The organism is Longimicrobium sp. (genome assembly GCA_036387335.1).
Taxonomy (GTDB): Bacteria; Gemmatimonadota; Gemmatimonadetes; order Longimicrobiales; family Longimicrobiaceae; genus Longimicrobium.
Genome location: DASVTZ010000026.1, coordinates 57,672 through 99,808, shown reverse-complemented (window position 1 = coordinate 99,808; position 42,137 = coordinate 57,672). Strand labels below are relative to the sequence as shown.

Annotated in this window: 24 protein-coding genes (1 of these 24 only partly in view); 12 read left to right on the top strand and 12 right to left on the bottom strand. The window is 69.3% G+C overall.

All coding sequences use genetic code 11. The annotated features are described in order from the left end of the window. Positions 1-389: 389 nt before the first annotated feature. Positions 390-1,676 carry an amidohydrolase family protein gene (locus VF647_02515; GenBank protein ID HEX8450939.1) on the bottom strand — a complete coding sequence of 429 codons (1,287 nt, stop codon included), beginning with the start codon at positions 1,674-1,676 and terminating at the stop codon, positions 390-392. Next, complete coding sequence (locus VF647_02510; protein ID HEX8450938.1) at positions 1,673-3,121, bottom strand: amidohydrolase family protein; 1,449 nt, start codon at positions 3,119-3,121, stop codon at positions 1,673-1,675. Before VF647_02510 ends, VF647_02515 begins: the two co-directional genes overlap by 4 nt. Before the next feature lie 318 nt (positions 3,122-3,439). Here VF647_02510 and VF647_02505 point away from each other — a divergent pair, with 318 nt between their 5' ends. The 3 genes from VF647_02505 to VF647_02495 all read left to right on the top strand — a co-directional run bounded on the left by VF647_02505 (position 3,440) and on the right by VF647_02495 (position 5,062). After that, on the top strand, positions 3,440-4,048 hold the full coding sequence (locus VF647_02505; GenBank protein ID HEX8450937.1) for a hypothetical protein: 609 nt from the start codon (positions 3,440-3,442) through the stop codon (positions 4,046-4,048). Between the two features lie 188 nt (positions 4,049-4,236). Further along, positions 4,237-4,773 (top strand): Panacea domain-containing protein, encoded by a 537-nt coding sequence (locus VF647_02500; protein ID HEX8450936.1) that lies wholly within the window; start codon positions 4,237-4,239, stop codon positions 4,771-4,773. Position 4,774: 1 nt separating this feature from the next. After that, the gene (locus VF647_02495) at positions 4,775-5,062 is read left to right on the top strand and encodes a hypothetical protein (protein HEX8450935.1); all 288 of its coding nucleotides are present in this window, start codon (positions 4,775-4,777) and stop codon (positions 5,060-5,062) included. A 210-nt stretch (positions 5,063-5,272) separates the two neighbouring features. Here the strand turns inward: VF647_02495 and VF647_02490 are convergent, their stop codons facing one another. Beyond that, entirely contained in the window at positions 5,273-6,454 is a 1,182-nt protein-coding gene (locus tag VF647_02490; protein ID HEX8450934.1) for a S8 family serine peptidase, read from the bottom strand. 319 nt (positions 6,455-6,773) lie between these two features. Beyond that, positions 6,774-9,644, bottom strand: a complete 2,871-nt coding sequence (gene uvrA, locus VF647_02485; GenBank protein ID HEX8450933.1) for an excinuclease ABC subunit UvrA — start codon at positions 9,642-9,644, stop codon at positions 6,774-6,776. 434 nt (positions 9,645-10,078) lie between these two features. On the opposite strand from uvrA, the gene VF647_02480 reads away from it, so the two are divergent. The 4 genes from VF647_02480 to VF647_02465 all read left to right on the top strand — a co-directional run bounded on the left by VF647_02480 (position 10,079) and on the right by VF647_02465 (position 16,571). Next, complete coding sequence (locus tag VF647_02480; protein ID HEX8450932.1) at positions 10,079-13,405, top strand: SusC/RagA family TonB-linked outer membrane protein; 3,327 nt, start codon at positions 10,079-10,081, stop codon at positions 13,403-13,405. 35 nt (positions 13,406-13,440) lie between these two features. Beyond that, positions 13,441-15,120 (top strand): hypothetical protein, encoded by a 1,680-nt coding sequence (locus VF647_02475; GenBank protein HEX8450931.1) that lies wholly within the window; start codon positions 13,441-13,443, stop codon positions 15,118-15,120. Between the two features lie 57 nt (positions 15,121-15,177). After that, positions 15,178-15,654, top strand: coding sequence for a hypothetical protein (locus VF647_02470; GenBank protein HEX8450930.1), 477 nt, complete (start codon positions 15,178-15,180; stop codon positions 15,652-15,654). A gap of 74 nt (positions 15,655-15,728) precedes the next feature. Next, positions 15,729-16,571: a DUF4397 domain-containing protein gene (locus tag VF647_02465; GenBank protein HEX8450929.1), complete on the top strand. Its 843-nt coding sequence runs from the start codon at positions 15,729-15,731 to the stop codon at positions 16,569-16,571. Between the two features lie 253 nt (positions 16,572-16,824). Here VF647_02465 and VF647_02460 read toward each other — a convergent pair whose 3' ends face one another. The 7 genes from VF647_02460 to dnaE all read right to left on the bottom strand — a co-directional run bounded on the left by VF647_02460 (position 16,825) and on the right by dnaE (position 31,242). Further along, positions 16,825-19,875 carry a dockerin type I repeat-containing protein gene (locus VF647_02460; GenBank protein ID HEX8450928.1) on the bottom strand — a complete coding sequence of 1,017 codons (3,051 nt, stop codon included), beginning with the start codon at positions 19,873-19,875 and terminating at the stop codon, positions 16,825-16,827. A 15-nt stretch (positions 19,876-19,890) separates the two neighbouring features. Then, positions 19,891-21,282: an Ig-like domain-containing protein gene (locus tag VF647_02455; protein ID HEX8450927.1), complete on the bottom strand. Its 1,392-nt coding sequence runs from the start codon at positions 21,280-21,282 to the stop codon at positions 19,891-19,893. A 256-nt stretch (positions 21,283-21,538) separates the two neighbouring features. Beyond that, entirely contained in the window at positions 21,539-22,096 is a 558-nt protein-coding gene (locus tag VF647_02450; protein ID HEX8450926.1) for a hypothetical protein, read from the bottom strand. A 192-nt stretch (positions 22,097-22,288) separates the two neighbouring features. Next, positions 22,289-23,815, bottom strand: coding sequence for a methionine--tRNA ligase (gene metG, locus VF647_02445; GenBank protein ID HEX8450925.1), 1,527 nt, complete (start codon positions 23,813-23,815; stop codon positions 22,289-22,291). Beyond that, complete coding sequence (ricT, locus tag VF647_02440) at positions 23,812-24,780, bottom strand: regulatory iron-sulfur-containing complex subunit RicT (GenBank protein ID HEX8450924.1); 969 nt, start codon at positions 24,778-24,780, stop codon at positions 23,812-23,814. Before ricT ends, metG begins: the two co-directional genes overlap by 4 nt. A gap of 221 nt (positions 24,781-25,001) precedes the next feature. Next, positions 25,002-25,973, bottom strand: coding sequence for an acetyl-CoA carboxylase carboxyltransferase subunit alpha (locus VF647_02435; protein HEX8450923.1), 972 nt, complete (start codon positions 25,971-25,973; stop codon positions 25,002-25,004). Positions 25,974-26,289: 316 nt separating this feature from the next. After that, the gene (dnaE, locus tag VF647_02430) at positions 26,290-31,242 is read right to left on the bottom strand and encodes a DNA polymerase III subunit alpha (GenBank protein ID HEX8450922.1); all 4,953 of its coding nucleotides are present in this window, start codon (positions 31,240-31,242) and stop codon (positions 26,290-26,292) included. Positions 31,243-31,531: 289 nt separating this feature from the next. Here dnaE and VF647_02425 point away from each other — a divergent pair, with 289 nt between their 5' ends. The 5 genes from VF647_02425 (at position 31,532) to VF647_02405 (ending at position 41,741) form a co-directional block, all read left to right on the top strand. Next, complete coding sequence (locus VF647_02425; GenBank protein HEX8450921.1) at positions 31,532-34,915, top strand: helicase-related protein; 3,384 nt, start codon at positions 31,532-31,534, stop codon at positions 34,913-34,915. Between the two features lie 2 nt (positions 34,916-34,917). Continuing rightward, complete coding sequence (locus tag VF647_02420) at positions 34,918-38,922, top strand: RNA-binding domain-containing protein (GenBank protein HEX8450920.1); 4,005 nt, start codon at positions 34,918-34,920, stop codon at positions 38,920-38,922. A 177-nt stretch (positions 38,923-39,099) separates the two neighbouring features. Then, on the top strand, positions 39,100-39,912 hold the full coding sequence (locus VF647_02415) for an AraC family transcriptional regulator (protein HEX8450919.1): 813 nt from the start codon (positions 39,100-39,102) through the stop codon (positions 39,910-39,912). A gap of 134 nt (positions 39,913-40,046) precedes the next feature. Continuing rightward, positions 40,047-41,138, top strand: coding sequence for a serine hydrolase domain-containing protein (locus VF647_02410; GenBank protein HEX8450918.1), 1,092 nt, complete (start codon positions 40,047-40,049; stop codon positions 41,136-41,138). A gap of 324 nt (positions 41,139-41,462) precedes the next feature. Then, positions 41,463-41,741: a hypothetical protein gene (locus tag VF647_02405; protein HEX8450917.1), complete on the top strand. Its 279-nt coding sequence runs from the start codon at positions 41,463-41,465 to the stop codon at positions 41,739-41,741. Between the two features lie 392 nt (positions 41,742-42,133). Here VF647_02405 and VF647_02400 read toward each other — a convergent pair whose 3' ends face one another. After that, positions 42,134-42,137, bottom strand: the end of a protein-coding gene (locus VF647_02400) for an acyl-CoA dehydrogenase family protein (GenBank protein ID HEX8450916.1). The gene runs 1,952 nt beyond the window's last position; the window shows 4 of its 1,956 coding nt (coding positions 1,953-1,956); the start codon falls outside the window, past its right edge; it ends in the stop codon at positions 42,134-42,136.

Sequence of the window (42,137 nt, the reverse complement as noted above, 5' to 3'; positions counted from 1 at the left end):
GGAATGGGGAATGGGGAATGGGGAATGGGGAATGGGGAATGGGGAATGGGGAATGGGGAATGGGGAATGGGGAATGGGGAATGGGGAATGGGGAATGATGCCGGTGTCCCCGAGCCGGCTTCAGCCGCCTTCGCGTAGTTCCAGCCGGGGGATTCATCCCCCGGTGTCCGGCGCCGGTGTTCGGCGCCGATGCCCGCCGCCCCACCAATCCCGCCGCCCCAGAGCCTGCGAAGGCAGGCTTCCCGCGGTTGTTGCAGCGGTTTCAACCGCCGGGGTTGGGGATTCTGTGCGAGTCTCCCACAAACCAAACCGGCCCGCCGCGAACCTCTCACGGCGGGCCGGTCTGTTTAATCCCTAGTCCCTAATCCCTATTCCCTAATCCCTGCAGTTCACGGATACGCCCGCCGGTTCTCGTCCAGCGTGCGGTACCGGTCGCGCAGCAGCGTCTCGCGGCTGACCAGGGGAACCTCCTGGCCGCGGATGAAGACGTGGTTCACGCTGGTCAGCAGCTCCAGCGGATCGCCGTCCCACACCACCACGTTGGCCACCTTTCCCACCTCCAGCGAGCCGTAGCGGTCCGCCACGCCCCAGATCTGCGCGGGGTACAGGGTGACGGCGCGGAACGCCTCGGCCCACGGCAGGCCGTACGCGACGGCGTTGCCGGCTTCCTGGCGCACGGTGTACGCGCGCCACGTCTCGCCGCTGGTGAGAGCGATCTGCACGCCCGCCCGACGCAGACGGGCGGCGTTCTCGTAGGTGGCGCCCAGCGATTCGAAGCTCCCGGGCAGGTTGTTGAGCACCTTGACCAGCACCGGCACCCGCGCCCGCGCCAGATCCTCCGCCACCATCCACGCCTCGGTGCCGCCGGTGATGATGAGCCGCAGGTTGTACTCGCGGGCGATGCGCAGCGCGAGCTGGATGTCGCTGGCGCGGTGCGCCTCCACCACGAGCGGCTCCCGCCCGGCGAGCACCGGCTGCAGCGCCTCCATGTCCAGCCGGCTCACCGAGAAGTCGCGCGTCTCGCCGCGCTCGAAGCCCTGCCGGTTGCGGGCGTAGGCGCGCGCATCCTCAAGCACCTCGCGCAGACGCATGGAGAGCGCGGCCCGCGGCCCACCCACCGTGCCGCGGGCGTTCTCGCTCAGGCTGGCGTACATCCCCAGCGGCGAGGCCACCGTCATGTCCTCCACCCGGTTGCCGGCCAGGTCGATCATCGCGCCCTGGCCGGAGATCAGGCTCCCCGAGGGCCGGGTGATCGCCGTGGTGACGCCCATGATGCGGACGATGGGAACCACCATGCTGCGCGGATTCAGCCCCTCGGTCACCGTGAAGGCGGCCTGCACCTGGTCGTCCGCGTCGCGGCGGGAGGTGACGTCGCGGATCTCCGCGTCGTTGCTCTCGCTGATGGAGCCGACCTCGGTGATCCCCAGGGTGGTGCTGCTCTCGATGAGCCCCGGGGTCACCCACTTCCCGCGGGCATCGATGCGGCGCGCGCCGGCGGGGATGGCGACGTTCGCCCCCACCGCGCTGATGCGCCCGTTCTGGATGACCACCGTGCCGCCGCGGATGGGGGTGCCGTCCGCCATGTACACGTCGCCGCCCACGATGGCGACGGTCTGGGCGGCGGCCCCGGAGGCGGCGAAGCAGAGCGCCGCCGCGCTGAGAAGGATGCGGTTCATCGTACGGCCTCCGCCGGAAAGAGACCCACCTCGAAGTCGGTCCGCGGCTGGCGGTTCCGGTTCATGCGGTCGAAGATCAGCGCGCCGTCGATGTACACCTGGTCCGCCCGCGCGTAGACGCTGAACGGGTTGTGGCTCCAGATCACCACGTCCGCGTTCTTCCCCGTCTCCAGCGTGCCGACCCGGTCGTGGATGCCGAGCGCCCAGGCGGCGTTGTAGGTGATCCAGCGCAGCGCGTCGTTGTCCGAGACCTCGATCCCCGCGGCGCGGCCGGCCTGCATCGCCTTCGCCGCCTCCTGGTTCAGCTTCTGGATCCCCGTGGGGTCGTCCGAGTGGACGATTGCGATGCCGCCCGCCTGGTGGAGCATGGCGATGTTGGCGCGGGTGAAGTCCAGCGCCTCCATCTTGAAGCCGCCCCAGTCCGCCCACAGCGAGCCGCTGATGCTGTCGCGCGCCAGCAGGTCGCGCACCTTGTACGCCTCCACGCCGTGGTGGAAGGAGCGAATGCGGTAGCCGAACTCGCGCGCCAGGTCGATCATCTGCGCCATCTCGTCGGCGCGGTAGCAGTGGTTGTGCACCAGGATCTCGCCGCGCAGCACGCCGGCCAGCGTCTCCAGCTCCAGGTCGCGCGTGGTGCCGCCCGCCGGGCCGCCCGGGCCCGAGCCCTGCCGCCCCTCCGCCGCGCCGCTGCCCGACGCGGTGCCCTGGCGCGCCTCCGCGTCCGTCTTGCGGCGGTACTCGGCGGCGCGGATCCAGGCGGCGCGGTAGCCGGCCATGTTCCCCATGCGGGTGGCGGGGCCGCCGCGCTGGCCGTACACGCGCTTGGGGTTCTCGCCGCACGCCATCTTCAGCCCGTACGGCGCGCCGGGAAACTTCATCCCCTGCACCGTGCGCGACGGCACGTTCTTGAGCGTCACGCTCCGCCCGCCGAACAGGTTGGCCGAGCCGGGAAGGATCTGCATCGTGGTGACGCCGCCCTCCAGCGCCCGGATGAAGCCGGGGTCCTGCGGCCACACCGAGTGCTCCGCCCATACCTCGGCGGTGTTGGGCTGGGTCGCCTCGTTGCCGTCGGAGTGGGCCTGCACGCCGGGCGAGGCGTAGACGCCCAGGTGCGAGTGCGTGTCGATGACGCCGGGAGTGATCCAGCGCCCCGTCGCGTCCACCACCGTCGCGTTGGCGGGGGCGTTTACCGTGGCGCCCACCGCGGCGATGCGGCCGTCCACCATCAGCACCTGGCCGTTGGGGATCACCTGCCCGGCCGCCGTCATCACCGTGCCGCCGCGCAGCAGGGTGGGGGTGGAGGGCAGGGGGCGGTAGGTGGAGGGATAGGCCTCGGGGGGCCGGGGGGCTGGCGTCTGCGCTTTGGGGCCGGGCTGCTGGGCAGCCCGGCCGGTGGCGCACCCCGCGGCCGTCACCAGGACGAGCGCGGACAGGGCACGTTTCATCGCATCCACTCCTTCTGACGAGAAGCGAACAGGTGCGGCCTCAGGCGGGCCGCGGGACCGGCGTGGAGCCGGATTGTCTGAACCGGCGAAGATTTAGCAGGCGCGCCGCACGCGCGGCAAGGGCGAACCGGTGTCCTCCGCCGGGGGAGCGGGGCGTCCCCCCGCGCGGACAGGGGCGCGGCGGTGCGCGGGTGCAGTTCGGGATAAAAGCATGATTCTGCTTAACTATTTGCGAATACGCTGGTTGGCGGGCGTTTGGCATCGCGCTTGCCTTACACTGGGCCGAGTGGTGGACCGATCCCGAACCGGAGCATCAAGATGAAGAGCAGCAAGCTGAACCTCTCGGCCTTCGTGGCGCTGGCCGCCATCCTGACGGCTTCGCCGTCGTTCGCGCAGGGGAAGGGGCACGGCCACGGCAACGGCAAGCACGACGACCGCCCGCGCCAGGAAGCCCGCCGCGACCGTGACCGCGACGACGACCGTTACGACCGCGACCGGCGCGACGATCGCCGGGACGAGACCCGCTTCGAGCGACGTGAGGGACGCGCCGTGCCGCGCGGCTGGTGCCAGGGGCGCGGCAACCCGCACAACACCGCCCGCAACTGCGGCTACCGCGGCGACCTGGACCGCGTGTGGCGTGACCGCAGCGGCGTGCTGCGCGACCGCAACGGCCGCGTCATCCTGAGCGACGGCCGCGTGTACGACGACCGCAACCGGACCAACGGCAGCTACGGTTCGTACGGCGGCTACGGTTCCAGCAACAACGGCTCGTACGAGGCGCGCCACGCGGAATTCCACCGCTGGCACGACCAGCAGTGCCGCGACCACGCCGCGCAGGCGGGCGGCATCAGCGGCCGCATCCGCGTCGCCGCCGCCTGCAAGGCCGAGCACGACCAGTGGCACAACCAGCAGGGCATCCGCCACTAAGCGGAAGGCCCCGAACGAAGAGGCCCGGGCGCTCAGCGCCCGGGCCTCTTTTCACGTGCGACCACACCGAAGATGCACCGAAAATCTTCTTGACTGTGCATGGCTTTCGCGTTAGACTCTGAACCCGCGAATCGCCAGGCGCAGCGTTCCCAACGGACTCGCGTCCCACGGACGGAGGGTGAACGTCGATGACCGACGATGAAAAGATGGCGGAGCTGATCCTTTACATCTCGGACAGGTCTCAGCTCGACCCGCCGTACGGGGCCATCAAGCTCAACAAGATCCTGTTCTACGCGGACTTCCTCCACTACGCGAAGCATGGAAGGCCGATCACGGGACAGGAGTACATGAAGCTGAACCAGGGGCCCGCTCCACGCCGGCTGGTTCCGGTGCGGAAACGGCTGGTCGCCGCGCGGGAGCTGATCGTTCGCGAGGTGCCGTACGGCACCATGCGGCAGGAGCGCCCCATCGCGCTGCGTGCCGCGGACCTCACTGGTTTCAACGGCGAAGAGATCGCGATGGTGGACTCCGTGATCTCGCTGTTCTGGGGGTTGAGCGCGAGGCAGGTGAGCGAGATCTCGCACGAGTTCGACGGATGGAAGCTCGCGGACTACAAGGAGACGATCCCGTACGACATGGCGCTTCTCTCCGATCGCGAGCCCACCGAAGAGGATCTGGCCCTGGCCGTGGAGCTCGGTCGAGAGTACGCCGCCTACACGGCGTAAGATGCCGCCGTTCACGGTCGTCGCCGACTATCCGCCCTTTCTGGCGAGCTTGCGGGCGATCGAGCCGGCGGGCTACGACTGGACCGGCAAGATACGGACGGCCCAGTTCGTTCTCAGAACCAACCCCGAGGCGGGGCGGCCGACGCAGGACACCACGATGCGCATCCTGACCTTCGAGTCCACGGAAGGACATCCAGGGCTCAAGGTGTTCTACAAGATCGAAGGGACGACGATCACCCTCCTGCGCGGCCGCCGCTTCAACGCGGAAGAGGAAGAGCCCGCGGGCTGAACGCGCGTCCAGGCAGATAACCAAAGCGGTTACGAAAACGCGCCCCGGAAATGATTCCGGGGCGCGTTTGTCGTCAGTTCGTCCAAGGACCATGATGTCACGCAAAGGCGCGGAGACGCGAAGGAAAGACACGGAAACACTTTCTTTGCGGCTTCGCGCCTTCGCGTGAGACCATTTCCCCCCATGCACACGGGTTCGTGAGAAACGGTATCAGTACGCCGAGAACAGCAGGTGGTTGTTGGTGGTGTTGGCGCTCTTCACCACGCTCTTGGTGGTGGCGGCGAACAGCGCGTCACGTACCTGCTGGGGCGTGGAGAGCGGGTTGCTCTGCAGGTACAGCGCCGCCACACCCACCACGTGCGGAGTCGCCATCGACGTGCCGCTGATGGTGTTTGTCTCCGTGTTGCCGACGCCGATCCACGACGACGTGATCCCCGAGCCCGGCGCAAAGAAGTCCACGCAAGAGCCGTAGTTGCTGTACGAAGCCTTGGTGTCCGTGTTGGTGGTGGCGCCGATGGTGATCGCCTCCGGCACGCGGGCCGGCGAGTAGTTGCAGGCGTTCTGCGCAATCCCCAGGAAGTTGCCGTTGCCGGCCGCAACCGCGGTCGCCACGCCGTCGGCGATCAGCCGCTTCACCGCGTCGTCCACCACCGTGCTGGCCCCGCCGCCGAGCGACATGTTGGCCGTGGCGGGCGTGCCCGCGACGTGGTTGGCCGTCGCCCAGTCGATCCCCGCCACCACGCCGCTCCACGCGCCGGAGCCGCCGCAGTCCAGCACGCGCACCGCCACCAGCGTCACGCCCTTGGCGATCCCGTAGTTGGCGCCGCCCACCGTGCCGGACACGTGGGTGCCGTGCCCGTTGCAGTCGTTGCTGTTCTGGCCGTCGGTAAAGGCGTCGAAGCCGGCGATCGCGCGCCCGCCGAACTCGGAGTGCCCCATGTCGATGCCGGTGTCGATGATGTACGCCGTTACGCCCAGGCCGGTGTTGGTGTAGCTGTACGTGGTGCTGAGCGGCAGCGCGCGCTGGTCCGTGCGGTCGATCCCCCAGGTGGCGCCCGTCTGCGTGGTGCTGGCGGTCGCGATGCCGTCCTGCTCGATGTAGCGGACGTTCGGGTTGTGCTGGAGGGCGTTGAGCTGCCCCGCGTTCAGCGTCCCCGCGAAGCCGTTGAGCGCGGCGCTGTAGACGTAGCGCGGGCTGACCCCGGCCACCGCCGCCACCGAGCGGGCGTCGGCCCCCTCGTTGAGTACCACCATGTACGACCCCTCGATGCTCTTCCCGCCGGAGGCCGCGAACACCGGCGCCTCGGGGGCACGGGCGCTGGTCACCACGTCGGAGCCGTCCGAGCAGGCGGCGAGGGTGAGGAACGGGAGGAGGGCCAGGCTGCGCTTCATGGGAACGACCTCTTATGGGGGAGTCTGAATCCGCGCGCGCCGCGCCGGAAACGGCGGCCGCTCGCGCTACACCGTCGATGGACGGCTCCCCACAAAGCATGGCCGGTGCCACATCTGTTTTCATCGTAAGTGCCAAGCGGGCAGTAACTTACGAATCTTGTACGTTCGGGCTTCCGCACCAATGTGGTGCGGGGCCGCCCCACCATGCAGCACTCGACGGCGGTACTCCCGATCTGCAACAGTAAAAAAGGCGCGGAGCCGCGGAGAGGCCGTGAAGCCCTCTTCCGCGTCTCCGCGCCTCCGCGTGAGCCCCGCCGTTTCAGGCCGCGCCCGCGCCGACCCTCTCCAGCAGCGGCACCAGGTAGCGCCCCGTGACGCTCTCCGGCACGCGCGCCACGTCCTCCGGCGTCCCCATCGCCACCACTAGGCCGCCATCCGGGCCGGCGCCGGGGCCCAGGTCGATCAGCCAGTCCGCCGTCTTGATGACGTCCAGGTTGTGCTCGATCAGCACCACCGTGTGGCCCGCGTCCACCAGGTCGTCCAGCACGCGCAGCAGCTTGCGGATGTCGTCCATGTGCAGGCCGGTGGTGGGCTCGTCCAGCACGTACAGCTTCTTGCCGCCGCGCCGCGCCCCCAGCGCCAGCTCGCGCGCCACCTTGATGCGCTGCGCCTCGCCGCCGGAGAGGGTGGGTGCGGGCTGGCCCAGGCGCAGGTAGCCCAACCCCACCTGCTGCAGGTGCCAGAGCGCCTGCCCCAGACGGTCCTCGTGGATGAAGAAGCGGATCGCCTGGTCGATGGTCATCTCCAGCACGTCGCGCACGTTGCGACCCTTGAAGCGCACGTCCAGCACCTCCGGCTTGAAGCGGGCGCCGCCGCAGATCTCGCACGGCACGAAGACGTCGGCCATGAAGACCATCTCCACCTCCACCTGCCCCTCGCCCTTGCACGCCTCGCAGCGTCCGCCCGTGACGTTGAAGGAGAAGTGCCCCGGCGTGAGCCCGCGCTGCACCGAGTCGGGCAAGGAGGCGAAAATGCGCCTCACCTCGTCCCATGCCTTGATGTAGGTGACCGGATTGGAGCGGGGCGTACGGCCGATGGGGCTCTGATCGACCAGCACGACTTCGCGGATGCCGCCGGTGCCGCTCATCCTTTCGTAGGCGCCCACCCCCTCGCCCATGTGCCGCTTGGCGCTCGTCTCGCCGCCGGAGAGCTCGCGCTCGAGGGCGCGATAGAGGACGTCGTGGACGAGCGTGCTCTTTCCGGAGCCGGACACGCCGCTCACCACCGTCAGGGCGCCCAGCGGGATCTCCACCGACACGCCGCGCAGGTTGTGCTCGGTGGCGCCCTCGATGCGGATGCGCGGGCCGCGCGTGGGGCGGCGCCGCTCCGGGATGGCGATCTCCTCGCGGCCGCTGAGGTAGCGGCCGGTGAGGGTGTCGGCGTGCATGATCTCGTCGAGCGTCCCCTGGAAGACGAGCTGGCCGCCCAGCTCGCCGCTCCCCGGCCCCAGCTCCACGATGTGGTCGGCCATGCGCATGGCCTCGGGGTCGTGCTCCACCACCAGCACGGTGTTGCCCCCCTCGCGCAGCCGCACCAGAAGCGCCAGCAGCCGGTCGTTGTCCGCCGGGTGCAGGCCGATGGTGGGCTCGTCCAGCACGTACAGCGTGTCCACCAGCCGGCTCCCCAGCGCGTTGGAAAGGGAGATGCGCTGCGCCTCGCCGCCGGAAAGGGTGCGCGTCTGCCGTTCGAGCGTCAGGTAGCCGAGCCCCACGTCGTTCAGGAAGCCGATCCGTGACTCCAGCTCCTTGAGGATCGTCTCCGCGATGCCGCGCTCCTGCTCGGAGAGTAGGGCGGGGGGGCAGTCCGCGCCGTCGCCGGAGGGAACGGCGCCGCGCAGCGATGCCGCCCAGGGGCGGAGCTGCGCCAGCGGCAGCTCCGAGACCTCGGCGATGGTGCGCCCCGCCACGCGGATGCGCAGCGCCTCCGGACGCAGCTTGGCGCCGTTGCACGTCGGGCAGGTGCGTGCGCTCTGGTACTGGCGGATGAAGACGCGGATGTACGCCTTGTAGCGCTTCTCCTCCAGGTCTTCAAAGAAGTCGATCACGCCCTGGAAGCCGCGCACCCCGTGCAGCACCTTGTGCCTGAACTCCTGCGGAAGGTCCTGCCACGGCGTGTCCACCGAGACGCCTTCCTTGCGGGCGAAGTCGGCCAGCTTCTTCCGCTTGGCCTCGTAGCGCGGCATCCGCCAGGGGTCGACGGCGCCCTCGGCGATGGAGCGGGCCGGGTTGCACACGATCAGCGACTCGTCAATCCGCAGCACCGCGCCGAAGCCGGTGCACTCCGGGCAGCTCCCGTACGGGTTGTTGAAGGAGAAGAGCTGCGGCGTGGGGTTGGCGAACTCGATCTCCGGGTGCTCCGGGCAGCGGAAGCGGTCGGTGAAGCGGAGCGGCTTCATCCCCACCGGCACCACCACCGCCTCGCCCTCGCCCTCGGTGAAGGCGGTGCCCAGCGAGTCGGCCAGGCGGCCGGACTGCTCGGCGTCCACCTTTACGCGGTCCACCACCACCAGCAGCTCGCCGGCCGCGGTGAGGTCGATCCCCTCGGCGAGCTCGTCCAGGTGCATCTCCACGCCGTTCGCCAGCACGCGCACGAAGCCCAGCGCGCGCAGGTTCTCCACCACCAGCGCGTGCGTCACGCGTGCGGATAGGGGGAGCGGAAAGCACACCATGGCGCGCGTCCCCTCCGGCAGGCGCAGCACCGCGTCGGTGGCGGTCTGCACGCTGTCCGGCCGGATCTCGCGGCCGCAGGGGAGGTCGGGGTGCCCCGGGCAGTAGGTGCGGCCCACGCGCGCCCACAGCAGCCGCAGGTAGTCGTACACCTCGGTGGCCGTGCCCACGGTGGAGCGGGAGGTCTTGGTGGGGTTCCGCTGCTCGATGGCCACCGCCGGCGAGATGCCGTCCACGCGGTCCACGTCCGGCTTCTCCATCCGGTCGAGGAACTGCTTGGCGTACGTGGAAAGCGACTCGACGTAGCGCCGCTGCCCCTCGGCGTACACCGTGTCGAATGCGAGCGACGACTTTCCCGACCCCGAGGGCCCCGTGACCACGATCACCGCGCGGCGCGGCAGGTCGAGATCCAGGTTCTTGAGGTTGTGCTGCCGGGCCCCGCGGATGACGATGCGATCTTTCATAGAACCGAAATCATACCGAACCGGGCCGCCGATGTAAAGCTCGCGCCGGACGGCCGTTGCGCCGCCCGGGAAGGGTCTGTGCAAAGTCCGTTCAATCGTCCGCCGGCCCCGTGTTGCCCACGGCTCTTGACGGCTTAGGGGGGTGCCGCTAACGTAACGCTAACCTCCCAGTAATGGTACGAGTTCCCGTATCAGTCTAGCCCAACAAGTCCCGTCTGTTCGTCCCGAGAGCGGCACCCCCGGGCCGTCCTCCAATGCGTTCCCCCCACGATCTCTGCCAGGAGGTCAACGGCACCAAACCCTCTCGCAGCACCCGCACGGCAGCAATCCCATCCGTCGCAGACCACACCGTGCGCAGGGTCCCGGCAACCGCCGCGGCCAAACCGAAACCGACCGCCGGCACACAGAGCCGGCGCGTTCCAGGAGGACGTGGAATGAAAACAACCCGTTGGCTCTTCGCGGCGGTAGTCGCCGCAGCCACGGCGTCCGCTCCGCTGGCCGGGCAGGAGCCCGCCACCGTGACCGGGCGTGTGACGAACTCGGCGGGCGCGCCCGAGAGCGGCGTGACCGTGCGCATCAACACGCTCAGCATCAGCACGGCCACCACCGCGAACGGCACCTACCGCCTGGTGATCCCCGCGGGTCGCCTGCGCACCGGCCAGCAGGTGGCGATCTCGGCCTCGCGCGTGGGCCTCGCGCAGTCCACCCGCACGGTGACGCTGAGCCCCGGCGCCAACCTGACCCAGAACTTCCAGCTCGGCACCGACATCCTCGAGCTCGAGGGGATCGTGGCCACGGGCGTCAGCGGCGGCGCCACCGAGCGCGCCAAGGTGCCCTTCACCGTGTCGCGCGTGGAAGCGTCGCAGATGCCGGTGCAGGCGGTCAACCCGCTGAGCCAGCTGCAGGGCAAGGTGCCGGGGGCGAACATCGCCACCGTCAGCGGCCGCCCGGGCGTGGCGCCGCAGGTGCTGCTGCGCGGGCCCACCTCCATCAACGCCGCCGGCCGCAGCCAGGAGCCGCTGTACATCGTGGACGGCGTGGTGCTCAGCGGGAGCATCGCCGACCTCAACCCGGCGGACATCGAGAGCGTGGAAGTGGTGAAGGGCGCGGCCGCCGCCACGCTGTACGGCTCGCGCGCCGCCTCGGGCGTCATCAGCATCAGCACCAAGCGGGGCAAGGAAGGCGGCGTGCGCTTCAACGCGCGCTCCGAGTACGGCGTCAACGACGTGGAGCGCGACTTCGGCATCGCGCGCAACCACGCGTACCTCATGGACGAGACGGGGACGCGCTTCTGCGCCATCGACCCGTACGGCTCCAGCAACGTCTGCTCGCGCACGCTGGACTACCGCGCGGAGCAGGCCCGCATCAACAACGCGCCGGGCGACTTCGCGCTGAACCCCGCCGGCCTGCCGGTGGACCCGGGCTCGTCCATCGCGGGCGACGTGCTGCGCCGCGCCTTCGTCTCCAGCCGCTACCCCGGCACCACGTACAACGCCGTGGCGCAGCTGGTGGACCCGAAGCCGCTCATGCTGAACGACTTCTCCATGTCCGGCCGCTCGGGCTCCACCTCGTTCTTCGCGAGCGCGGGCCACACCAGGCAGGGCGGCGCCATCATGGGGCTGCAGGGCTACGAGCGCGCCAACGCGCGCGTGAACCTGGGCCACCAGATCAACAGCCAGTGGTCGGTGGACCTCAACACGTACATCAGCCGCAGCACGCAGGACGGCTTCAACGCCGAGGAAGGGAACGGTCCGTTCTTCCGCCTCACGCGCGTGCCGGCCTCCAACGACATCACGCAGCGCGACACGCTGGGCCGCCTCTTCATCCGCCCCAACCTGGGCAGCGGCGGCACCCAGAACGAGAACCCGCTCTACTTCCTCGAGAACAACGACCGCGAGGACGTGCGCTGGCGCTACCTGCTGGGCGCCACCATCAAGTACGCCCCGGTGGAGTGGCTGGAGTCGGACGCCAACTTCAGCGTCGACCGGCTGAACACCACCTACGAGCAGTTCGCCAACAAGGGATTCCGCACCCCGACGTTCAACGAGCTCACGAACAACGGCCTCGTCTTCAACGGCGTGCGCAACGACCAGTCGATGAACGGCAGCGCCGGCGTCACGCTGCGCCCGGACATCTGGTCGAAGCTCAACACCCGCATCACGGGCCGCTGGCTGTACGAGCAGCAGGACTTCGACAACCGCAACATCACGGGCCGCTACCTGCGCGTGGGCGACGTGCGCTCGGGCGCCAACGCCACGCAGCAGCTCGCCATCGTCTCGGCCGAGAACAGCACGCGCCAGATGAGCTTCTCGGGCGGCGCGTTCCTGGACTTCCTGGACCGCTACACCTTCGACTTCGCCGTGCGGCGCGACGGCAGCTCGCGCTTCGGCGAGGACAACCGCTGGCAGACCTACGGGCGCGCCTCCGCGGCGTGGCTGATGGCCCGCGAGAGCTGGTTCCCGTCGGACGTCCTCAGCGCCTTCACGCTGCGCGGCTCGTACGGCACGGCCGGCAACGTGCCCCCGTTCGCGGCGCAGTACGAGACGTTCTCCATCGGCGCGGGCGGCGCGCTGCTCCCGGCCACGCTGGGCAACTCGCAGCTCCGCCCCGAGGTGGTGACCGAGCGCGAGGTGGGGCTCGACGTGGAGCTGCTGAACCGCTTCGGCCTCACGCTGGGCTACGCCAACTCGCTGTCCAAGAACCAGATCCTTCCGGTTCCCGTGTTCGCGGCCAGCGGCTTCCCCACGCAGTGGCAGAACGCGGGCGAGCTCCGCAACAAGACGTTCGAGGCTTCGCTCTCGCTCCCCATCGTGCAGGGGCGTGAGCTCACCTGGACGAGCCGCGTGAACTACACGCGCAACCGGGCCGTCGTGGAGAAGCTGTACGTGCCGCCCTTCAACATCGGCACGGACCAGCAGAACACGGGCACCATCATGCGCATCGAGGAAGGGGTGCGGTACGGCACCTTCTACGGGCGCGAGTTCATGACCCGCTGCGACCAGCTTCCGGAGTCGTTCCAGAACCAGTGCGGCTCCTCCACCAGCGCCTTCCAGAAGAACAGCGAAGGGTACCTGGTGTGGGTGGGCGCGGGGAACAACCCGGGGATGGGCATCACCAACAACCTGTGGAACGCGGTGCTCCCCGCCAACCAGGCCCCGTATGGCGTGCAGACGTCGTGGGGGATGCCGATGGTGATCCGCGACGCCACCAACTCGCCCGCGCAGCGGCCGCTGGGCCACGCGCTGCCGGACTACCGCCTGGGGATCGCGAACACCTTCGAGTTCCGCCGCCTGGCGGTGTACGGGCTGCTCGAGGGCGCCTTCGGGCAGAGCGCGTACAACCAGGGACGCCACTGGTCGTACCTGGACTTCCTCTCCAAGGACGTGGACCAGGCCGAGGCGGGCGTGGACGAGGCCAAGCCGATCGGCTACTACTACCGCGCGGGCGACACCGGCGGCATCGGCGGGTTCTACGACGTGCTGGCGGCCAACAGCCGCTTCGTGGAAGACGCCAGCTACGTGAAGCTGCGCGAGGTCTCAGCGTCGTACCGCCTGGGCCGCGTGTTCGGCAACCGCGGCACGTGGACGATCAGCGCCGTGGGCCGCAACCTGAAGACCTGGACCGACTACCGGGGCTTCGACCCCGAGGTGGGCCTGAACAGCACCGAAAGCCAGTCCGGCAGCGGGCTCGTGAACGCGATCGACGCCTTCACCTTCCCGCAGCTGCGCTCCATTTCGTTCGTCGTCAGCACCAACTTCTGATGCCAACTCCCATGCGGAAGGAAGGAGTACCGCACATGCGATTGATCCGGTACCTGATGGGAGCCACACTCGCCGTGGGCCTGGCGGGATGCAGCGACATCCTCGATGTGGACAACGAGAACAACCCCGACCGCGGCCGCGTGCTGGGCTCGCCCAGCGACGTGCAGAGCCTTGCGTCGGCGCAGTTCCAGTCGATCAACAACGCCACGCTGGGCGGCAACGCCCGCACCCACATCGGCATGCTGGCGATGGCGTTCGAGACGACGGCGCTGCTGGGCAACAACGGCCTCACGCGCGGCAACCTGCCGCGCGTGGGGATCGACAACGCCCGCGGCGCGCAGTACCAGGACGAGAACTTCCAGGACTTCTCGCGGCTCTCGTCCGTCGCCCGCAACTCGTCGGACATCCTGGCCCGCATCAAGGGGGCCGGATTCGCCCTGACCGGGGCGACCGCCGCGGGCGACCTGAACCGCCTGAAGGCGTGGTCGCACTTCACCTACGGCGTGTCGCTGGGCAACCTGTCGCTGGTGTACGACTCGGCGGGGATCCCGCGGCCCAGCGACGGGCCGCAGGACGTGGCGCCGCTGGAAGGATACCCGGCGGTGAACGCGCACGCGCTGGCGCAGCTGGACTCGGCGCTGGTGTACGCGAACATGGCCGGCACCTCGCCGCTCCCGGCCGCCGGGTGGCTGAACGGGGTGTCTGGCGCGGAGGTGTCGATGTCGCGCTTCAGCCAGGTGATCCGCTCGTACCGGGCGCGCATGCGTGCCGGCGTGGCGCGGAACCCGGCCGAGCGCGCCGCCGTCGACTGGAACGCCGTGATCGCCGACGCGACCGCCGGCATCACCAGCGACCTGGTGGTGTCGATGAGCCCCTCCGCCGGGTGGGACTACCGGTGGCTCGCGGTGGACCTGCACTACCGCGACAGCAACTGGCACCAGATGCCGTACTACATCATCGGCATGGCGGACGTGAGCGGCGGCTACGACACGTGGATCTCCACGCCGCGCAACTCCCGCACGCCGTTCCTGATCGTGACGCCCGACCTGCGCTTCCCGCGCGGCGCCACGCGCGCCGCGCAGGTGGCGGTGGGCCAGGGTGCCCCGGTGACGAACCCCGCCACCAACGACACGATCCGGCGCTACTTCCGGAACCGCGACCCCTCGCTGGACCAGGGGGCGAGCGGGTGGCAGGTGTCGTTCTACGACCACTACCGCTTCCGCGCCTTCGCGTCGGCCTCGCGCATCGGCAACTTCCCGGTCTTCACCCGGGCGGAGAACGACATGCTGGCGGCCGAGGGGCACATCCGCCGCGGCAACATCGCGGCCGCGGCGGCGCTCATCGACCGCACCCGCACCACCAGCGGGCTGCCGGCGCTCTCGGGCGTGGTGACCACGGCCACCGATCCGGTGCCGGGCGGGGCCAACTGCGTGCCGCGCGTGCCGGTGGGCCCCACCTTCACCACCACCGCCTGCGGCAACATCATGGAGGCGATGAAGTGGGAGAAGCGGATGGAGATCGCGTACACCACGTACGGCGCGTGGTACTTCGATTCGCGCGGGTGGGGTGACCTTCCCGAGGGCACGGCCATCCATTGGCCGACGCCCACCCAGGAGCTGGACGCGCGCCGCCTGCCGATCTACAACGTCGGCGGCGTGGGTCAGCCGGGCGGGGCGGGGCCGAGCACGTACGGCTTCGGCTCGGGAGACAGGTAGGCCGCCGTGCCCGGAAGGCGATTGGAAGGGGACCGCGCGCGGGGAGCTTCCCCGCGCGTGGCCACGGCCCGCCGCGGCCGCGCGGGCGCCGCGCTCGCGCTGCTGCTGGTTCCGCAGCTCGCCGGCTGCTTCCAGTACGTGGGCGTCCCGGCCACCGGGCGGCCCGCCGGCGCCGATGTCGCGGTCAGCATCACCGACCGCGGGCGCGAGGTGATGACGCCGCTGGTGGGCGCCAACGTGCGGCGCATCAACGGTCGCGTGGTGTCCAGCACGGACACGTCGCTCGTGCTGGCGGTGACCTCGGTGGACCACCTGCGGGGAGAGCCCGACCGGTGGGGTGGCGAGAACGTCGCCGTGCCGCGCGACTTCATCTCCACGGTGGGCGAGCGGCGCCTTTCACGGGGCCGCACCGCCATCGTAATGGGGGTGGCCGCCGCGGCGGTGGCGATGGCGTCGCGCATCGCCATCGAGGGCTTCGGCACCGGCAACGGCGGTGGCGAGCGTCCCCCGCCCGAAGGGCCTCCCGCCCAGTGACGCGCCTTCAGCAGTTTCGCGAATCAACCACTCACCATCCGCATTCATCGGATCTTATGAGATTCGGAAAGCTTGTGCTTTGCGCAGGAACCCTGCTGGGGCTTGCCGCCTGCAGCGACGACAGCGGCGTGACCAACGGCGGTCCTCCGCCGCCGGCGGCCCTCGTCCGCTTCGTCAACACGGTGACCGACACCGGCACCGTGGACCTCCGCTTCGTGGACAAGGTGGAGAGCCTTCCCACGATGCAGGGTGTCGCCTTCCGCGGGGCGAGCGGCCTGTACCAGCGCGTGGAGCCGGGCGCCCGCAACGCCCGCGTCTTCCCCACCTCCACCAACGTCGACCTCACGCAGATCCGCCTGGTGGACACCACGGTGACCTTCGTGGCGGACAACCGGTACACGCTGGTGTACGCGGGCCGCGCGAGCGGGAACCAGGACCGCCTGGCGGTGATCGCCGACGACATGGTCCTTCCCACGCCTCCGGCCAACAACATCGCGTTCCAGGTGCTGCACGCCGCCACGGGTGTGGCCAACGTGGACGTGTACATCACGCCGGCCGGTGCGGCCAACAACGCCAACCCGATCGGCAACGCGGTGGCGGTGGTGCGCAACCTCGCGTTCCTGGGGAAGAGCGCCTACGTGAACGTGCCGGTGCGCCCCACCACGGGCGAGAACCTGTACCAGTTCACGGTGACGGCCGCCGGCTCCACCACGCCGCTCTTCACGGCGCGGCCGAACCAGCCGGGCGCGCTGCCCCCCGCGGGCGCCACGTACGGCCCGCAGCCCGGGGTGCAGATCAGCGGCTCGGTGATGACCGCCGTGCTCACGAGCGGCTCGGTTCCGGGCACCCGCCAGTCGGTCGCCGCGACGCAGACGCCCAACGTGGTGCTGCTGATCGACAAGGTGCTGAATCCGTAACGGACCGGCGCCTGGCAGGTGTGAAAACCCCCTCTCCGCACCGCGCGGAGAGGGGGTTTTTTCTCACGCAGAGGCGCGGAGACGCAGGAGAGAACCACAACTGCATGGCTCACACAGAGACACAGAGGCCACAGAGAGAACCGCAAAGGTTTTTCTCCGTGGCTTTCAGTTCCTTCTCTCTGGTTCTCTGTGTGATGCTGTTCGCTGTTGCTCTTTCCCTGCGTCTCTGCGTCCCGGCATGCGCAGCGCCGGGTTAGCGGATGCGGACCACGGAGACCACCGTCTGCCGCTCGCCGGACAGGTCCACCAGGTACTGCGCGTCGCCCAGCGGGTCCGTGCCGTCGATGAAGAGCGGCCAGCTGGTGCCGGTGCGCAGCTGGTAAGCGGTGCCAGCGGACCGGCCGGGCCGGACGATGGGCCAGGCGGCGGTGAACAACGCCATCACGTTGCCCATCGCCGGGTGGTCGTACTGCAGGTACCGGGTGTGCGCCGGAAGGTCGGGAGCGATGCGCAGCGCGGGGGGCACGGGGTCGCCGGAGTTGCACCAGCCGCACGACTGCTTGCGCAGGAACTCCAGGTAGCGCGCCACCTCGGCGCGCGCGATGACCTCGGTCAGCGAGTGCCCCGGCAGGTGGCGCTGAATGGCCTGCTCCGCCGCCACGCGCGAGTGCGCGGAAAGCGCCAGGTCGCGCGCGGCGCGCAGTCCGTCGCCGCCACGTGCCTCCACCTGGTCGGCGATGTACGCGAAGACGAAGGACGAGTTCTCGTACCCCCCGAAGAGGCTGCCGGATGCGACCATCATCGAGGGGACCTGGCCCCGGAGGCCGGCCGGCCCCAGAGCCGCGCGCCCGGTGCGCGAGGGGGTCTCCGATCCCAGCACGCGAGCTGCGTACGCGAGCTGCGAGCCGAAGTCCGCGAACCCCTCCACCACCCACGGCCCCACCTGCGTGTCCCGGTCGCTCCACTGCTGGAAGTGCCGTACGTGGGTGAACTCATGCGCGAACAGGAGCTCGCCCATCAGGAGCGGAGTCTGGGACAGGCTGGGCTGCCCGTCGAATGAGCCGCTCCAGTAGTTGATCGTCGTCAGGTCACCGTACGCATATCCCCACACGCCCGTCTGCAGCGGCATGTTCACCGCCAGCTCGCGCCCGCCGCCGTCGCGTCCCGCCACCGTACCCGCGTAGGGACCTCCGAACAGGCGGTCGAGCTGGCGCTTGGGCCGGCCGTACGCCGCGTCGATCTTCGCGTACTCCGCCTCTGGAATGCGGGCCGCCGCGCGTCCGTCCCCCCCGATCAGCCGCCCGCGCAGCACGTCCAGGTGCTCGGCGATGATGAGGTTCTCTCCGGCGTGCGTGACCACCGCCCGGTCGCTCGCGGGACCGCCGTCGGTGGTGCGCACTCCCCGGTCCAGGCGGCTGAAGGCGCCGCTGACCAGGGTGTCGCCCGCCTGGATGGAAGCCGTGGCGCCGGAGACGTTCAGGCGGGCCCCCTGCCCCCCGCGGCGTGCGCCGGGCCTGAACTCGTGGACCGCGCGCTCGCGGCTGGGGCGGCCTTCCCGGAGCGTGGCCCCGCCCACCCGCCACGTGTGCCCGGGCTCCGCGCGTTGCGCCGCCTGGCCCCGGGAAGCGACCGCCAGCGAGGCGGCGCGCAGGTCGGGCGTGTAGATGCGGAACACCGGATACTCGGCGGGCCTCGCCTCTCCGGCGCCGTAGAAGAGCGCCTGCCCCTCGAAGTCGAACCCCTCGAGCGCGCCGTTCGGCGGGCGCCCGGTGGAGTAGGGAAGGAGGAAGGTGAGCACGAGGTACTGCCGCCCGCGGTCCCGCTCGGCGCGGAAGTCCAGGCAGCCCGGGGCCCCTGGATCGGAGCCGCGGAAGGTGCGGATCTCGCCGGGCGCCAGATCCAGCGACAGCGCGTTCGCCGGCGAGCACGCCAGTGCCGCCGGGGCCGCCACCTCCACCCGCACGGGAACGCTAACACCGTTCGTCAGGATCGTCAGAACGCCCGACCCCGCCCGCCGGCCGGTCACCATCACCGGCGTTCGCTCAGGCCCGGGCCTGCCCACCGCGGCCGTGAAAAGGGTGGTGTCTTCCACCGACACGCGGAACTCGCGCGGCCTGAGCCTGCCTTCCGCATCCCAGGCAGACGCGAAAACGGTGTTCGTGCCGCCGGGCATGGCCCGGATGGCGTGCATCTGCTGGGAGACCGCGTTGTTGCTGGACACGGACGCCGGGTACGGCGTCAGGTTTACCTGCAGCAGCGACAAGTCCCTCTCGAACACGCGCGTCTCCAGCGTGTCGGCCCTTCCGCCGGACGACGCGACCAGGCGCACCGGGACGGGCGAGGGCGCCGCCCGGTAGGCAGGGCGAAAGAGACGGGGCCCGCATTCCCTCACCCAGGTGCTGTCAGGGCAGCTCCACGCCACCGTACCGTTCAACGGCTCTCCCCGCACGCCGCGCAGTTCCGCCGTCAGCACCAGGCTGTCCGCCACGTCCACGGGGCCGGCGGAGGTGGTGATCTGGACGTCCACCACCCGGTCCCGCCCCACGCGGTACTCCAGCATCAGGAGCGCGTCCGCCGCCGTCACGGCGCCGTCGCGGCTCACGTCGCCCTGGGGCTGCACCGCGAAGGTGGCCGGCAGCGCCTTGCCCACCACGTGCGAAAGCACCGCGAGGGCGTCCACCGCGTCCATCCCGCCATCGCCGTTCACGTCGCCGCGCATCTCCCAGGCGGCCTGCGCGGCGGGTGTGCCCCCCTGCGCCGAGCGGCGCGGCCCGGACACCGCGGCCGCACCCGCCTCGGCCGGTGCGGTGAAGCGCACCGGAGCCGCGTCCAGCGCCGAGCGAAGGACGGCCTCCTCCATCACGAGCTGGAAATCGTCCGCCCTGAAGGATTCGCCCTCCTCGAAGCGGAAGACGATCCCGCGCCCGGCGATTCCTTCGGTGGCGACGCCCGCGAAGCGGATGCGGCCGGGCTCCACGCCGTGCCAGCTGGCCGCCGCCCCTTCCCCCGCCGTGGCGGAGAGGACGCGGTAGCGCGACGCCTTGAACCGGATCTCGCCCTGGAAGCTCTGCACCCGCTCCCTTCCCGGCCCGGCGACGAAGCGCAGCTCCAGGGTGCCGGCGCCGGGCGACACGAGCTCCGCGCGGGTGTCCGGCGAGAGCTGCACCACGGTGCCTTCGCGGCCGTGGTTGCGGGGCGACAGCGCGTCCGTGCAGGAAGCCAGCGCAAGCGCGCCGAGCGCGATCGCCACCATCCGCAGCCGAGCCTGCGCCATCGTGCCGGAGTTGTGCATTTGCGTAGGCATTCCGAAGGGCGGGGGTCAGTTCGGCACGATGAGCAGCGATCCATTCAGCACCACGGGCTGCGGATACGCCGCGAACCCGGTGCTGGCGGGAGCCGACGGGAAGGTCAGCGTGAACGGCACGGTGCTGCCCGCCACGGCGGCCGCCGCGACCTCGAACACCAGGCTCACCACGGTGAGCCGGGGGGAGGCAGTGGGCGTGGCCGTGGCGAGCGACAGGCGGTACCGCCCCGGCGTGCCGCCCTCGCCGGCGGACCCCGCGATGCCGGGGGTGGCGCTCCTGAGCACCACCCCAAGGCGGTCGTAGGCGATCTCCAGCTCCACCGCGCCCAGGTCGCCCGGGGTCGCCACGCGCGACATGTCCAGCACCACCGGTACGGTCACCCGGTCGCCGGCGCGCGCCCGGAGCGTCTGCGAGCCGTTGGGGAACGCCGTGGCGACCAGCTCCCCCGGGCCGAGCACCGCGACCACCGCGGTGTTGCTGGAGAGCCCGCCGAGCTCCGCGCGGACCGTCGCGTGGCCCAGGGCGGCGCCGCGGTACCCCCCCGCCTCGCTCGTGGCGGCGAGGACGGCGGCGCCGGTCCGGCGCGTCTCGTTCAAGGTCCAGGCGAGCTGCGCGGGGGGGATGGTGTCTCCCTCGGCATCGACGGCGGCCGCCCGCAGCTGCACGGTCTCGCCGATGGCCATGGAGGTCAGCTCGGGGGAGATGGCGATGCGGGCGGGCGCGAGCTGGAACACCTCCACCGCCACGGAGCCTGACTTTCCGCCGCTGGCCGCCGTGATCGTCACCGTTCCCGGCGTCCGCGCGAGAAGGAGCCCATTCGCGCCGATGCTGGCGACCGCCGGAGCCGAGACGGACCACGTGACCTCGCGCCCGGCGAGCACACGTCCCGTGGCGTCGGTCAGTGTGGCCGCGAGCTGCAGCTGCTTGCCCGACTTCACGCGTGGCTGCGGCGCCGAAACCGACACGCCGACCACGGGAGCGGGAACGACCCCCAGCGCCACGGTGCCGGTCGTGCCCGTCGCAGTCTCCCCAGCGGTGATGGTGGCGCTCCCCTCCACCAGGCCCTTCACCACCCCGTTGGCGTCCACGGTGGCGATGGCGGGGTTGCTGCTCTGCCAGGTGAACGTCTTTCCCGCCAGCACCGCTCCCGACGCGGAGAGCGCGCGGGCGGTGAGCTGGACCGTCTGGTTTTCGGGTACGCTCGCCGCCGCGGCCGTGACCTCCACCCGGGCTACCTGGGTGTCGGGAGGCGGCGGCTCGGTGGTACCGTCTCCCCCTCCACACGCCGCCAGCGCCGACAGGGCGGCCAGAAGCGGCACCGCGGCCAGGCGCCGGGCGGTCAGCCTGCTCCCGAAAGGCAGAAGCGTGCGCGAGCAGATCTGTGCCCAGCGGGAGGAAGCAGACATGGAATGGAACTGTGGAAGCGGCGAGTGGCGCGACGGGAGGCGGCCGGGCTTCGCGGATCAGAACGAAAGAAAGGAAACAAAATTTTACCCGGCGGGCTGCCTAAAGTCAATCGCTACAAGTGGCGTCATCCGATTGCCGCCGGCCTCCGGAGGAACAGAGAAGCCACAGAGAGCGCTTCCGCTTTTCTCTCTGTGGCTCCGTGTCTCTGTGTGAGGCCAATTTTCCTCTTCCGCGCCTCCGCGCCTCCGCGTGAGATCAGCCGGCGGCCCGTGCCCGCTCCATCACCATGTTGCGGATGCGGGTCTCCAGCGCGCCGGTGGAGGAGCACTGCACCGCCTCGCCGCTCAGCGTGACGGGACGGGCCGTCGCCTGCAGCGTCGTGGCGATCGCCGTGGCGCCCGTCCCCTGTGCCTTCGCGAAGGTCAGCACCGAGATCTGCAGCTGGTACGTCTCCGCGTTGGGGCCGCCCTGCGAGTTGCCGCAGTTGAAGTACCGCGTGAGGAGCACGCCCCCGAGCCGCCCGCGCGCACGCAGGCTCTGGTTGCCGATCCGGTGCTCCTCTTCGTTCCGGTCGGTGACGGGGATCTGGAGCGAGTCGTACACGGCCGGGAGCGCGCCCCACACCCGCTCGATGGCGTGCGGTACGACGTCGATTCGCGGCCCTTCCGCCGCGCCGGTGGTCACGCGCAGCCCCCGGCTGTTGTTCATCCCCGCGATGTGCACGGACTGCTCGGCCCCTCCGCTCCCCGCCGACGAGCCGGAAGAGGCGCACGCCGAAAGTCCCACCAATGCGATCGCTACGATGCCGCGCATGCGTCCTCTGCGGAGCGGGTGAACGGTGTGGATCCTGTCACCGCAAGAGTAAGCCGCTTCAGGCGTCGCGTCCAGCACGGAGAACGGCGAGAACCATCACACAGAGACACAGAGGGAACGGCGAAGGCACAGAGAACCAGCTTCTTGTTCTTGAAGTGCCCCTTTGCGGCTCTGTGTGAGGCTGTTTTTTCTTCAGCCCTGCGCCGGCTCGGGGCGCGGAAAGAGCACCTCACCCGCGCCCACTCGCCATCCGCCCACCGACAGCCCCGCCAGCTCGTCGAACGCGGGAAGCGCGCGCCCGCTCCCGAGGCGGCTCCACAGCTCCTCCATCTTGGCCGGCATGAAGGGCGAGAGCAGCGCCGACGACACCGCCAGCGCGCGCACCAGGGCGGCGAGGGCGGCGTACAGGTCGGTGGCGCGCTCCGGGTCCTTGGCCAGCTTCCACGGCGCCACCGCCTGCACGAACGCGTTCGCCGCGGAGACCAGACCGAGCGCCGCGGCCGCGCCCTCGTGCAGCAGCAGCGCGTCCATCGCGCGGCGGTACTCCGCCAGCGCCTCGGCGATGCGCGCGTCGATCTCCGGGTGCGCGGCGTCCGGGACGAGCCCGCCGCAGTACTTATCGACCATGGAGATGGAGCGGCTCGCGAGGTTTCCCAGCCCGTTCGCCAGCTCCGAGGTGTAGCGCTCGGTGAAGCGCTCCCAGCTGAAGTTGCCGTCCGCGTCCCACGGCACCTCGCGCATCAGGAAGTAGCGGAAGGCGTCGGGGCCGAAGCGGTCGATCACCTCGCCCAGGTCCAGCCCCACGCCGCTCGACTTGCTGAAGCGCTCGCCGCCCAGCGACACGAAGCCGTGCCCCCACACCCGCTCCGGCAGCGGGAGCCCCGCGCACTGGAGCATCGCCGGCCAGATGACGGCGTGCAGGCGCGTGATGTCCTTGCCCACCACGTGCAGCTGCGCCGGCCACCACGCCTCCCAGTCGCCGTCGGGATAGCCGGTGTCGGTCAGGTAGTTGGGGAGCGCGTCGAACCACACCCACGTCCCCTGCTCCGCGCCGTCGGAGGTGGGGCGGGGGAAGGGGATCGCCCACGACAGGCGCGCGCGGGTGACGGAGATGTCCTCCAGCCCGCCGTCGATCAGCGCCAGGATCTCGTTGCGGCGGCTCTCGGGCTGCAGGAAATCGGGGTGCAGGTCGAAGTGGCGGCGCAGGAACGCCCCGTACGCGGAGAGCCGGAAGAACCAGTTGCGCTCCTCCGTCCACTGCAGCTCGCGCGTGGGGTGCAGGATGCAGCGGCCGTCCTCGATCTCGTGGTCGCGCTTGAAGAGCTCGCACCCCACGCAGTAGTACCCCTCGTACGACTTCTCGTAGAAGTCGTTGGGGTTCCTCTCCAGGCACAGCTCGATCAGCGCACCCACGCCGCGCCTGTGGTGCGCGTCCGTCGTGCGCACCCAGCGGTCGTTGGAGACGCCCAGCCGCTCCCACGTGGCGCGGAAGCGGCCGGAGAGCCGGTCCACCAGCACCTGCGGGTCGACCCCCTCGGCGGCGGCGGCCTGGGCCACCTTCTGGCCGTGCTCGTCCATCCCCATGCAGAAGCGCACCTCGTCGCCCATCAGGCGGCGGGAGCGCGCGATGACGTCGGCCCCGATCTTCTCGAAGGCGTGCCCCAGGTGCGGGTCGCCGTTGGCGTAGTCGATCGCGGTGGTGATGTAGAACCGGCTCACTCGGGTCTCTGCTCCGGCGGCTTGCGTGGGCGGCGCGGCGGGCGCTGCTGCTGCGCCGGCGTGGGAAGGGGGGGCGCGGGCTCGGCGGGCACGGCCTCGCGCGCGCCGGCGGGCTGCACCACCGTCTCGGCCTTGAGCGTGTCCAGGTCCACCACGCGGCGCTGGCGGTTCTCGTCCTGCAGCGTCACCAGGTTGCGCCAGATGTCGATGGAGACCACCCGCTCGGCGCCGTTGACCGTGCGCAGCGTCTTCCCCTCGCGGGGAAAGCGCTTGCGGGCGGCCAGGTAGGCGTCGTGCTCGTACGTCAGGCAGCACATCAGCCGGCCGCAGGTGCCGGAGATCTGCTGCGGGTTCAGCGAAAGGCTCTGGTCCTTGGCGAGCTGAAGGGAGATCGGCTTGATCTCGCGCAGCCAGGTGGCGCAGCACAGCTCGCGCCCGCACCTGCCGACGCCGCCCAGCTGCGCCGCCTCGTCGCGCACGCCGATCTGCTTGAGCTCGATGCGGGTGCGGAAGGCGCGCGCCAGGTCGCGCACGAGCTGGCGGAAGTCCACCCGGCGCTCGGCGGTGAAGTACACGGTCAGCTTGTTCCGGTCCCACTGCCACTCGGCGTCGGAGACCTTCATGTGCAGCCCGTGCTGCTGCACCATCTCGCGCGTGGCGCGGCGGATGCGGTCCTCGTCGGCGCGCAGCTCGTACAGCTGCTGCACCTCGGCGGGGTCGGCGCGGCGCAGGACGGCGGCGCTGGGCTCGGACGAGCACTTGGCCCGCGCGGCGCCGCCCATGGTGCGCACGCGGCCCAGGTCGCGCCCGCGCTCCACCTCAACCAGCACCCAGTCGCCCGTGCGCAGGGTGGGATCGGTGGCGGCGAAGAAGCCTTTCCGCATCCCCTTGAACGCCACTTCCACCAGGTGGGGCGTGTTTTCGGGGGACGGAAGGGGCTGGAATACCGGAAGCTCGAGACTCACCGGGGACTTCTCCAGATCTATGCGCACGCCGGCGGGACCGGCGGAGCGGTTACGGAAGGGTGCGTGAGTGCGTTAGTGCGTGAGTGCGGAACAGAAGTGCCTGGTGCCTAGTGCCTAGTAACAGCGGACACGCCGCCCGGCACTCGCACTCCGGACGCAGAACTCAACCCGCACTAACTAACGCACTAACGCACTAACGCACTAACGCACTTCCAGCGGGGTCAGCGGGCCTGGACGGTCCGCCACTCCCCCATCGCCATGTACTTCTTCCAGCGGGCGGCCCGCAGCACGTCCACGGGCAGGTCGCGCAGCTCGCCCAGGTGGCGGAGCAGCACGTCCTTGAGCGACTGGGCGGTCACCTCCCAGTCCGAGTGCGCCCCGCCCGTGGGCTCGGGGATCACCTCGTCGATCACGTTGAGCTGCTTCAGGTCGCCGGCCGTGACGCGCATGGCCTCGGCGGCCTTTTCGCGCTCGTTGCCGCTCTTCCACAGGATGGCGGCGCACCCTTCCGGCGAGATCACGGAGTAGACGCTGTTCTCCAGCATCAGCACCCGGTCCGCCACGCCGATGGCCAGCGCCCCACCCGACCCGCCCTCGCCGATGACGACCGCGACGCTGGGCACCTTGAGCCCCGCCATCTCGCGCAGGTTGCGCGCGATGGCCTCGGCCTGGCCCCGTTCCTCGGCCCCGATGCCGGGGTACGCGCCCGGTGTGTCGATGAGCGTGATGAGGGGACGGCGGAACTTCTCAGCTAATTTCATCAAACGCAAAGCTTTACGGTAGCCCTCCGGGTGGGGCATGCCGAAATTGCGCAGGAGGTTCTCCTTCATGTCGCGGCCTTTCTGCTGGCCGATGACCATCACGGGCTCCCCTTCGAGCCGTGCCCACCCGCCCACCACCGACGCGTCGTCGCGGAACTGGCGGTCGCCGGCGAGCTCGATGAAGTCGGTGAACATGAGCTGGAGGTAGTCCAGCGTATACGGGCGCCGCGGGTGCCGCGCCACCTGCACCCGCTCGATGGGCGAGAGGTTGCGAAAGGTGTCGGTCTTGAGGTCGTGGAGCTTGCGTTCCAGGGAGCGCAGCTCGCTGGTCACGTCCAGCCCGCGCTCGCGAGCCAGCGTGCGCAGGTGGCCGATCTGGTCTTCGACCTCGGCGATCGCGCGTTCGAAATCGAGATGGGCTACAGTCGCCAACGTTCTATCCTCAGTCATGGGGGGGACCCTCACCCCCGCTCGTTCCTCGCTGCCCCCTCTCCCGATAATAGGAGAGGGCTGCGCCCTCACGTTATCGAGAGAGGGGGCCCGATCGCACGCATCCCGTAGGGGCGCGATTCATCGCGCCCGTGCCCGCCGCCGCTCCGCCCCCTGCGGCCCTCCACGAAACCCGTAGGGGCAGACCTGCGTGTCTGCCCACCCTTGCCCCCGCGCAGATGTCTGCCTGATACACCAATCCTTGTAGGGGCGGCCCCGCGTGGCCGCCCGTGCCCGCCGCATCACCGACGCCTGCGCACTACCCCCTGCGGTTCTTCCACGGCTCGTCGCGCTGCGGCACCGGCGTGGGAGGCGGGGCATCGCGCTGCAGGCGCACGCGGTCGTCGCCCAGGGTGGCGCGCAGGGCCGCGAGCAGCTCGTCGCGCGGGCTGACGCGCAGAGTGCGGGAGCGGAGGCGCGCGGCCTCCTCCTCGGCGCTCTTCCACAGCACCGTCACGGGGCCGGGGCCCGCGTGCTCGGCCAGGATGCGCTTCGCCTCGTCGACCGCCGCGGCGTCCGGGCCGCCCGCGCTCAACTCGATGCACACGCCCACCTCCCCGCTCTCGCGCACCCCGTCCAGCGGAATGGCGCCGTCCAGGAAGAGGGGCGGATCCTCGTCGTCGCGCTCTCGGTTGCTCACCGCGCCGCGGATGACGACGGCGGCGTCCTGCAGCAGCACGCTCTTGTATTTAGCCCACGACTCGCCGAACGCAAGGACCGTGGCGGTACCGTGGAAGTCCTCCACCGTGATCCGCCCCCACTCCGAGCCGTCCGATTTCTTGATCTGACGGGCCGCCTCGGTCACCACGCACGCAAGCTCCACCTTCATGTCGCGCATGGACTTGAGCGACGCCGTCGTGACGCCGCGGCTCTCGAACAGCGCCACGTCCTCGCGGTAGCGGTTCAGCGGGTGGCCGGAGATGAAGAACCCGAGGATCTCCTTCTCCTTCGTCAGCCGCTCCGTCTCCGTCCACTTCTCGACGCTGGGGAGCACCGGCGTCTGCACCAGCGTGGCCGTGCTGCCCTCACCGCCGCCCATCAGCACGTCGAAGAGGTTGTCCTGCGCGCTCTCCCGCTCCTTCTGGATCATCTGCGCGGTGGCGAAACACGCATCGAGGCCGCCGAGAAGCTGGTTGCGCCCCGCCCCCGGGGTCTCGAAGCCGTCCAGCGCGCCGGCGCAGATCAGCGCCTCAAGCACGCGCTTGTTGCACAGCCGCAGGTCGATGCGGCAGAGCAGGTCGAACATCGACTTGAACGGCCCCTCCGCCTCGCGCGCGGCCAGGATGGACCGCACCGCGCCCTCGCCCACGCCGCGGATGGCGCCGAGCCCGAAGCGGATGCGGCCGGTGCCCTCGCCCACCACGGTGAACTTCCAGTTGGACTCGTTCACGTGCGGCGGCAGCACCTCGATCCCCTCGCGGCCCACGCGCGGGATGTACTTCCCCATCTCGCGGCACTGCTGGATGTACGCCACCACGTCGTCGATCTTGTCGACCACGGACGACATCAGCGCAGCCATGAACTCCGCCGGGTAGTGGCACTTGAGCCAAGCCGTCTGGTACGCGAGCAGCCCGTACGCCGCGGAGTGGCTGTTGTGGACGATGATGTCGTTGGCCACGAAGTTGTGCGTGACCGGCACCTCCAGGTCGTACGTCTGCTTCTCGCCGACGTACTCGATGGATTCGATGCGGTCCCACAGCACGTCGCTCGCGGCGTAGCGGCGCAGCTCCGCGTCGCCGAAGTGCTCCGCCAGCATCCCCACGGTCCGGCGCGTGAAGCCGATCTTGTTCGGGTTCGTCCCCACCGGATAGAAGTCGCGCGACGACACGTCCGCGCCCGCTTCCACCTGCGCCCAGCTCTCGCCGGTGCGCTCCTTGGCGGCGCGGACGAGCGCCCGCACGCCCACCGGCACCAGGTCCTTGGAGGGGCCCTGCGCTGGAGCCTCCATCACCAGCCGCTCGACGGCCTCGCGCCGCGCCGCGCTGAGGAAGCGCACGCCCACGGTCTCCGCGAAGCGGCGCAGGTTCTCGTTGCCGGTGACGAACACCTGCCACCCCGTGCGCGTCTCGCCGCGATACGGGAACTCCACCTGCCGAATGCGCCCCAGGATGCCCAGGCGCAGCAGCAGGTGCTGCACCTGCCCCGCGAGGCGCTTCGACGATGTGGCGTAGAAGAGGCTGCGGTCGCGCGCGTTGATGTGCCCGTCGCCCGCCCACATCCGGCTCAGCAGCAGCGCGATCTGCGGGTTGGTCAGCGTGAACGCGTCGGCTGGGACCTCCTTTTCGGTCGCCGTCTTCCCCAGCATCCCAAGCCGGCCCGCCCACGTAAAGATCTCCGGCGCGGCGGCGCGGTCCTCGCGCGCGGCGTATACGTGCGTGGTGCCACCCTTCTCGCCAACGGTGCAGCGCACGTTGCCGAACGCCTCGGCCGCGGCCACGTAGTCCGCGATCTCGGCCGGGTCCTGGTTGTAGAAGTACACCGAGTGCGGGTGGCAGAGGTTGCCCTCCGCCAGCAGGTGCCCCAGGGCGATCACCTCGTGCTCGGGCCACTCCGCCGACCCCTCCACCGGCAGCGTGCGCGGCACGGCGAGGTGCACGCCCGGCTTCAGCTCGCCCAGCGCGCGCCAGCCGTCGAACGTCAGGAACGGGTGGTTGTCGGTCGCCTCGATCTCGCGGCCGCTCTCGGTGCGCAGGCGGAACACGGGCTTCACGCCGTTGTCCATCACGTCCGCGACCGTGCCGCGCCCCAGCTTGAGCGCGTCCACGTCGCAGGTGGCGACGGCGCCGAGCGTCGCGCGTCGGTGGTAGAGGTCTTCGATCCGCACCAGCCGGCCGGTGGCGGCGTCCAGCACCTCGGTGTCGCCGGGCAGGCACTTGTTGAAGCCGTAGCGCCCGAACGCCTGGATCTGGTCCGACAGGTCCTGGATCGCGCGGCGGTCGTACCCCTTCTCCACCGCCTTGTCCACGAACTTGCCGAGCTCCTTCTTGATCAGCTCCTCATCCTTTTTGCCCACCGCCTTCCGCAGCACGTCGGCTTCGGCCAGGGAGAGGCCGCCCAGGATCTGGGCGATACGCATCACCTGCTCCTGGTACACGATCACGCCGTACGTGGGCTCCAGCACCTCCGTAAGCTCGTTGAAGGGGTAGCGCACCTCCTCCTGCCCCAGCTTGCGGCGGATGTAGACGAGGTCCATCCCCATGTCCAGCGGGCCGGGGCGCACGAGGGCGTTGGCGGCGATCAGGTCGTCGAAGCGGTCCGCCTTCATAGCGCGGATCTTCTCGGTCGCGAGCGCGGATTCGAACTGGAAGACGCCCGCCGTGCCGCCGCGCGCCAGCATCTTGTACACCTCGGCATCGTCCAGCGGGATCGCCTCGGCCTTTTCGAACTCCTCGCCGGTCTCCGGATGCCTGAGCGCCCCGTGCCGCGCGCGGATCATCACCACGGCGTCGTGGATCACCGTGAGCGTCTTGAGACCCAGGAAGTCCATCTTGAGCATGCCCGCCTTCTCGAGGCAGTTCATGTCGTACTGCGTGACGATGATGGACTCGCCGTTGCCGCCGCCCGATCCCTTGCTGCTCTGCGTGCAGATGGGGACGTACTCGTCCAGCGGCCCCGGCGCGATCACCACGCCGGCCGCGTGCACGCTGGAGTGCCGCGCGAGTCCCTCCAGCGTCATCGAGTGGTCGAGGAGGTTCTTGTAGCGCTCCTCCTTCTCGTAAAGCTCCTTGACGTCGGGAATCTGCTTGACCGCCTCCTCGACGGTCAGCGAGTACGCGGGCGAGTTGGGGATCAGCTTGGCGAGCCGGTCCGTCTCTGCGGGGAGGAAGCCGAGCGTGCGGCCCACGTCCTTGACCACGGCGCGGCTCTTCATCGTCCCGAAGGTGATGATCTGCCCCACGGCGTCGCGCCCGTACTTGTCGCGCACGTACTCGATGACCTCGCCGCGGCGCTCGAAGCAGAAGTCCACGTCGATGTCGGGCATCGACACGCGCTCCGGGTTCAGGAACCGCTCGAAGAGCAGGTCGAACTGGATCGGGCAGATGTCCGTGATCCCGGTGCAGTACGCCACGATGGACCCCGCCGCCGATCCACGCCCCGGCCCCACGGGAATCCCGTGCTCGCGCGCCCAGCGGATGAAGTCCGCCGTGATCAGGAAGTACCCCGAGTAGTCGAGCTTGGGGTTGCAGATGACGCTCAGCTCGTACTCCGCCCGCTCCACGATCGCGGGCGGGAGGAGCTCCTTCGGATCGGTCCCTTCCGGCGCGTCGCCCCACCCGTCCAGGCCGTACCGCTCCAGCGCGCCGCGCCAGACCCACGCGCGCAGCATCTCCGCCTCGGTGCTGAACCCGTCGTTCGCCACCGGGAAGGCGGGGACGAAGTAGCCCTTGGGGTAGCTCCAGTTGCACTCGTCCGCCACGCGCAGCGTGTTCTCCAGGACGTCCGGCCGGTCGGGGAAGCGCTCGCGCATCTCCACCGCGTTCTTGAAGTAGAGCTGGTCGTCGTACTTCATCCGGTTGGCGTCGTGGAAGTCCTTCCCCAGCCCGATGCAGAGGAGGACGTCGTGCGCCTGGTGGTCGCTGGAGCGCAGGAAGTGCGTGTCGTTCGTGGCCACGACGGGCGCGCCCATCTCCTCGGCCAGCTTGAAGATGCGCCGGTTGAGCTCGTCCTGGCCGCTGGAGTTGTGGGCCTGCACCTCCAGGTAGTAGCGGTCGCGGAACACCTCCTGGTGCCACTCCACCGCCTCGCGCGCCTGGTCCCAGCGGTCCTCCATCAGGTGCTGCGCCACCTCGCCCGCCAGACAGGCGGAGGAGACGATGAGCCCCTCGGAGTACTTCGCCAGCACCTCGCGGTCGATGCGCGGCTTGCTGTAGAAGCCCTCCGTGTAGCCGATGGAGGTGAGCTTCGACAGGTTCTTGTACCCCTGCAGGTCGCGCGCGAGGAGCACGAGGTGGTAGTACCCCTTTTCGCCCTTGACCTTGCCGCGTTCGTGGCGCGAGCCGGGGGCGACGTACGCCTCCATCCCCACGATGGGCTTGATCCCGGCCTTCTTCGCCTGTTCCTGGAAGAGCCACGCGCCGAACATGCACCCGTGGTCCGTCAGCGCGAGCGCGGGCTGCTCGAACTCCTTGGCGCGCTTGATCAGGTCGCCCAGGCGGTTGGCGCCGTCGAGGAGCGAGTACTCGGAGTGGCAGTGGAGATGTACGAAGGACATCGGGAGAGGGCCGCGGGTGAGTCTTGCCTATCCATATGCGCCACAACGGCTTGGGCGGGCCTCCTGAGAGCGCCCGTTCACCCCCTGCCGCGTCGTGTGCTGAGCCTTGAATATGCCCCCGGCGGCCGGATTGCGGAAGGGAAGCGCCCTGAACCGGCCACCCGCGACGGGGTGACGGCCCGTCCTCCGGTATCCGCGGGATGCAGGTGCCGAGGGGGGAACTTCGCGGATTGCTGCGGTTCGGCGCGATAAGTATGTTCACGGACCCGTACCCCGCCTACGAGAGCACATGCCCCGCATCTTCGACAACATCGACCTGAAGCTTGCTGCGGTCATCCAGGACACGCTCCGCATCTCCCAACGCGCGGACTTCTGCGTCGGCTACTTCAACCTGCGCGGCTGGAAGCACGTCGACCGCATCATCGATCTGTGGCCTGGAGGTGAGGGCCAGTGCTGCCGGCTCCTCGTTGGAATGCAACCCTCGCCGCAGGAAGAGCTTCGCCATGCGCTCAGCCTGCGCGGGAATGATGAGGGGATTGATCAGCAGACGGTCCTTCGCCTAAAGAAGCAGATGGCGGAGCAGTTTCGCGAACAGCTCACTCTAGGCGCGCCGACCAATGCGGACGAGGCGACGCTGCGCCGACTGGCTCGGCAGATCCGTGACGCCAAGGTGAGGGTCAAGCTGTTCCTGCGGTACCCGCTGCACGCCAAGCTGTATCTGATGCACCGCGACGACCCCAACAACCCCACCCTGGGGCTGGTGGGGAGCAGCAACCTGACACTCGCCGGTCTATCCCGGTACGGCGAACTGAACGTGGACGTGCTGGACCACGACGCCTGTGCCAAGCTCCAGGCATGGTTCGATGACCGCTGGAACGACAGGTGGTGCCTGGACATCTCAGATGAGCTGGCCGCAATCATCGAGGAGAGCTGGGCGCGCGAGGAGCTGATCCCGCCGTACCACATCTACCTCAAGATCGCCTACCACCTGTCGCAGGAGGCGCGAAGCGGTCTGGCGGAGTTCCGCCTGCCGCGCGAGCTGGAGGGGAAGCTCTTCGACTTCCAGAAGGCAGCCGTCAAGATCGCGGCGCACCACCTGCTCAAGCGCCGCGGGGTGCTGATCGGCGACGTCGTCGGGCTGGGCAAGACGCTGATGGCGACGGCGCTCGCGCGCATCTTTCAGGACGACTTCTTTCTGGAAACGCTGATCATCTGCCCAAAGAATCTGGTGCCGATGTGGGAAGACTACGCCGCCCGCTACCGGCTCCTGGCCAAGATCGTCCCCCTGAGCCGGGTGGAAGGCGAGCTGCCGGATCTGCGGCGGTACCGCCTGGTGCTGATCGATGAGAGCCACAATCTCCGCAACCGCGAGGGAAGGCGCTACCGTGTCATCCAGGAGTACATCACGGAGAACGAGAGCCGCTGCATCCTCCTCTCCGCCACGCCCTACAACAAGAGCCACCTGGACCTTTCCTCTCAGCTCCGGCTGTTCGTGGCGCCGGAGGAGAACCTGGGAATCCGGCCGGAACGGAAGCTGGAGGAGACCGGCGAGCTGGAGTTCGTGCGCCGCCACCAGTGCGGGATCAACACGCTCCCCGCGTTCGAGAAGAGCGAGCACGCGGACGATTGGCGCGAGCTGATGCGTCGCTACATGGTGCGCCGGACGCGTAGCTTCATCCAGGAGAACTATACGGAAATGGACGCCAAGCGCGGCCGGCGATACCTGCGCCTGGAGGATGGGAAGCGGTCCTACTTCCCCGTGCGTGTTCCACTCACCCGCACCTTTACACTGGACTCCCGAGACCCCACCGATCCCTACGCACGCCTGTACTCCGACCCGGTAGTGGGTGCGATCAACTCCCTCAACCTGCCGCGCTACGGGCTGGGGAACTACGAGCACCCGACCCCCAGCCGCGCCGCCACTTCAGCCGAGGGAAAGGTTCTGGAGGGGCTTTCCCGGGCAGGCAAGCGCCTGATGGGCTTTTCGCGCACGAACCTCTTCAAGCGGCTGGAAAGCGGAGGCCCCGCGTTCATCCAGTCGCTGGAACGCCACGCTCTGCGCAACTTCATCTTCCTGCACGCGATCGAGAACGGGCTGGAGCTTCCGCTCGGCACGCAGGGCGCGGACGTGCTCGATGACCCGGGCGACGACGGTGACGCCGAGCCGGAACCGCTCTTCGCCGGCGCGGAGAACGGCGCGGCTGCATACGCCGGGGAGGGAGCCGACCCTGCCGTCACCGAGTATCGCCAGCGTGCCGCCGCGCTCTTTGAGCTGTACCGAACACGGTACCCGAAGCGCTTTACCTGGCTGCGTGCGTCGTTGTTCACCCCTCAGCTGCGGCACGACCTGCAGGCGGACGCCGACACCATTCTCAGCCTGCTGGCGGAGTTCGGCAGGTGGGACCCCGAGCGCGACGCGAAGCTGGAGGCGCTGGTACGGCTCCTCACGGTGGAGCGGCCGTACGAAAAGGTCCTGGTGTTCACCCAGTTCGCCGACACGGTCGACTACCTGTGCGAGCAGCTCCGCTCGCGGGGCATCACCGCCTTCGCGGGGGTCACCGGCGACTCGGAAGACCCGACTGCGCTTGTGTGGCGCTTCAGTCCCGAGAGCAACGGCAAGCGCGACCGTGTGCCGCCAGCGGCAGAGCTGCGGGTGCTGATCGCCACGGACGTTCTTTCCGAGGGGCAAAACCTCCAAGACTGCCACGTCATCGTCAACTATGATCTTCCCTGGGCCATCATCCGCCTGATCCAGCGCGCGGGGCGCGTAGACCGGATCGGCCAGAAAGCGGACACCATCTTCGCCTACTCCTTCCTTCCGGCCGAGGGAGTGGAGCGGATCATCCGGCTGCGCGGGCGGGTTTCACAGCGCCTCCGCCAGAACGCGGAGGTGGTGGGGACGGACGAGGTGTTCTTCGAGGATGAAGAGGCCGCCCGGCCACTCGCGGATCTATACAACGAAAACGCGGGCATTCTGGACGGCGACGGTGGCTTGGACGGCGAGGTGGACCTGGCCTCGGAGGCGTACCAGATCTGGAAGAACGCGACGGACGATGATCCGTCTCTGCAGAAGACGATCCCCGAGCTCCCGAACGTGGTGCTCTCAGCCCGCACACACCCGGGCACGGAAGACGATCCGCCGGGAGTGCTGCTCTACATGCGGACAGCGGACGGCAACGACGCGCTCGCCTGGGTGGACGCGGAGGGGAACACGGTGACGCAGTCACAGCTCCGGATCCTGGCGATGGCGCGTTGCGCCCCCGATACGCCGGCGCTGGTGCACCACGGCTGCCACCACGAACTGGTGAGCCGCGGGGTGGAGCAGATCGTCAGCGAGACGGCCTCTGTCGGTGGGCAGCTCGGCCGCCCCTCCGGCGCCCGCTTCCGTGTGTACGAGCGCCTCAAACGCTATGCGGAGCACGTGCGCGGCACGCTCATGGAGACGCTGGAGCTGGGGCGCGCCATCGACGACGTGTACCGCTACCCGCTGCGCTCCACCGCTACGGACACGCTGAACCGGCAGCTCCGCAGCGGGATCGACGATGCACAGCTCGCCGAGATGGTGATCGCCCTGCGCGACGACGACCGGCTCAGCATCGTGGACGACGAGGAACAGGCCCGCGAGCCGCAGATCATCTGCTCGCTCGGGCTGTACGACACGAAAGGCAACTGAGGATGGCGATCAACACCGCCCGCACACGACAGCACCTCCAGGACTTTGCCTTCCGCGACCTGTTCGTGGAGGAGCTGGGATGGAATCGCCCCCGCGAATCGCGCCCGCTTCCCGCCGCTCTCGACGGCAACGCGTATACGCAGCGCCACGTGGCGGAGCTGGGTGGGGCGGTGGTGATCGAGATCGAAGCGGAAGGGGGCATCCCCGATGCGAAGGCGAGAGCGGCGATCCACCGCGCGACCGCCAGGCTTCACCACGAAAACCTGCTGATCTTCGTGGATCACCTCCGCACCCAGAGCCTCTGGTTCTGGGCCAAGCGCGACGGTGCCAAGCTCCTGCCGCGTGAGCATCTGTACGTGAAGGGACAGGCCGGAGACCTGTTCCTCTCAAAGATCAGCGGGATGTTCGTAGAGCTGGGCGACCTGGACGACGAGGGGAACATCCCCGTGGTGGAGGTGGCCAGGCGCCTGGCGGATTCGCTGGACGTGGAGCGCGTCACGAAGAAGTTCTACCGCGAGTTCCAGGAGCAGCACCTCGCCTTCGTGCAGCTGATCGAGGGGATCGATGATGAGCGCGACCGGCGCTGGTACGCATCCGTGCTGCTCAACCGGCTGATGTTCATCTACTTCCTGCAACGGAAGGGTTTCCTCGACGGCGGCAGTTACAACTACCTGCAGGAGAAGCTGGACGTCGCCCGCAAACGCGGCGAGGATCTGTGCGGTCCAGTCTTCACCGGGCTGGGGGAGCTCCCCAAACCGCACACCTACTGCTTCTACGACGAGTTCCTCAAGGTCCTCTTCTTCGAGGGCTTCGCCAAGCCGGAAGCGCAACGCAGCGCGGATGTGAACCGGACGCTGGGCAAGATCCGCTACCTCAACGGCGGCCTCTTTCTGCCGCACCGCATCGAGAGGGAGTACGAGAGCATCCGGATTCCCGATCAGGCGTTCGCCAACATCCTTCAGCTTTTCCGGAGCTACGACTGGAACCTGGACGATACGCCGGGGGGGAACCCCAACGAGATCAGCCCCGACGTGCTCGGCTACATTTTCGAGAAGTACATCAACCAGAAAGCGTTCGGCGCCTACTACACGCGTCCGGAGATCACGGAGTACCTTTGCGAGCAGACGATCCACCGGCTGATCGTGCAGCGGGTGAGCCACCCCGGCGTGCCCGGCGTGCTCCCGCCCTGCCGCTTCGACTCCCTCCCCGATCTCCTGCTCAAGCTGGACGCGTCGCTCTGCCGTACGCTGCTCTTTGACGTACTCCCCGGCCTGACGCTGCTCGACCCGGCGTGCGGCTCGGGGGCGTTTCTCGTGGCGGCCATGAAGACGCTGATCGAGGTATACAGCGCTGTCACCGGGCGTATCGAATTCCTGAACGACCCTCAGCTCACGAAGTGGCTCGCGGACACGCGGCGCGAGCACCGCTCGCTGAACTACTACATCAAAAAGCGGATCATCGCGGACAATCTGTTCGGCGTCGATCTTATGGAGGAGGCCACGGAGATCGCGCGGCTGCGCCTCTTCCTGGCACTGGTCTCATCCGTCCAGTCCGCGGATCAGCTGGAGCCGCTCCCCAACATCGACTTCAACATCCTGGCGGGGAACTCGTTGATTGGGCTGCTGCGCGTGGACGAGGCGGAGTACGACCGCCGTGCCCAGGGCGACTTCTTCCAGAAGAGCTACCGCCAGCTGGTGAACGAAAAGAATCGGCTGGTTGGTCGGTACCGCCACCACGCCGCTACGGAGGCGGAGGATTCCGCCGCCTTGCGTGACCTGCGCGACGAAATCGACGAGCAGCGCCGGGCGGCGACGGAGAACCTGAATGCCCTACTGCTCGATGAATTCGCGGGGGCCGGGATTCGCTACGAGCAGGCGACGTGGAACGCGGCCAAGGGCAAGGAAGGCAAGCCAAAGAAACGTGCGCTCCATAGCACCGACATCGCCGCGCTGCACCCCTTCCACTGGGGCTACGAGTTCGACGAGGTGCTGAACGGACGTGGCGGCTTCGACGCCATCATCACCAACCCGCCGTGGGATGTCTGGCAGACCGACGAAAAGGAGTTCTTTCAGGAGTACGCACCCGAGATTCAGAAGAACAAGCTACGGATCGAAGATTGGAAGAAGCAGCACGCTAAGCTGATGAAGCACCCTGAACTGCGGGATGCATGGCTGACGTACGCCAGCCGCTTTCCGCATGTGTCTGCCTGGTTCAAGGCCGCGCCACAATTCGAGAACCAGCGATCCTTCACGGAAACTGGGGCGCGAATCGCTTCCAAGACCAACTTGTATACGTACTTCGTGGAGCAATGCTACAATCTGCTCCGCCCCGGCGGCGAGTGCGGCATCGTGGTCCCCAGCGGCATCTATACGGACCTGGGCACCAAGCAACTAAGGGAGATGCTGTTCGGCTCGACGCGGATCAGCGGACTGTTCGGATTCGAGAATCGAAAGGAGATCTTCGAGGGTGTGCACCGCAGCTTCAAATTTGTGGTGCTCACCTTTGAGAAGGGTGGTAGCACCCAACGCTTCTTCGCCACCTTCATGCGGCTTGACGTAGAGGACCTGGCCCGGTTTCCAGCGCAGGATGCGATCCGTGTTTCTGTCGATCTGGTTCGGCGGCTCTCTCCCAATTCGCTTTCGATTATGGAGTTCAATTGCGAAACCGACGTACAGATTGCGGAGAAGATGCTGCGCTTCCCCCTACTCGGGCAGGAGCGGGACGGAGCGTGGAATCTTTCGCTGACGCAGGAATTTAATATGACGACGGACAGCGATCTGTTCCACCCCGAACCCGCGCCCGGGTGGCTGCCGCTGTACGAGGGAAAGATGCTCCACCAGTTCACCCACACCTGGGCTAATCCCCGGTACTGGATCGACGAAACGCAGGGGCGGAAGCGGCTGCTGGGGAACCGCGATGATGCAGGGCAGAAGCTGATCTATCAGCATCACCTGCTCGGGTATCGGGAGATCGCCCGGAACACCGATGAGCGGACCATGATTGCGGCTGTGCTTCCACCGCGAGTTTTCGCGAATCACAAAGTGGTTCTCTGGAACCCGACATCGGCCGGCTATTCAGTGCGGGAAATGCTGTTCGTGTGCGCGATCTTTAATAGTATGACGCTCGATTATCTGCTGCGATACAGCGTCACCATGGGCGTGCCCATGTTCGTCGTGTACCAACTCCCTGTCCCCCGCCTTACAGAGCGGGACTCGGAGTTTGCTCCCATCGTGGAGCGCGCCGCCCGGCTGATCTGCACCACCCCGGAGTTCGACGATTTGGCTCTGGAGGTAGGGCTGGGTAGCCACGTGAACGGCGCCACGGACCCGGGCGAGAGAGCCCGGCTCCGCGCCGAGCTGGACGGCATGGTGGCGCACCTGTACGGGCTCACGGAAGCGGAGTTCGCGCACATCCTGGGCACGTTTCCGCTGGTGGCAAAGGAGACGAAGGATGCGGCGATGGCGGCATACCAGGCGCTGACCCCCATACCCGGAGACCCCGATATCGCCCGCCTGATCGCGCAGGGGGAGAGCGGCACGCTGGAGTTCAAGAGCACCGCGCGCTGGGACGTGAGAGAGGGAAAAAAGAACCCCAAGATGGAAGAGATCATCGTCAAGACGGTGGCCGCCTTCCTGAACTCCGCGGGGGGCACCCTCCTGATCGGGATCGCGGATGACGGTACCGTGCTGGGCCTGGACGCCGACTACCGCACTCTGGGCGAGCGCGCCAACGCCGACGGATTCGAGCAGTGGCTCACCCAACACCTCGGCAAGCACATCGGCTTTGGTCTGGCGCCACTCCTAGAGGTGAGCTTCCACGGAATCGACGGCAAACAGGTCTGCCGAGTGCTGGTGAAGTCCTCACCCAAACCTGTGTGGGTCAAAACTGAAGGGCAGGAGCACTTCTACGTGCGCACCAACAACTCCAGCCGAGCGCTCTCGGCTCGGGAGGCGCAGGAATACGCGCAGACGCATTGGGGGTTAAGGGGCAACAACGGCGAGGGATGATACGCGCGAGAGTCAAATACGCGCGGATCGCCTGATGCTCGCGCGAGCGCGTAAGACTGGTTCTGCGAAGTAAAAAGCTCCGGCCACTGACGCAACACCGGCACGCTGGCCCGCCCGGCGAAGGCAGCGTAGCTTGCGCGGGTCCGCACGCCACCTCCCCCGCGCCCCCGGCTGCGCATGGACACCGATCGGAGCACCGACCACCTGCGCGGCGAGCGTGACCTCGGGGTGCTGCGCGTGCTGCGGGCGGAGTACGGCCCCGGAGACCGCTTCGAGCCGCACGCGCACGGACACGCATATCTGTGCTTCCCCCTGCGCGGCGGCTTCGCCGAGAGCTCCGGGACGTCGGAGCGGGTCTGCCGCCCGGGGAGCGTGATCTTCCGCCCCGCCGGCGAGCGGCACGCCACCCGCTTCGGGGCGCAGGGCGCGCGCTGCCTGATCGTGGAGATGGACGACCGCTGGATGGACGGGGTTGCCGCGCGCGGCGCCGTGCCGGGCAGCCGCTCGGCGGAAGTGCGCGGGGGGCGCACCCGCTGGCTCGCCCACCAGCTGGACGAGGAGCTGCGCGCATGCGACGCCGCATCCGTGCTCGCCCTGGAGGGGCTGGTGCTGACCGCGCTGGGCGAGGTGTCGCGTGCCGCGGACGCCCCGCCGGGCGCCCGGGCTCCCTTGTGGCTGCAGGGGGTGCTCGAGCGCGTGCGTGCGGAGGCGGGCGCCCCGCCGGCGCTCTCCCTTCTGGCGCGCGACGCGGGGGTGCATCCGGTGCACCTGGCGCGCGAGTTCCGCCGGCACGTGGGGTGCACCGTGGGCGAGTACCTCCGCCGCGCGCGCATCGAGCGCGCGTGCGCCGCCCTCGCCTCGTCGGCCCGCACCATCTCGTCCATCGCCCACGAGGCTGGCTTCGCGGACCACAGCCACTTCACCCGCACCTTCCGCCGGCATACCGGCACCACCCCGCTGGCGTACCGCCGCGCGCACCGGGGCCGCTAAACCGGTTCCATCCCCGCCCGGCCGTTCAAGACGGCGCCTTCCCCCCGCGCCATCTTCCGCGTATGGCCGGGCAGGCGGCCCGGCGCTCCACTCGCGCTCCCCGTCCTCACATGCGTATCCACTCCCTGTCAGGCGTGCTTCTGGCGCTCGTGTCGACCGCGGCCGGGTGCGCACCGCCGCGCTGCCCCCCTGTCGCCGCCCCTCCGCCGCGCGCCGCGGTGGTGCGCGGTGCGGTGGGGGAGCGGCTCGACGGGCGCCTGCGTGCGCTCGCCGACTCCCGATTCGCCGGGGCGGTGCTCGTCATGCGGCGCGGCGAGACGCTCCTGCGCCAGGGGTATGGGCGCACGGCGGGCACGTGCGGCAGGCCGGTGACGCCCGCCACGGGGTACTGGATCGGCTCCCTCAGCAAGTCGTTCGCGGCGGCCGCCATCCTGCGGCTGGAAGAGGAGGGCCGGCTTCGCACCACCGACTCGATTGGGCGCTTCTTCACCGGGCTCCCCACCGGCCGCGCGGGGATCACCCTTCACCAGCTCCTCACGCATACGGGCGGGCTGGGCCACAACTACGCGGCGGATGGAACCTCCGACCGCTCACGTGCCGTGGCGGCCATCCTGCGGCCTCCCGCCGTGGACGAGCCCGGTACCCGCTTCCACTACTCCAACGACGGATACAACCTCCTCGCCGCCGTGGTGGAGACCGCCGCCGGCGAGCCGTATGACGCGTACGTGCAGCGGATGCTGATCGGCCCGGCCGGACTGCGCTCGAGCGGGCCGTGGGACGACCGGCCCGCCGCCGATGCGCTCGGGATTGCGCCGCCGCGGAACGGGAGGGGGCCCGCCTACCACCTTCACGACCGCGGATACATGGGCGCGACGGGAATTCATTCCACCGTGGACGACCTGGTGCGCTGGCTGAACGCGCTGCGTGGCGGCCGCGTTCTGCGCGACAGCAGCATCGCGCGGATGTGGCGCCCATACGTGGCCGCCGGTGCGCGCGGGGAATACGGCTACGGCTGGTTCATCTCCACCGCGCCGGGCGGGGGGCGGGTGGTGGAGCATGGCGGCACGGACACCGACCTGGGCCACAACGCGGTGCTCTGGTGGCGCATGGATGACGACGTGGTGATCTCCATCGCATCCGCTTCGGGTGAGCCGGGAGGCGTGCCGGCCAGCCGCAGGGTGCGAGATGCCCTGATTCGCCTCCTGCCCGCCACCGGCGCTCCGTGACGCGAAGCGCCCGTGGCACGCTGGACTTCGAACGCGGAATGGCCCCCGCGCCAGGACGGCCTTCGCGCGGAAGGCGGGGGTTGGGCCGGGGAGAGGACCGGCGTGATGAATCGCGCCCGGACGAGGTTTGCGGCGCAGGGGCGGCGGCATGCTTGCTCGGGTTTGGGAAGCTGGATACATTCTGGCGTAGAACGCGCTCTGCCGGCTCTCTTCCCCTGCTCCTCCCCTATCATGCGCCTGCGCCTTCTCATTGCCGTTTTCGCCACGATGGGCCTGTGGGCATGCCAATCGGGATCCCGCAGCCCGGAGGGCGAGCCGCGTCCAATGGCTGGGGTGGACCTCGAGGTCGGCGCGGACTCGCTCTTCCGGTCGACGCAGCGGCGGCTCGTCGCCCAGGGGTACCGGGTCGACCGTGCGGACCCGGACCTACGCTACCTCCTGGTGCGCGCGCCCGACGCCGAAACGCAGGTCGGGATCCGGATCGAGGCGCGGGGGAGCTCTTCTCACCTCTCCGCCCTGCCGGTTGGCCGAGCGGACTCCATGGCGCAGATGCTCGCGGTGCTCAGGGTGATGCACGACGCGGTTGAGACCACGCCGCGGTAGCGCCCACCCCGCAACACCCCTCCACGCAAACGGCCCCGCGGAATCATCGCCGCGGGGCCGTTCGTGCGTCCTGCGCCAGGCACTTCGCTCCCGGCTACCCGCGGCGCGGCGCGGCGCGGCGGAAGAAACACGGGCAGCCACGTGGGGCAGCCCCCACGGGATCTGTGCGTCAGGGCGGGGGATCGAGGTGAGGCGGGCGGTGGGCAGACACGCAGGTCTGCCCCTACGGTTGCGGTGCGTTAGGCGAGGATCGAAGCCGCGCGGAGGGCGGGCGCGATGAATCGCGCCTCTACGGGAACCGTGCACACGGCGGGGATCGACGCGCACGCCCCTCCCCCAGGTTGTTTTGGGGGAGGGGCCGCGAGGAACGAGCGGGGGAGGGGGCCCCGCCCCTAC

Bases quoted from the DNA above. Each gene is read 5' to 3' on its own strand.
- VF647_02455 (HEX8450927.1), bottom strand. From the start codon at position 21,282: ATGTCTGCTTCCTCCCGCTGGGCACAGATCTGCTCGCGCACGCTTCTG.
- VF647_02495 (HEX8450935.1), top strand. From the start codon at position 4,775: ATGCCGCCGTTCACGGTCGTCGCCGACTATCCGCCCTTTCTGGCGAGC.
- VF647_02450 (HEX8450926.1), bottom strand. From the start codon at position 22,096: ATGCGCGGCATCGTAGCGATCGCATTGGTGGGACTTTCGGCGTGCGCC.
- VF647_02415 (HEX8450919.1), top strand. From the start codon at position 39,100: ATGGACACCGATCGGAGCACCGACCACCTGCGCGGCGAGCGTGACCTC.
- VF647_02500 (HEX8450936.1), top strand. From the start codon at position 4,237: ATGACCGACGATGAAAAGATGGCGGAGCTGATCCTTTACATCTCGGAC.
- dnaE (HEX8450922.1), bottom strand. From the start codon at position 31,242: ATGTCCTTCGTACATCTCCACTGCCACTCCGAGTACTCGCTCCTCGAC.
- VF647_02480 (HEX8450932.1), top strand. From the start codon at position 10,079: ATGAAAACAACCCGTTGGCTCTTCGCGGCGGTAGTCGCCGCAGCCACG.
- VF647_02490 (HEX8450934.1), bottom strand. From the start codon at position 6,454: ATGAAGCGCAGCCTGGCCCTCCTCCCGTTCCTCACCCTCGCCGCCTGC.
- VF647_02510 (HEX8450938.1), bottom strand. From the start codon at position 3,121: ATGAAACGTGCCCTGTCCGCGCTCGTCCTGGTGACGGCCGCGGGGTGC.
- VF647_02420 (HEX8450920.1), top strand. From the start codon at position 34,918: ATGGCGATCAACACCGCCCGCACACGACAGCACCTCCAGGACTTTGCC.
- VF647_02425 (HEX8450921.1), top strand. From the start codon at position 31,532: ATGCCCCGCATCTTCGACAACATCGACCTGAAGCTTGCTGCGGTCATC.
- VF647_02460 (HEX8450928.1), bottom strand. From the start codon at position 19,875: ATGCCTACGCAAATGCACAACTCCGGCACGATGGCGCAGGCTCGGCTG.
- VF647_02475 (HEX8450931.1), top strand. From the start codon at position 13,441: ATGCGATTGATCCGGTACCTGATGGGAGCCACACTCGCCGTGGGCCTG.
- VF647_02405 (HEX8450917.1), top strand. From the start codon at position 41,463: ATGGCTGGGGTGGACCTCGAGGTCGGCGCGGACTCGCTCTTCCGGTCG.
- VF647_02505 (HEX8450937.1), top strand. From the start codon at position 3,440: ATGAAGAGCAGCAAGCTGAACCTCTCGGCCTTCGTGGCGCTGGCCGCC.
- uvrA (HEX8450933.1), bottom strand. From the start codon at position 9,644: ATGAAAGATCGCATCGTCATCCGCGGGGCCCGGCAGCACAACCTCAAG.
- VF647_02515 (HEX8450939.1), bottom strand. From the start codon at position 1,676: ATGAACCGCATCCTTCTCAGCGCGGCGGCGCTCTGCTTCGCCGCCTCC.